The sequence below is a fragment of the Streptomyces sp. NPDC097617 genome (assembly GCF_044761485.1).
Classification (GTDB): domain Bacteria; phylum Actinomycetota; class Actinomycetes; order Streptomycetales; family Streptomycetaceae; genus Streptomyces.
Genome location: NZ_JBIWCL010000010.1, coordinates 111,016 through 167,741, shown reverse-complemented (window position 1 = coordinate 167,741; position 56,726 = coordinate 111,016). Strand labels below are relative to the sequence as shown.

Here is a 56,726-nt window from a genome sequence, read left to right as displayed (position 1 = left end):
CCGATCCGCATGGCTTCCAGTTCGAGGACGTCGCTCAGGGGCGAGCGGCTCACCAGGCGGCCGTTGAGTTTGACCCTGCCGGCCTTCTCGGCCAGGCGGCCCACGACGACCCGGTGCCACTGCGCGGGGACGTCGAAGGCGGTCATGATCTCGCGCAGGCTCTCCCGGTCCTCGGCGATCTGCTCGGCGAGCTCGGCCAGGGGCGGCCCGGCCGGCGTACCGCGGTGGGCCCGGGCCATGCGGCGGATGAGCGAGACACCACTGCCGGCGCCCGCGAGATGATCGTTGAGGTAGATCGCGAGGAGGCGCTGCGCGCGCGGAGGAGTGGAGGAACGGGATTCTGATCCGACGGGGCGAGCTTTCATGGCGCTGTTCCGATCGTTTGGACGTCCCGGCCGCCGACACGGGGTCGCGGACCGTACGGACGCCCTCGACCCGTGGTGCTCACGTGGGGCACACGGGCGGCTCCAGGGGGTGTCCGGCGGCAGGCAGGACGCCCCTCAGGCGTCTGACCAGCCTACGGGCCTTCACACCGGGGCGGGCGGTTCGATCCCGGTACGGGGGCGGCGCCGGGTATGACCGCACGTGGGCCGGGTAGCCGCAGGCCCACGGGGGGGCGGTTCATGCCGACAGGGGCTGCGACAGGACGGCAGCCCGGCGGGGGGCTGCCGGGACGTTCAAAGGGCGCCGGCGCCCGCGACCGGCGAAGCGGCGGCCGGCAAGGTCCTCCCGGTCCGCGCCCCGGGCCCGCGTGGGCCCTGCGCCGGACCGGCCGGAAGAACGCGTTCGGGTGATCTCCTTCTCATGATCGGGTGGTTGGCGAACGGGCCGCCGAGGACCTCCTGTTCGAGCCTCGCGGCAGTCGGACGACCACGACCCGCCCGGGAAGGGCAGGCCGGTCCCGCGTTTGACCGGAGTCGCGAGGGGCAGCCGCGTGGCAGAGGCCGACGAGGCCCGGATGGAGGCGAGCGATGTCGAACAGCATGCTCATCACCGTGATCGTCATAGCGGCGGTCGTGGTCGTCGCGCTCGGCGTCGGGCTGTGGACCATGTCCCGCCGACGGCACTTGCAGCAGAGGTTCGGGCCCGAGTACGAACGCACCGTCGAGGCGGAGGGCGGCCGCATGGCCGCGGAACGCGAGCTCCGGGCCCGCGAGGAGCGCCACTCCGCATTCGAGCTGAAGGAGCTGCCGTCGGAGCGGCGACACCAGTACACGGAGGAGTGGAGCGGCGTCCAGGAGCGATTCGTCGACCGGCCCGAGGGCTCGGTCGGTGAGGCGGACGAGCTGGTCACGCGACTGATGCGCGAGCGCGGCTACCCCACGGAGGGGTTCAGCCGGCAGGTGCGTGATCTCTCGGTGGAACACGGACGGACTTTGGAGCACTACCGCGCCGCGCACGACGTCATCGGCGGCCGGGAGCACCCGGTGCACCCGGCCGCCGTGGACGCCGCCGCCCTGGTCGTGACCGAGCTCGTCACCAACGCCGTCCGGCACACCGACGGCCCGTGCAGCCTCGATCTCGCCCTGCACGAGGGGCTGCTCGACATCGACGTCACCGACACCAGCTCGGTCCCGCCCTTGACCCGGCGGCCGCACCTCACCGGCAGCGGCGGCTGGGGCTGGATCCTCGTCCGCCACATCGCACGCGACGTCCGCGTCATGCCCACGTCGACCGGCGGAAAGCGCATCCACGTCTCCATGGCCGTCGCCGGGTGACGGCGCGGAACGCGCGGACGGCCCGGGAATGCCCCACCGAGCGGTGGGTAGGCGCGACTCCGCCGGCATACAACGAGCGGCACACCACGCACCACCCCTTCCGAAGGAGAACACCATGGGACACGGCGGTGACGTCATCGCAGAGCTGACCATCGACCACCAGGAGGTGGAGGACTTCTTCAAGGACATCCAGGGGCTGCCCTCCGGGGACCCCCGCAGGAAGCACTACGCGGACAAGCTGACCATCGAGCTGGTCCGGCACTCCGTGGCCGAGGAGGTGTACCTGTACCCGGCCGTTCGCAAGCATCTTCCGGACGGGGACGTCATCGCGGACCGGGAGTTGGAGGACCACGCGGCGGCAGAGCTGATCATGAAGGACCTCGAGGGGTGCAAGGCCGACGACCCCCGGTTCGACGGACTCGTCGACAAGCTCATGACCGAGATCCGTGAGCACATCGCCGACGAGGAGGGCACCCTCTTCCCCCGGCTGCGCGACATGTGTTCCGCCGACATGCTGAACGAACTCGGCGACAAGGTGCGCTCGGCCAAGAAGACCGCGCCCACCCGCCCGCACCCGTCCGCCCCGGACAAGCCGCCGGCCAACAAGTTCCTCGCGCCCGGGGTCGGCCTCGTCGACCGCCTGCGCGACGCGATGAGCGGCCGCGGCAAGGACACCTGAACCGCCGTCGTGCCGGGCGTGGGGCCTGCGGGCCTCACGTCATTCGGCGTCCGACGGCAGGTTGATGTCCAGCACGCACACATCGTCCCGTCCGGCGGGGTGCAGCGACGCCAGGAGCTCGGCCAGCGGTTCGTCGAAGCCCCCGCACATGGCCCTGGCGGCGGCCTCGGCGAGCCGGGCGAGTCCGCGGTCCATGTTCTCCCCCGGTACCTCGATGAGGCCGTCGGTGTAGAGGAGGAGATGGTCGCCGGGCTCGAGCTGGAGCGTCTCCTCCCCGTACACGGAGCGGAAGGACGCCCCGAGGAGGTTCCCCTCCGGCAGGGGCAGGAAGCGCGCCTCACCGCCGCGCACCAGCAGGGGCGGGAGATGCCCGGCCCGCACCCAGGCCAGGCGCCGCTCCGCCGGCCGGTAGCGCGCCATGATCATGGTGGCCGTGGTGGCGGCCTGGTCGGCGGCCGTGTGCAGGAGCAGGGTGTTGAGCCGGCCCATCGCGTCGGGGAGCGCCGAGCCGGTGACGATCATGCCTTTGGCGGTGAACCGGAGCTGCGCCATGGTCCCGACGGCGTCGAGTCCGTGCCCCGCGACGTCCCCGACGACGAAGAGGGCGCTCCTGTCGGGGAGTTCGATGGCGCTGTACCAGTCGCCGCCGACGTTCACTCCGGTGTCCGAGGGCACGTAGGCGATGTCGACGCACAGACCCACCAGCTGGATGGACTGCTCGGGGATGGGCAGCAGCGCGTGCTGGAGGCGTGCGGCGATGGCCCGTTCCGCCTGGAGGACGCCCCGCTGGACCAGTACGGCCCGCTCGCTCTCCAGCAGGGCGATCTCGGTGTCCCGCTGCGGGGTGAGGTCCTGGAAGAAGCCGTGCACCTCGACGGGGGCGCCGTAGGCGTCCCTCTCGGCCTCGGCGACGATGCGCAGGTGACGGACCCCGGCCGCGGTGCTGATACGGAAGGGCTGGTCGATCGGGGTCCCTTCGGCCAGCAGCCGCTGGACGGCGCCGGCGAGTCCCGGCAGGTCGTCCGGTACGAGGTGCTGCGGGAGTTCCTCCAATCGCATGGGGCCCTGGTCGGGAGGGCGGGCGAAGATCTCGTACACCTGGTCGGACCAGTCGATGGTGTCCGTGGCCAGGTTCCAGTCGGCCCAGCCGAGGTTGCCCAGCCGCTGCATGGTGGTCAGCCGGCGGATCTCGCGGGCGGTGGTGTCGTGGCGCACCCACGAGACGATCAGCCGGCCGGCGAGGCGGGTGGCGCGCACGGAGTACACGGACGTCTCGGGAACCCCCGCGATCACTTCGCGGTACGAGAAGGGCTCGCCGTCGTAGGTGGTCCCGGTGTTCAGGGCGTCGAGGTATCCCTGCCACAGCGGGGTTCCCGCGACGGTCGGATAGGTCTCCAGGATCTGTCGGCCCACCAGCTCCTTGCCCCGCCGGCCCGCCACGTCCACCGAGTCCGGAGCGGCGGCCTCGATGCGGTAGTCCTCCACCTCTCCGCGCGGCGAACGCAGGGGTGCCAGGAGGATGGCGGCCCCCGAGACGGTGTCGAAGATCCTCTGGACCGCTGCGATCTCCGGGTCGGCCGGAGAGGTCCCGTGGCAGTCGAAGACGCGCAGGGGGCCGCCGCACAGCCGCACGGCCTGCTGGAGCAGGGCCTTCTCGCCCTCGCGGAACGGGGTGCGGACCTTCCGGAAGAATCCGATGACGCTGGTGACCGTCTCCTCCCCCGGTACGGGGATCCACGCGCGGGTGGGCCATCGCTCCGGCGGCCCGATGAGCCGGTACTTCTCGGCGTCCTGCCCGGGGTCGTCCAGCCATCGCGGCTCTGCGGAGGTGATCGCCTCCAGTGCGGCGACGCCGGCCAGCGGGGGGATGTCCTGCCACTGCGCGGCGAGTACCTCGTCGATGCCCGAGTGGCCGATGAGCTCCAGCCGCCCGGTCCCGTCCAGGGTGTAGACCATCACGCCGTCCACCCCGACGGGGCGGCGCAGCACCTCGTGCAGGGCCTCCGCGGCGTCGCCGGTGGTCCGGGCGCCGGCCAGCAGGACGGCCAGGCCCGCGAGGAGCCCGCGCGCGTCCTTGTCACCGTGGACATCGGTGAGGTAGCGGTCCGAGTCGAACACGGACCGGCCGCCGTCCGGGGCCGGGCCCAGGCCGATCGTGACGGGTGCGGGGGCCTTCGGAGCCGGTGCGGTGGGCCGGGACGGCTGTGCTGCCCGTGCGGGTCCCGACGGCGCCGACGGCCGCACCGGCTGCGAGGGCCCCGAGGGCTTTGACCGGATCCCGCCGAGGGCGATCCAGCATTCCATCATCAGGGTCCCGCCCCGGCGCCGGGCCCGTTCGGCCAGCGTCTCGTACGCCGCGTCGGCCGACAGGTCCTCCCCGGCCATCAGCACGCCCTTGGCCCGCTCCAGTACGGCGGTGATGGAGGCGAGGCCTTCCAGGTCCGCCACCTCGGCCCGGAGCCTGGCCACGACCTTGGCCAGGGCGAGTACCTCGGGCGACGCACCCTCGTCGCCCGAGGCCGCGGCCGGATCCGTCTGCACCCTTCGAGCATGGCACGGTCATGGATTCCGGCGCGGAATGCCTGCGATGCCCACTCCGACCGCGTCCGCCCCGCACCCGCCCCGCCGTCGGATAATCCGGTGAACCGATGACCGGACCCCGGATATCCTGCGTGGTCCCGCACCCGTTCACGGAGGTCCCCCAGCATGAGCAGCACCGCGCCGTCCTTTCCCGACCGGATCGAGCTGACGGGCGACGGCCTGGTCCTGCGCGACTGGACGGAGACGGACCTGGCCGCGATGCCCGAGCTGTTCGACCACCCCGACATCGCGTACTGGACGCCGATCGTCTCCCCCTTCGACGACGCGGCTGCCCGCACCCGCCTGGACCGGTCCCGGCAGCTGCGCACCGAAGGTACGGCCCTCCTGCTGGCCATCACCGTCGACGGCGACGCCCCGCTCGGCGAGGTGATGCTCAAGCGCGCTCCCGAAGGCACCGAGCTCGGCTACGCGATCGGCCCGGCGCACCGGGGCCGGGGCCTGGCCGCCCGCGCGGTAGGGGTGATGGCCGCGTACGCCTTCGAGCAGCTGGGCGCGGACCAGGTGATCCTCGAGCTGGAGGCGGAGAACGCCGCCAGTGTCGGGGTGGCCACCCGCGCCGGATTCCGACTCCTCGACCTGCCGCTGATCACGGGCGAGGAGAAGGGCCGGCCGTACGCGCTCCAGACCTGGGGCCTGGACCGCTCCTGACCGCGGCCGGCCGCCACTCCTCAGTCCTGGCTCACTCCCGGCTCCGGTCCAGTTCCCCCAGTCGGCGCGCGGCCTTCTGCGCCGCCCGTTCGGCCTTGGCGTGCTCCTGCTCGGCCTGCCGGTGCAGGCGCTTCGCCTCCTGGGCCGCGCGCCGGGCCGTATCGGCCCGTTCCCGCAAGGCGGCGAGCTCGTCGCGCAGGTCGGCCGCGTCGGCCTCGGCCCGGTCCCGGGCGGCTGCCGCCTCGCCGAGGTGCTCCTCGGCCCTCCGCAGCGCCGCCGATGCCTCGGCGGCCCCATCCCGCGCGGCCGTCACGGCCTCATCGTCGACAGCGACAGCCGGTGGGGCAGGAGCCTCCTCGGCCGGACGGCGCAGGACGACGCCCGGGGCCGGTTCCAGGCCCTCGAACCCCACCGCCGCCGTCGGAGCCTTGCTCAGGCAGCCCGCGGCCCACTGCCGGGCGGCTTCCTCGTCGGCGAGCAGCCCGTGGAAGATCCCTGCGAGGTCCCGCAGCACCGTCTCCCGCAGCTGCTCCCCCGCCCCGGCGGCCAGCCGGCCGCTCTCCGCGGCCAGTGCGGCGATCACCCGGTGCTGTTCGTGCGACAGCGCGCGCATCTGCGCGCCGTCGAGCTCCCGGTACGCCCTGCGCAGCTCCTCGCCGAGGCGCAGCAGTGCCTCGGCCTGGTCCGGATGGGCCCGGGCCAGCAGGTTCGCCGCCCACACTGCCAGGGTCGGTTTGCGCAGGCCGCCGATCGCCCGCGCGGCGCCGGCGTGCTTGTCCCGGCGGGCCCGGTCCACGTGGGCGGCGCGGGCCGCGGTGAAATCCGCAGGCCGGAGCCCGTACAGCTCGAAGACAACCGGGTCCGCCTCCACGTTCATGCCGGCCACCCTGCCGCGCACCACGGCCGCGGGCCACGGCGCCACGGCGCCCGGCCGGCCCTGTTCATCCGAAGGCGGCCGGGAGCGGGAGCGAGAAGGTGATCGCGTACTGGAACAACCCCCGAGGGCTGTGGCGCATCCGGACGTTCGCGGGGCCCGGCAGCGCTGCCGGGCCCCGCGGACACCGCGAACGTCGCAAACATCGCGAACGTCGGGTCAGAACACGAGCTTGTAGGTGACGTCCTTCGGGACCGGAGCCGGCGCGGTGTCCGTGTAGAGGAGCCGGATCGTCGTGAAGCGCTGCACGTCCGGGTGGCCCGGCCAGGGCTCGGGACTGCCCAGGGTCACCGTCACCGGGTAGGACCGGAAGCGGCCCGCAGCGCAGTAGGGCTTGCAGTCGTTCACCATGTCGGTGCCCTTGGCCGTCGCGGCCTTCGGCCCCCAGGAGTCCCATGTGAGCCCGACGAGACGGTTGTTGCCGTCTCCGCAGGCAAGCAGGTACTCCTCGGGGCGCACCTGCGCCTGCGAGAAGCAGTCGACGACCACGAGCGGCTCCGCCACCGGAGCCGCTACGGTCCGGGCCTGCGCGGAGGCAGGGACGGTGGCCGTGGCAAGAGCCGCCGCTGCACACAGCAGGGTGACGTTCCGTGCCCTGGAGCGCAGTGCACGTACGAGCCGGCCGTCTGCTGATCTGTCCACGAGGCCCTCCTCGCCCGTCTGTCCTGCCCGTCGGCGCGACGGGCATTCCCAGCTTCCCCCATGTGGATGTTCCTCGCACGCGCAGCCGCCCGGGCCGGTGCGGGGCCTGCCCTCCGCCCGTGTTCCGGCCCCGCCCGGCCGCTCCGGGGCGGCCTCGCGCGCCCGCCCGGTCAGCGCCCTACCCGGCCGGGCCCTGTGGCGCCGGCGCTGTTGCCGCCGGCGGAGCCGCGGAAGTGTTGGGCGACAGGAGGGTCACCCCACCAACTTCTTCGTGTCATCTGCCAGTACGGAGGTCCGACCGGGCCGGAGGAGACTTTCTGCCACGGCCACGCGCCCGGTGAGCCGCTGGATCCGGGGGGCGGCGTGGCCGCGTACGGGACGGGACACACGAGGGGGATGCACATGAGCGCACAGCAGTACGACGGGATCGGTGAGGCGTTCGAGGGTTTCAAGTCCCTGCCGTTGATGCGTTTCGGGGAGGTGCCGAGCTTCCTCGGCCTGGTCGGGGACGTGAGCGGCAGGTCGGTCCTCGACCTGGCGTGCGGCACCGGCTTCTACAGCCGGGAGTTCAGGCGGCGCGGCGCCGCGGAGGTCCTCGGCATCGATATCTCCGTCGAGATGATCGCCGCGGCTCGGGGGATCGAGCAGGGTGACCCGCTGGGTGTGCGGTACGAGGTCGGCGACGTGAGCGAGCTGCGGCCGCTCGACCGGCGCTTCGACGTCGCCCTGGGGGTGCAGCTCCTCAACTACGCCGAGGACGTCGCGGCGATGGAGCGGATGTGCCGCAACATCCACCGGAGCCTGGTGCCGGGCGGGGAGTTCTTCGTGCTCGCCCAGAAGCCGGACTACCGGTTCGACTGCGCCTCCCTCGACAAGTACGGGTTCCGCTGCGAGCCGACCGGTGAGGAGGGCGGGACGGGTCCGCGGGTTCGGGTCACCGCGCTCCTCGATCCGCAGCCGATCAGCATCGTCGCCTCGGCCCCGCGCCGCGAGGTCTACGAGGACTGCCTGCGGGCGGCCGGGTTCAGTGAGGTGAAGTGGGTTCCGCTGGAGGTGTCCGAAGCCGGTATCCGTGAGTTCGGCGAGGAGTTCTGGGCGGACGCCCTCGCGAGCCCGCCGCTGGAGATGCTGCGCTGCCGCGCCTGACACTCCGATCCGGGGTGACGGCGGCCGGCCGGCGTTCCGTGGGGCGGCTCGCCGCCCCACGGGGCCGCCGTCGGGTGCCGGCGGCCCCCTACGGCGCCCGGGGATCGGTCCGCTCCGCCGGCTCGGCCCTTCTCCCCGGTCATCGCCGCGGTAAAAGGAACGATCCTCTGCGGGGCCTCCCGGGTGACAGCGGTCGCCTCCCGGCCCGGCATACCCGGATGCGACCGTCCGCTTCACCAGCATGTGCCCGTGATCCCATCCCACTTGATCGGTGCGCTCTCCGCTCTCGCCCTGCTCGCACCCTCCTCCGCCTACGCCGCCTCCGCCCCCGCCGTGGTCCCGGCTCCCGGCCCCGACCGGCCGGGGGACTTCTTCGCCGACCTCCCCAAGGGCGGTGACCTGCACAACCACCTGTCCGGTGCGGTCACCACCGAGTTCCTGATCGAACTCGCCGCCGGGGACGGTCTGTGCATCACCACCGACACCACCACCGCGGTGCCCCCGCCGTGCGGTGCGGGCACCCGGCCCGCCTCCGATGCCGTCACCGATCCGGCGTTCCGCCAGCAGGTCATCCGGGCCTGGTCGATGCAGGACTTCCCGGCCGACGGCAACGGCCACGACCACTTCTTCGCGACCTTCGGCAAGTTCGGGGAGGTGACCTGGCGGCACCCGGGCCGGATGCTCGCGGAGGTCGCGGGCTCGGCCGCCCGGCAGAACCAGTTCTACCTGGAGACCATGATCTCCCCGGCCTCCGGCCAGGCCCGTGAACTCGCCGACCGGGTCGGCTACGACGCCGACCTCGACCGGATGCACGACAAGCTGCTGGCCTCCGGCGGACTGGACGCGGTGGTCCGGCAGGCCCGCGCCGACGCCGACAGCACCGACGTGGAGTTCCGGGCCGCCGCGCACTGCGACACCCCGCAGCCCGATGCCGCGTGCTCCCTGCCGTACCGCTGGATCTCCCAGGTCGCCCGCGCCGGCACCCCGCAGCGGGTGTTCACGCAGATGGCGCTCGGCATGCGGCTGGCCGAGCGCGACCCGCGCTTCGTCGCCGTCAACCTGGTGCAGCCGGAGGACGACCCGGTCGCCCTGCGCGACTACCGCCTGCACATGCGGATGCTGAACTACCTCAAGACCCAGTACCCGAAGGCGCACATCACCCTGCACGCGGGTGAGCTGGTGCCCGGTCTGGTCAAGCCGGAGGACCTCACCTTCCACATCAGGGAGGCCGCCCAGACCGGCCGCGCCGAGCGGATCGGGCACGGCGTGTCCGTCCTGCACGAGGACCGCTGGGAATCGCTCATGCGGTACATGGCCGAGCGGCGGATCGCGGTCGAGGTCCCCTTCCACAGCAATGAGCAGATCCTGCGCGTCTCCGGCGACGCGCATCCCTTCGCCACCTACCGCCGCCACGGTGTGCCGGTCGTCCTCGCCACCGACGACCCGGGCGTGTCCCGGATCGAGATCACCGACGAGTACCGCCGGGCCGCCGAGATGTACGGTCTCGGCTACCCGGAGCTGAAGGACCTGGCCCGGGCCTCCCTCGAGCACTCCTTCCTGCCCGGCCGCGGCCTGTGGAACCGGGACGTCCGCACCGGCTACCGGCCGATCGGCGCGTGTGCCGGTGAGCGCCAGGGCGCCGAGCGTCCGGGCGAGCGGTGCGCCCGCTTCCTGAAGGCCAGCCCGAAGGCGCAGGTCGAGTGGCGCCAGGAGGCGGCCTTCCACCGCTTCGAGTCCTCCCACGTCCGCACCACCCGCCCCGGCTCGCACTGATCCCGCAGCCCGGTCGGACCCGGCCCGCACCCCGCACGGGTGCGGGCCGGCCGTCTGCGTACGGCGGCGCGTGACCCGGGTGGTGGACTCCCGGGTGCCGGAACGCCGCCGAGCTTGCACAGTGGGGGCCTGAGGGCGATGCGACCGCCCGGAACGGGAGTACGGCCCATGACCCAGCCCGCCCCGTCCCCCGCGCCGAGTCCGGCGGACCACGTCATCGTCGTCTTCGGCGCCACGGGTGACCTGGCCCGCCGCAAGCTGCTGCCCGGGCTGTTCCACCTCGCCAAGGCGGGGCTGATGCCGCGGCGCTACCGCATCGTCGGTTCGGCGCCTGCGGCCGAGGCCCTCAGTGACGAGGAGTTCCGGGCCCACGCGCGGAAGGCGGTGGCCGAGTTCGGGCGCTCGCGTCCCGAGGGCCCCGCGTGGCAGGAGTTCGAGTCCGCCCTGTCCTTCGGCGCCGCCGATCCGGGCGCCCCGGAGCCCCTGGAGACCGCGGTCTCCGTGGCCGAGGCGGCTGTCGGGGGCACTCCGCGCCGGCTCTTCCACCTCGCCGTGCCGCCCGTCGCCTTCACCTCCATGGTCGAGCTGCTCGGCGCCACGGGCCTCGCCCGGGACGCCCGGGTCATCGTCGAGAAGCCCTTCGGTACCGATCTCGCGTCCGCCCGCGCGCTCAACGCGGCCATCCACGCCGTCTTCGACGAGTCCCGGGTGTTCCGCATCGACCACTTCCTCGGCAAGGAGGCGGTGGACAATATCCTCGCCCTCCGCTTCGCCAACGGCCTGTTCGAACCCCTCTGGAACCGCGAGCACATCAGCCATGTGCAGATCGACGTGCCCGAGCAGATCGACATCCAGGGCCGCGCGCACTTCTTCGAGGGCACCGGGACCTTCCGCGACATGATCGTCACGCACCTGTTCCAGCTGCTCGGTTTCGTCGCCATGGAGCCTCCGGTCACCCTTGACGCCCAGTCGCTCCGGGACGAGCAGGTCAAGGTCTTCCGCAGCATGCGGCCGCTGGACCCGGCGCAGGTCGTCCGCGGGCAGTACACGGGCTACCGGGCCGAGCCGGGGGTCGACCCGGCATCGGACACCGAGACCTTCGCCGCGCTGCGCGTGGAGATCGACAACTGGCGCTGGGCCGGGGTCCCTTTCCACCTGCGCTCCGGCAAGGCACTGGCCGAGGGACGGCACGTCGTCACGCTCGGCCTGCGTGAGCCCGTCCTCGGCATGTTCCCGCTGGACGCGCGTGCCGCGGTCGACGGCCGGGGGAACGAACTCGTCATCGACTTCGCCGATCCCGGCTCCCTCACCGCCCGCTTCCTCGTCAAGGAGCCCGGCCCGTCGATGCAGTTGACCGGGGCCGAGATGGTCTTCGGCTACCGGGGCTCCTTCACCGCCGACAACTCCCTGGAGGGCTACGAGCACCTCCTGCTGGAGGCCATGCTCGGCGACCAGTCCCTCTTCACGCGGTCCGACGGCATCGAACGCCTCTGGGAGGTCTCGGCCCCGCTGCTGGAATCGCCTCCGCCGGTGGAACCGTACGCGCCCGGTACCTGGGGTCCCGACCGCATCGGCGAACTCGTCGACCCCTACCGCTGGTACCTCCCCGACGCGCGCTGAGGTACCGGACACGCCCCTTGGAACCACTGGTGCGCGCCTGCGCGGGACCGGTCGGAAACGGTGCGCCGACCGGGCGCACGGGGCGACCACGGTGAGGTGAGCGCAGGTGCGAGGGCTACCGGGCGACGGGACGCGGTTGGCGACGCCGGCGCGGCTGGCGGCCGAGCCGTTGGTCGCGTCGGTGTCGCGCGTGGCGAGCGCCGTCCTGCGGCCCGACGCGGAGCGCACGGCCGTGGAGGGCGTCTCCCGTGCCCATCTGAACGAGCTGGCCCGCAGCGGCGCCCACGGGATCCTCGGCTACGATCCGCCGCCGGGCAGCGGTTGCACCAGGGCGCAGGTGGTCCGTGAGGTCCACGAGGTCCTCGCCGCCGTCGACCCGTCCACGTGGTTCGTCTACACCCAGCATTTCGGCCTCGTGAAGGCGCTGTCCGCGAGCGGGAACGCCCCGCTGCGCGACGCCTGGCTGCCCGACCTGGTCACGGGCACGAAGCAGGCCACGGCCGGTTTCGCTCACCTGCGCCATCCGCAGCCTCCCGTGACCGCGCAGCCTTACGAGCAGGGGTGGCTGCTGCGCGGCCGGGTGCCCTGGATGACCGGCTGGGGCATCGCGGACGTGGCGGTCGTCGGCGCCGTCACCTCCGACGACCGGGCCCTGTTCGTACGTGTCGACTGTGCGCCCGGGCCGGGCAGGGGCCTGTTCGCCGTGGAATCACCACCGCTGTGGGCGATGGGCGCGACCCGCACGGCAGCCGTCGAACTGCGCGATGTCGTGGTGCCGCAGGCCGATGTGATCTCGATCGGGCCACGGGCGCAGTGGCTTCGGTCCTACGATCTGGAGAACGCGAACACCAACCCGGCCGTCTTCGGCCAACTGCGCGCCGCCGTCGCTCTGCTGCTCGTGGCCGCCTGGCCCGGGAGGCCCTGTTCCACCTGATCCAGGCACAGACCCCGCAACTGCGGCAAGCCACCGCCGAGGTGACGCTGCGAGGAATCCGGGCCGGCGAAGAAGTCTGATCGCCTACGGCGATCGGCCGGACCCGGGCCCCGGGTAGCCTTCGTCCTCATGATGCGTGCCTGGGTCCTGCCGATGCTGCTCGTGGTCTGCGGTGTGCTGGTCGCAACCGCGCTGGCCCTGCGGGGGCTCCCCGCGGCAGCCCTCCCCCTCCTGCTGCTGTTCGTCCTGCTCGCGGGCCTGTATTCGCCCCTCGCGTTCCCGCGGTCGATCGGCGCGCTGGAGGCACGGCGCCGCAGCGCGCTCGACGGCCGGCCGATCGTCTACCGGCGCGCGGGCTGCCAGTACTGCCTGCGGCTGCGGATCCGGTTGGGACGCGACGCCCGTCGGCTGTACTGGGTCGACATCTGGCGCGACCCGGCCGCGGCGGAGGCGGTCAGGGCGGCCAACGACGGCAACGAGACCGTGCCGACCGTGGTGGCCGCCGGTCGACCGCACACCGACCCCGATCCCGCGTGGGTGCGCGAGCGGCTCGCTCCGCGCCCACGCGGCTGAGTGCGCGAGGGGCGGACGCGGAGCGGGCGGCTCGCGACCTCGTTACCTCTTAGGACACGTCCTGGTCGGCGGGGTGGAAGTTGATGCGCTCGCGCACCACGGGGAATCCGGCCTTGGTGAAGTTGGCGGCCATGGGGAAGTTGCCCCGGTCCGTGGCTCCGGTGACGGCCTCGGCGCCCTGTTCCACGAGGAAGTGGGTGCACTCCGCGAGGAGGTCGTAGGCGTAGCCGTGGCCGCGGTGTTCCGGCAGAACGCCGATGAAGCCGATGGTGGGTCCTGAGGGGTTGTGCGCCGGGATGTGGATGCCGGCCAGTTCGCCCTGCGGGGTGCGCGCGAGTTGCCACCACTCCCGCGGGGACGGGCACCAGTGGAAGAACTCGAGCTCTTCCCGTGCGGCTTGGTCGAGGCCGCCTTCCTCGATGGCCTTCAGCGCGTGGGCGTCCAGGGTGGCCGCGTGGATACGGCGCAGCGCGTCGAAGAAGACCGCGTCGTCGGGTTCGGGGCCGAAGACGAGGCGTCCGGGGCGCTCGGGCAGTCCGCGCTCCGGGGTCCAGCGGTACAGGAAGCGTTCCACCAGGAGCTCGTAGCCGGCGGCCCGGGCGGCGGCGAAGCGCGTCTCGGCGGCGGCCGCCAGGTCGGGGTGCTCGCGCCAGTCGCCGGGAAGGTTGAGTTCGAGTTCGACCTGCCACGGGGCGGAGCGCAGGAGTTCGGCCCCCGCCTCGACCTCGCCCTCGGCGACGTCGAACCAGTTGAGGTTGACTGGCTGCTCGTCATCGGGGCCGCCCCACCAGGCGCCGCGGGCGACGACGGTACCGTCGCGCAGGGCCACCCGCTTCCAGTCGGGGCGGTGCGTGGTCCGCTGGTGTGCGGCGCGGGCGCCGAGCGGGTCCGGGTGTGCGTCGAAAAGATGGGCGTCGCTCTCGTCGAGCGCGCGGATGACCGTATCGGTCATGGGTTCCTCCGGGATGGGTACGGCACGAGCGCTCCCGGTCGGATCAGACGTACCGCGCCGGGGTAACGGGAAGGGAGCGCTGGATCGTTGAGAACTGCACGGCACTCGCCTCCTTCCGTTCGTCTCGCGCGGCGTGGTCCGGAGACCGACGCTACTTGATCACCGCCGGGTCCGTCCACGGAAATTACGGAGCCGTGCCACCCGGTTCGTCGACGCGCAGGGCGACCTCTACTACCTGCACCGCGTCGACCCGAACGTGCCGATCGAGGAGAGCGTCGGCGCCCTGGCCGAACTGGTCGAAGCCGGCAAGGTCCGCCACATCGGACTGTGCGAGGCCTCCCACCACGATCGCCCGGGCCCACGCCGTGCACCCGCTGACCGCGGTACAGACCGAGTACAGCCTCTTCGAGCGCGGCATCGAGCACGACGGCGTCCTCGACACCCTGAGGAAACTCGGCATCGGCCTCGTCGCCTACTCGCCGCTCGGGCGCGGGTTCCTCTCCGGAGCCATCACCGGCCCGGACGACTTCGCCGCCGACGACTTCCGCCGTACCGACCCCCGCTTCCAGGGCGAGAACTTCCACCGCAACCTGGCCGTCGTGGACCAGGTGCGCCGGCTCGCCGCCGCGAAGGGCGTCACCCCCTCGCAGCTCGCCCTGGCCTGGACCCTCCAGCAGGGTGCGGTCCCCATCCCGGGCACCAAGCGCCGCCGCTACCTGGAGGAGAACGTCGCCGCCACCGGCCTGACGATCACCCCTGCGGAGCTGGCCGCCATCGACGCCGTGGCGCCGCACGGCGTGGCCTCCGGCGACCGCTACGCGCCCGAGCTGATGGCCTCCCTGAACGGCTGATCTTGCTAGGGTGCGTGCGGATCCTGGCCGGGGGCGGCACGGCGGGGCAGCGGACGGGGGAAACGGTGGCGGGGGCGACGGCCGGGCTTTCCCAGCGCGAGCGGCAGACGGTGCGGTACCACCTCGGCTGCCTGGCCACCCTGCTCCCCCACCACCAGCGCCCCGCCGCCCTGGAAGCCTGGCTCGATATCGACCGGGCCCTCTTCCACCTCGGCTTCCACGCGCCCCGCCCCGTCAGCGAGAGCGTCCTGTGCCTGGGCGGCACCCGCCTGCGGGCCGCCCTCGCGGGCGCCGTCGGCGACCACGACACCCAGCGGGCCCTGCTCGCGCTCGACATCCCCGAGGTCGACGCCGCCCTGGTCATCGAACGCGGGCAGCTGTCGGCGTTCGAGGTGGCCCCGCTGGTGCGCCCGGCGGGCCTGCTGACCTCCTGGGTCGGCCAGGGCTCCGGCTGGGGGTCCGTCTCGCACGCCGCGTGGAGCGGCCGCGCGGCCCTCCACGTGGAGACGGCGGCCCTGCTGGCCCGCTGGACCGCCGGTGGTGTGCCCGCCGATCGGTGGGCCGCGTTCCACTCCCGGCTGTGGCGCTACCCGGGCTCGTTGCCCGAGCTGCTGGCCGAGGTCTCCGCCGCCCACCCGGACCCCGCGGAGCCCCCGGATGCCGGTCCGGGCGCGATCACAGCATGACGTGCTTGACCTGGGTGTAGTCCAGGAGGCCCGCCATCGAGAGGTCGCTGCCGTACCCCGAGTGACCGACCCCGCCGTGCGGCATCTCGGAGACGGTGGTCCCGTGGGTGTTCACCCACACGATGCCGGTGTGCAGGGCCCGGGTCGCGCGCATCGCGCGGTCGTGGTCCGTGGTCCACACACTGGCGGCCAGGCCGTGGCGCACGTCGTTGGCCAGGTGCAGGGCCTCCGCCTCGTCCGCGAAGGACTGCACGGTCACGACGGGTCCGAAGATCTCCTCCTGCACGATCTCGTCGTCCTGGTGCACACCGGCCACGACGGTGGGTTCGTGGAAGAAGCCGGGCCTCGGGAGGCGGGCGCCGCCGGTGACGATCCCGGCGTGCCGCGGCAGCCGGTCGAGCAGGGCCCGTACCGACGCGAGCTGCGCCGCGTTGTTGAGCGGGCCGAAGTCGGCGTCCGGCTCGTCGGGGGCGCCCGTACGCAGCTTTCCCGCCTCGGCAGCGAAGGCCGCGAGGAACGCGTCGTGCACCCGGTGGTTCACCAGGAACCGGGTGGGTGCGGTGCAGTCCTGGCCCGCGTTGTAGTAGGCGACCGCGGCGAGGGCGGCGGCGGTCGCCTCGATGTCCACGTCGTCGTGGATCAGGACCGGGGCGTTGCCGCCGAGTTCCAGGTGGACCCGTTTGAGATCGGCGGCCGCGGCGGCGGCGATCTCCCGGCCGGCGCGCACGCTGCCGGTGACCGCGATGAGCGCGACCTCCGGGTGGGCAGTGAGCGCACGGCCGGTGTCGCGGTCGCCGCAGACCACGTTGAGCACGCCCGGCGGCAGGTGCGCGGCCGCGATGCGCGCCAGCAGCGCGGACGACGAGGGGGTGGTGTCGGCGGGCTTGAGCACCGTCGTGTTCCCGGCGGCGATCGCCGGGGCGATCTTCCACACCGCCATCATCAGCGGGTAGTTCCACGGGGTGATCTGGGCGCAGACCCCGACCGGTTCGCGCCGCAGCACGGAGGTACGGCCCTCGGTGTACTCGGCCGCGGCGAGGCCGGGCAGGTTCCGCGCGGCTCCGGCGAAGAAGCGGACGGTGTCGACGATCGCGGGCAGCTCCTCCGTCCGGAACTGGCGGGCGGGCTTTCCGGTGTCCTGGGTCTCGGCCGCCACGAGGGCGTCCGCGTGCTCCTCGATGGCGTCCGCGATGCCGAGCAGGGCGCGCTGGCGTACGGCCGGGGTGGTCGTGGACCAGTGCGCGTACGCGGCCGCGGCCGCCGTGCAGGCGGCCTCCGTGTCGGCCCGGCCGGAGCGCGGGGCGTGGCCGTGCACGGAGCCGGTGGCGGGGTCGATCAGCTCCATCGCCTCGCCCGAGGCGGCGGGCCGGTCGGTACCGGCGATGTGGTTGAGCACGGTGCCGGTGTCGGTGCCGGTGTCGGTGTCGGTGTCGGTGTCGGTGTCGGTGTCGGTGTCGGTGTCGGTGTCGGTGTCGGTGTCAGCCACGGCGCAGCGCCTCGCCGGCGGCGTCGCGTCCGGTGCGTACGGCGCCTTCCATGTAGCCGGCCACCCACTGGTCGGATCCGCAGACGTAGAAGGGGGGCTCGTGGGTGCCGTGGCGGGGGCCGACGGCCGTGACATCGCCGGGGGTCCACTGGGTGACGTACCCCTGGGTCCACGGGTCGGTGCCCCACATCCGGACGTAGGTGGCGAGCGGCCGGTGCGCCTCGTCGCCGTAGAGACGGGCGATGTCGGACAGCAGCTCGTGGGTGCGCAGCGGGGCGGGCATGCCGAGCAGGACGCCGAGCCTCTCGGGCGGTACGAGGGCGGAGAGGATGCCGTCGCTCTGCGGCCAGGTGCTGCCGAGGACCCCTTCGCATTCGGAGAGGCCGCTGCGGCCGAGGCCGCGCCAGAACGGCCGCTCGTACGCGGCGACGAACTTGGCGGCGAGCGCCTGGCGTTGCCGGTGCAGGGAGTCGAGGCGCTCCTGCGAGACGCCGGTGACGGCGACCTGGCGGAGGGGGCCGACGGGCAGGGCGCTGACGACGGCTCCGGCGGTGAGGGTCTCGCCTCCGGCCAGGCGTACGGAGCAGCGCCCGGGCCGGCCGATCGTGACGGCCTCCACAGGTGCTCCGGTACGGACGCGTCCGCCGAGGCCGGCGGCCATGCGCAGGGCGACGGTCGCGGAGCCCTCGGCGACCCGCAGGCCCTCCCAGGCCTCGTAGTCGTAGTGGTCGGGGCCGGGTACGGCGGCGTGCTTGCGCAGGGCGGCGAGCAGCGAGGTGCGCTCGTACGAGCCGTCGGCGAGGGCGAGTTGGCCGATTTCCCAGAGGCGGACGACGGCCGGGGTCGCGCCCTGGGCGCGCAGCCAGTCACCGACCGGGGTGTGGTCGAGGGCCGTGGCGTCGGGGTGGGACCAGGGGTCGGCCGGGTCGACGGTGCCGGCGAGCGCGCAGAAGGCGTCGGTGAGCTTCTGGTGGCAGGTGTCGTCGCCGGGGCCGAACCAGTGGGGCGCCTCGCCCGCGGAGACCGCTTCGGGTGTGGCGCGGGTGAGGGCGCCGGGCTCGGCGACGTAGCTGGGGACCAGGGTGAGGCCGAGTTCCTCGGCGAGGGCCAGGTAGGCGGTGTGGGCGCGGCCGACGACCTCGCCGCCGAGCTGGACCAGTCGGCCGTCGGGGAGTTCGGCCTGCTCGACGCGGCCGCCGACCCGGTCCCGGGCCTCGACGACGAGGACGTCGGCTCCGCCGGCGGCGAGGTCGCGTGCGGCGGCGAGGCCGGCCAGACCGGCGCCGAGCACGATGACATCGTGGTTCATGGGGTGTCCTTCGGTCGGGGCGGCTTCAGTCCAGGACGAGGCAGTGCTCGGGCTTCCAGCCGATCTCGACACGCTCGCCGCCGCTCCAGCGGTCCTCCCTGCGGGAACGGACGGTGTTCTGCTCCAGTACGGACACCGTGACGCCGGGGGCCAGTTCGATGAGGTACGTGGTGGTCGGGCCGCAGTAGACGGTCTCGCGGACGACTCCGTCGGCGCGGGCCATGTCCGGCTCCAGGTCGGACAGCCAGATCTTCTCGGGGCGGATCGACAGGTTGACCCTGCTGCCCTCGGCCACGGCCGGCCGGACGCCGACGGGCAGTTCGGGTCCGTCGTCGAGGACGACCCGGCCGGAGCGGTAGGTGCCGGGGACGAGGTTGGAGGTGCCCATGAAGGAGGCGGTGAAGCTGCTCGTGGGGCGCTCGTAGACGTCCTCGGGCGTACCGCACTGCTCGACGCGGCCCTCGTTCATGACGGCGAGGCGGTCGGACATGGTCAGTGCCTCGTCCTGGTCGTGGGTGACGAAGACGAAGGTGATGCCGACCTCGCGCTGGATCTGCTTGAGCTCGACCTGCATGCGGCGGCGCAGTTTGAGGTCGAGTGCGGCCAGCGGTTCGTCGAGGAGCAGGACTTGCGGCCGGTTGACGAGAGCGCGGGCGAGTGCGACGCGCTGCCTCTGGCCGCCGGAGAGGGTGGGCGGCTTGCGCTGTGCCAGGTGGCCGAGCTGGACGAGGTCGAGCATGTCGCGGACCCGCTCGCGGGTCTCGGCGCGGCCGACGCCCTTGCGCTTGAGGCCGAAGGCCACGTTGTCCGCGAGGGAGAGGTGGTCGAAGAGGGCGTAGCTCTGGAAGACGGTGTTGACGTTGCGCTTGTTGGGCGGCAGACCCGTGACGTCCTGGCCGTCGAGGAGGACGCTGCCCTCCGTCGGGTCGGAGAAGCCGCCGATCATCCGCAGGAGGGTGGTCTTGCCGCAGCCCGAAGGTCCGAGGAGGGAGAAGAACTCCCCCGGGGCTATGTCGAGTGCGACGTCGTGCACGGCGTACGCGCCACCCGCGGCGGAGTACCGCTTGCTGACGTGGTCGAGCCGGACGGCGGGGGTCGGGTGGACCGGTGTCGGGGTCAGGAAGGGCGGGTTCGCGGGGGTCGCGGTCACAGGGTTCGTGGTCATGGCGGTCGCAGTCATGGGGGTCGGGTGCTCGGGTGTCGCGGACATGGGTGTCACTTCCCGGAGAGCAGGTCGAGGCCGCCGCGGCGCCCGAACAGGCGCGGGATGGCGAGTGCGAGGACGATCAGGGCGATGGATCCCGCCAGCATCAGGGTGCCGACGGCGTTGATGGTGGGCTGCACGCCGAACCGGATCGCCGAGTAGATGCGTACGGACAGCGGCTGCGGGTCGACGCCGGTGGTGAAGTAGGCGAGGACGAAGTCGTCGAAGACGAGGGCGAAGATCAGCACCGCGGACGCGAGGATGCTGGGGAGCAGCGCGGGCAGCGTCACCAGGCGCAGGGCCTGCCTGCGGGTGGCGCCGAGGTCCATGGCGGCCTCCTCCACCTCCGGGTTGAGGGCCGCGATGCGGGAGCGGAGGATCACCGTCACATAGGAGATGGAGAAGGTGATCTCGGCGAGCATCACGGTGGTGGTGGAGAGGGTGATGCCGAGGCCCTTGAAGAGGAGCATCGCCGCGACGCCGGTGACGATCTCCGGGGTGATGAGCGGGACGAGCATGATCAGCCCGGCGAAGGAGCCGAGGCGGCTGCGGCTGCGTACGAGGCCCAGGGCCAGGGCCACGCCGAGGACGAGCGAGCCGGCCATGGCGACCAGGGACACCCGCAGACTCATGCCGAGCGAGTCGAGGAGTACCTCGTCGTGGAGGAGGGCCGTGTACCAGCGCAGGCTGACCCCGTCGAGGACGGTGAGGGACTTCTGGGAGTTGAAGGAGAACAGGACGACGACGCCGACGGGGAGGTAGAGGAGGGCGAAGAAGAGGGCGGTGACGGCGATGGCGAAGCGGGGGCGGCGCTCGGCTCCGCGCCGGCGGCGTTGCGTGGTGCTCATCGGACGGCCTCCGCCTCGTCCTTGCGGGTGCGCCGCAGGTAGCCGAGCATCCCGAGGAACAGGACCGCCATCAGCAGCATGGTGAGGGCCGAGCCGAGCGGCCAGTTCTGGCCCTGGAAGAATTTGTCCTGGATCAGGTTGCCGATCATGATCTGGTCGGGTCCTCCCATGAGCTGGGCGCTGACGAAGTCGCCCATGGCGGGCAGGAAGACGAGGACGCAGCCGGCGGCCGCTCCCTGCCGGGTGGCGGGGACGGTGACGAAGAGGAAGGTGCGCAGCGGACCGCCGTAGAGGTCGCGGCCGGCCTCGATGAGCGAGGTGTCCATGCGCTCCATGGCCGCGTACAGCGGGATGATCATGAAGACGACGAATCCGTAGACGAGTCCGGCGATCACTCCCACGCCGGTCTGGAGGATCTTGGTGTCGTCGTCGGCGAGGCCGATCGCCCGCAGGGCCCTCAGCAGCGGGCCCTCGTCGGACAGGACGACGGACCAGCCGTACATCCGCACCAGGTAGTTGGCGAAGAACGGTACGACGATCGCGGCGATCAGCAGGTTCTTGAAGCGGCCGCCGCGCAGGGCGATGGCGTAGGCGACCGGGTAGGCCACGGCCAGGCTGATGAGGCAGGTGATCAGCGCGTAGCCGAGGGAGCGCAGCAGCACGGTGCGGTAGGCGGGGTCGGCCAGTGCGGTGAGGTTGGCGAAGTTGAGTCCGAAGCGCGGGTTGCCGAGCGGGTCGGTGGTGCCGAGCGCGAGGGTGGCCACGAGGAGGAGGGAGGCCACGAGGAACGTGGTCATCCAGAGGGTGCCGGGGAGCAGGAGCCAGGTCCACAGGCGCGGCTGGGTCCGTGCGCGGGTGCGCGTCGTGGCCCCGGACCGCTCCTGTTTCCCGGTCCGGGCCGGGGGCGGTACGTGCGGTGCGGCCGGGTCCGGGACGGGCCGGACCTCGGTTCCGGTGTGGTCGATGTGTGCCATGTCAGCCGGCCTTCACGTCGGTCCAGGCGGCGTCGCGGGCCTGTTCGGCCCGTGCGTCGCCATTGCGGAAGAAGAGGTCCGCCCCGAGGTCCTCGGCGGTCACCACGCACTGCGGGAACGGCTCGACGAGCGCGGCGTAGGTGTCCTCGGTGCCGCGGACCGGCATCGGGTAGCCGATGTACTCGATGTTCTTCTTCACGTTCTCCGGGCGGAGCATGTAGTCGATGAAGAGCATCGCCGTGCCGGGGTGCTGCGCGTTGGCGGGGATGGCGTAGCAGTCGGAGTTGACGGGGGCGCCCTCGCGGGCGACCTCGAAGCCGAAGACGGCCGGGTCCTCGGCCTGGGCGAGCATCGCGGCCATGTCCCCGCTCCAGGCCTGGGTCATGTCGGCGTTGCCGTTGAGGAGGTTGTTGTAGCTGTCGCTGGAGAAGCCGCGCAGGCGGGGGCGGAGCGAGCGCAGGGTGTCGGTGACGCGGGCGAGGTCGCCGTGGTCGCCGGTGGTGAGCCCGAGGCCGAGCTTGAGGGCGCCGAGGCCCAGTACCTCGTCCCGGTCGTCGAGGACGAAGACCTTGCCCTTCGCCCTGTCGTTCCACAGGTCGCTCCAGGAACCGGTCAGGTCGCCGAGCCGGTCCCGGCGCCAGCCGATGCCCGTCTTGTACATGGTGAACGGGACGGTGTGCGCGGAGCGGGGGTCGTACCAGGGGTCGGCGAAGTAGCCGTAACCGCCGAACACGGCCTCGGCGTTGCGGAGCCGGGAGTGGTCGATGGTGCGCAGCCGGCCGCCGGCGGTGAGGCGCTCGGCCCATTTCGCGGTGGGGAAGATGATGTCGTAGCGGTTGCCGGCGTTGAGTTTGGCGGCCATGCCCTCCATGGAGTCGTAGTTCGACTGGACGACCTTGACGCCGTATTCCTTCTGGAAGCCTTCGAAGACGCTGGGGTCGACGAAGTCCGCCCAGTTGAAGTAGACGAGGTCGCCGTCGACCTTGACGTCGATGGGTGCTTCCGCGGTCGCCCTGCCGCCCGGGTCGGTGGCCGAGGCGAAGCCGCACCCGGTGGCGGTGAGGGCGAGGGCGGCGGCGGTGCCGGCGCGCAGGAACGAGCGTCTGGTCGGGGGGAGTGCCTCGGGGGACATGGGGTCCTCTCCGTAGGGGCCGCAGGGGGACGGCGGGAACGAGCGGTGCGGGGGGGGGGGGGGCTCGGTCATCGCGGTGGGCGCGGAGCGGCGCGGGCGGGAGCGCTGCGGTGCGCACGTGCGGTCGTGCGGTGGTGCGGTCGTGCGGTCGTGCGGTCGTGCGGTCGTGCGGTCGTGCGGTGGTGCGGTCGTGCGGTCGTGCGGTGGTGGTTCCGTCGTGCGGTGGTGCCGTTGCGGGGTGGTGCCGTTGTGCGCTCGTGCGGTGGTTCGGTCGAGGCGGGGCGGCCGCCTACGGCTCGGTGCCGTCGAGGTCGGCCCGGATGCGGCCGGCGAACCAGCCGACCGCGGATTCGCGGCGGGACAGCGGTCCCGGCACGAACCCGGGGGTGGAGAGCCCCTTCTGCACGCGGGCGACCAGTTCGGCGTCCTCGTCGTTGGTGATCCAGCCGATGTGGATGTTCAGGCGCCGGGCGAGACGGGTGCGCAGGCTGGTGCCGCGGCGGGTGTAGAAGGCGCCGGGTACGGCCACGCGGTCCACCGCCGTCGGGATCGCGGTCCAGGCCAGTACGTGGTCGGGGTAGAAGTCGATGAGGGTGTTCGGGTAGATGACCGCGTACCGCCAGATCCGGCGGTCGGCCTCGGCGAGGCCGGGCATGGGTGCCGCGATGCGCTGGTAGAGCCGTTCGGCCCAGTTCGAGGACGGCTTGTCGCGCAGCGGTGAGGCGAAGAGCGCGTAGGACTCCTCGATCTCGCAGGTGTAGCCCTGGTAGTCCAGCAGCCGCATCAGGCCGGGGTGGGCGACCGGGACGTGGTAGCCCTCCAGGTAGTTGTCGACCGCGACCTTCCAGTTGGCCTGCTGCACTTCGGCGGAGGCCAGGTCGTGGATGCGGGCGCGGCCGATCGGTACCAGGTCGGCGCCGGCGTAGTGGCCGACCGCCTCCGCGAGGCCGGCGCAGCTCTCGGCCAGCGGTACGGCGTCGAGGTCCAGGTTGACGAACACGAAGCCGAGGAAGGACTCGACGCGGGCCGGGAACAGGCCGAGCTTCGGCTTGTCCAGGCAGGGGATCTGGCGTGCCTCCGGCGCGCCGACCAGGCTGCCGTCGAGGCGGTACGTCCAGCCGTGGTACGGGCAGCGGATCGCCTTGCCGTCCGGTTCCGGGGCGGTGACCAGACGGGTTCCGCGGTGGCGGCAGACGTTGAGGTGTGCGGCGAGGCCGCCGTCCTCGGTGCGGACGACCAGGACCTCCCGGTCGGCGACGGTGGCGGCGAGCCGTGCGCCCGGATTCGGCAGGTCGGACTCGTGGCAGACGAGCTGCCACGAGCGGCCGAAGACGTGCCGGGTCTCCGCGGCGGCGGTCTCGGGATCGGTGTAGTAGCGCCCCGGGAGGGCGGGCCCGGGGGCCTGCGGGGCGGCGGCCTCGCGGTCGGCCGGCCCGGGGGCCGAAGCATGGCCCGGGGGGCCGGTCCGGTCGGTGCGGGCGGTCCGGTCCGTGGGGACGGTCCGGTCCGTGGGGACGGTCCGGTCCGTGGGGGCCGTCCGGTCCGTGGGGGCCGTCCGGTCCGTGCTCTCGGATCGGTCCGTGCTCTCCGTGCTTTCGGATCGGTCGGTGCGCTCGGATCGGTCGGTACGGCCTGTTGGTGATTCGGGAGCTCGTGAGTGCATCGGTGACTCCTCCGTGCCGACGTGCGGCGATCGGCGTCGGCGTTCGATGGCGAGGCAGGGCGGGCAAGGCGGGGCAGGGCAAGGGGCGGCCCAGCGGCGGACAGGCGATCGGGGCGGGAGGCCGGGAACGGGCTGACCGATTGGACAGCCACATTGCTGGCTCATTTCCACCGGGTCAAGACTTGTTCACTGACCGATCGGTCAGCTAGCGTAATTGTTGCCTGACCGATCGGTCAGCAAACGTGCTTCCCTGTCGCCGCACCGGCCGCCTTCCCCTTTCGCCCTGCTCACCGGGGCGAACCCGGCCGTGCGGCCCGCCCGGCCCCTTTCGGGCCCGCACCCCGGCTCTCCCGATCTCCTCGATCTCCCCGGAGGCACGCATGAGCGGTCATCGGCGTCTGGACTGGCTCGGGCTCACCCCCGAACCGGAGCGAGAACTCCCCACGGCGGTCGCCGCCCTGCGCGCCTCGTCACGCGAAGCGTCCGCCGGGCCTTCGCAGGACCTGGCGGCCACCGAGCAGCGCCGCGTCGAGCGCCTGATCCTGCGCGGCAGCCGGCACAGCTGGCTCCGCTACCTCGCCGAGGTCACCGACCTGGTGACCGGCGTGGCCGCCGGGTCCCGGCCGGGCGACCCCGCCGCCGCCCTGCTCGCGGGCGAGGTCGTCCTCGACCACCACCACATGCTGATCGGCCTCCCGGGACCGGGATACGGCCGTACCGCGCAGGACCGCGCCGCGCTGGAGAGCGCCGTACGGAGCCTGCGCACCCACACCAGGACAGGAGCCGGCCGATGACCACGATCCGCCTCCCGACGGCGCCGCCCCCGGGCACCGTGCTCGGAGCGGCCCCGGACCTGTCGGAGAGCGCCGACGCCTACCGGGCCACCGGCGGCTACGACAGAGCCACGGGCCCGGAGGAACTGCTCGCGCACCTCGCCGCCTCCGGGCTGCGCGGTCGCGGCGGGGCCGGGTTCCCGGCCGCCGTCAAACTGCGCTCCGTACGCGGCCGCGACGGCTCCCCGGTGGTCGTGGCGAACGGCGAGGAGGGCGAACCGGGCTCGGCCAAGGACCGCTGGCTGCTGCGGGCCCGGCCGCACCTGGTCCTCGACGGCCTCGCCCGCGCCGCCGCGATCACCGGCGCCGTACGGGGCTTCGTGTACCTCTCGGACCCGGCGGCGGGCGAGAGCGTGCGCCGGGCCCTGGCCGAACACCCGCCGCCGCTGCCCGTCGAGGTCGTCGAGACCGACCACACCTACGTCGCCGGTGAGGAGTCGGCGGTGGTCCGCCGGATCGACGGCGGACCGGCGCTGCCCACCGCCAAGCCGCCCCGCCCCTTCGAACGCGGGGTGGGCGGTGCGCCGACCCTGGTCTCCAACGTCGAGACCCTCGCCCGGATCGCGCTCACCGCCGCCCGCCCCGACCGGGGGCACGCCATCGCCCGACACACCCTGGTGACGCTGTCCGGCGGCCCGGCGGAGCCCGTGCTCACCGAGGTCCCGTACGGAATCCCGCTGCGCGCGCTGGCGGCGCGGTACGGGAACCCCGACGCGACCGGCGCGCTGATGGGCGGGCTGTTCGGCGGACTCGTCGACGCCGGCGCCCTGGACCTCCCCCTCGAACCCGGCGCGCTCACCACCGCGGGCACCGCCCTCGGGTGCGGGGCTATCCACTTCCTCGCCCCCGGCGACTGCCCGGTGGCCACCGCCGCCGACGCGGCCGCCCATCTCGCGGCCGAGAGCGCCCGGCAGTGCGGCGTCTGCGTCTCCGGTACCGCCGCCGTCGGCAAGGCCCTGTACGGGCTCGCCGCCGGGACCGCGGGGCCGGACACCGCGGACAGCCTGCACCGCTGGTCGCAGGGCCTGCCCGGGCGCGGTGCCTGCGGGCTCCTCGACGCCGCCGCGGGCATCGCCGGCAGCCTGCTCCGCTCCTTCCCCGGGCAGGTCCGCTCCCATCTCGCCGCCCCGTGCCCGGTGTGCGCGGGCGCCTCGCCCGCGGCCGGCCGCCACCGCCTCACCGTGGCCGTGCCGGACGTCGCCGGAGCCCCGCGCCCGGCCCGCGCGCCGGCGCCGGCCCTCTCCCCCACCGCCCTCCCGCTGCCCGCGCTGAAAGGAACGCCGTGAAACTCCTGCTGGACTCCACCCGCTGCCAGGGCTACGGACTGTGCCAGGAACCCGCACCCGAGCTGGTCGAACTCGACGAATGGGGCTACGCGAACGTCATCGCCGTCGTCGTCCCGGCCGGCACCGAGGACGCCGCCCGCGCCTGCGCCGACAGCTGCCCCAACTCCGCCCTCCGTGTGGAGGGATGACATGGGACGCGATCTGACCGCTCTCTTCGACCCCCGCTCGGTCGCCGTCGTCGGCGCCAGCGACGATCCGGCGAAGTACGGCCACGCGGTGGCCGCCCAGGCCCTGCGCGCCCCGGACCGGCGGCCCGTGCACCTGGTCAACCGGCGCGGCGGCGTCGTACTCGGCCGGGCGGCGGCCACCTCCCTGACCGCCGTCGGCGAGCCGGTCGACCTGGTGGTGATCTCCGTACCCGGCGCCGGCTTCGAGGCCGCCGTCGACGAGGCCCTGGCCTGCGGGGCCAAGGCGATCGTCGCCATCACCGCGGGCTTCGCCGAGTCCGGCCCGGCCGGCCTGGCCCGGCAGCGGGCGATCACCGCCCGGGTACGGGCCGCCGGAGCCGTCCTCGTGGGCCCCAACTGCCTGGGCATCGCCGACAACACCACCGAGCTGTACCTCGCCTCGGACCGCTTCGCCCCCGGCGGGGTCGCACTGCTCAGCCAGAGCGGCAACCTCGCCCTCGAACTCCAGCTGCGCGGTGAGCCGCACGGCCTGGGATACTCCCGCTTCGTCTCCCTCGGCAACCAGGCCGACGTCACCCTGGTCGACCTCGTCGAGGACTGCGCCCGACACGACGCCACCTCCGCCATCGCCGTGTACGCCGAGGACTTCGGCGACGGCCGGGCCTTCGCGGCGGCGGCCGCCGCCGCGGGCAAGCCGGTGGTGCTGCTCACCGCCGGCCGGGGCACAGCCTCCGCGCGCAGCGCCCAGTCCCACACCGGAGCGCTCACCACCTCGGCCGACGTGGTGGCCGCCGCCTGCCGCGGCGCGGGCGTCGAACTCGTCCGCACGCCGCGGGAGATGACCGTCGTCCTGGCCGCGCTCGGCGCGGGGGTGCGTACGGGCGGCCGGCGTACCGCCGTCTTCACCGACGGCGGCGGCCACGGCGCGATCGCCGCCGACGCGGCCGAGGACGCCGGGCTCGACGTACCGGAATTCGGCGCGCCGACGCAGGACAGGCTGCGGACCGTGCTGTGGGAGCAGTCCTCGGTCGGCAACCCCGTCGACCTGGCCGGCATGGGCGAGCAGCGGCCCCTCTCGTACGCGGACACCGTCGGGGAGCTCCTCGCCTCCGACGAGGTCGACGCCGTCCTGATGACCGGCTACTTCGGCGGGTACGCCGCCGCCGAGGGCGGCCTGGGCGGCGGCCCGGCGGGGGGCTCCGTACTCGCCGACGGAGAGGCCCGCGCCGCCAAGGAGATCGTCGCGCACCTCTCCGCCCGGCCGAAGCCGCTGGTCGTCCAGTCGATGTACCCGCAGTCGCCGAGCTGCCGGGTGCTGGCCGAGGCCGGGGTGCCGGTGTTCGCGGCCACCGAGGACGCGGCCCGCGCGCTGGCCGCGATGACCGGCCGGGGGGCGGCCGACGCCTCCGGAGTGCCCCCGCTGCCGCCCGCCGCCGCACCGCTGGAGGATCCGGGATACCACGGGGTGCGGGCGCTGCTCGGCGCCGCCGGCGTGCCGTTCCCGGCGGCGCGCGAGATCACGGACGAGGGGGGACTGCTCGACGCGGCAGCCGCGTTCGAGGGGCCGTACGTGCTCAAGGCCCTGCACGTCCTGCACAAGTCCGACGCCGGCGGCGTGGCGCTGCGCCTGGCCGACCGGGACGCGCTCCTCGCCGCGTACCGGGGGATGCACGCCCGGCTCGGTGCGCCCGCGTACTCGGTCGAGGCGATGGCCGACCTCACCGACGGCGTCGAGCTGATCGTGGGTGTGAACCAGGACCCGCGGTTCGGGCCGATCGCCCTGGTCGGGCTCGGCGGGGTGCTCACCGAGACGCTCCGCGACGTCGCCTTCGCGCCGGCGCCCGTCCCGGCCCGGCACGCCGAGGCCCTGCTGCGCGGCCTGCGCAGCGCAGCGCTGCTGGACGGCGTACGCGGCCGGCCCGCCCTCGACGTGGCCGCGGCGGCCGCCGCCATCGAGCGCATCACCACCGTCGCCGCGGCGCACCCGGAGATCGCCGAACTGGAGGTGAACCCCCTGCTGGTGCGCCCGGACGGCGCCCTCGCCCTGGACGCACGGGCCGTCCTGCGCTGACCGCTCCACCCCCACGGCTCCACCCTCAACCCCTGTGCTCTGGAGGACTGACGCCCCATGGACTTCCGCTACACACCCGAGCAGGCCGACCTCAAGGCCCGCGCCGCCGCCTACGCACGGCTCCTGATGCGGTACGAGGACCAGTCGCAGGAGGCGGGCGGCCCGCTGCCCGTGGACACGGTCCGCGAACTGACCCGCGCCGCCGTCGACGCCGGCGTCTACGCGATCAACATGCCCGCGAAATGGGGCGGGGCCGGCCTGTCGCTGCTGGACCAGGTCATCGTCGAGGAAGAGTTCGGCAAGGTCACCAACTGCCTCTGGGACATCCCGTGGCGGCCCGCGAACGTGCTCGCGTACGGGACCGAGGCGCAGCGGGAGAAGTACCTGCTTCCGGTCATCCGGGGCGAACGGTTCGACGCGTTCGCGGTGACCGAGCCCGGTGCCGGATCCGACCCGGGCTCGGGCACGAGCACCGCGACCCGTACCGACGGCGGCTGGCTGCTGAACGGCGAGAAGTGGTTCGTGACCTGCGGTGACATCGCGGACTTCCTGCTGGTGCAGGCGGACGCGGGACCCGAGCGGGCGGCGACCCTGTTCTTCGTGGACAAGGAGGCGGCCGGGGTCGAGATGACCCGGGTCCCCCGCTTCATGCACTCCGCGGTGAACGGGCACCCCGAGTTCACCTTCACCGATGTGTTCGTCCCCGACGACGACGTGCTCGGCGGTGTCGGCAACGGCTACGACCTGACGAAGGAATGGTTCACGGACGAGCGGCTGATGATCGCCGCCCGGACCGTCGGCGCCGCCGAGCGGGCCCTGGAACTCGCCCGGGACTGGGCGGTGGAGCGCCGCCAGTTCGGCTCGCCCATCGCCGACTTCCAGCTGATCCAGGGCATGCTCGCCGACTGCGCCGTCGACATCGCCGTCAACCGCGCCTACACCCACCAGGTCGCCTGGGAGGCCGACCGGCCGGAGACCGACCGCAAGACGCTGCACGCGAAGGCCTCGACGGCGAAGCTCGCGGCGAGCGAGGCGGCGGGACGGGTCATCGACCGGTGCGTGCAGATCTTCGGCGGGCGCGGCTACGACCGCACCTACCCCGTCGAGCGCATGTACCGCGAGCTGCGCGTCGACCGGATCTGGGAGGGCACCTCCGAGATCCAGCGCCTGATCATCGCCAACGAGCTGATCAAGCGCGGTACCCGGGCTCTCGCCCTGCCCGTCGGCCTTCCTGACACCCTCCCCGAAACCCTCCCCGACCCCCTTCCCGACACTCTCTCCGCTTCCTGACGATCGCTCCCCCACCACGACCCAGAGGACATACAGACATGGACTTCCGCCTCACCGCCCGTCAGGAAGAGCTCCGGAGCGCGGCGCGCGGGCTCACCGACTTCATCACGGAGTACGAGCTCGACTGCGAGGAGAACAACGGGCTGCCCCCGCAGGCCCACACCGAGATCCGCGACGCGGTCCTCGAGAGCGGGCTGCAGGCCGTCAACATGCCGAAGGAATGGGGCGGCGCGGGCCTGACCATCCTGGAGCAGGTCACGGTCCAGGCGGAGCTGGGCCGGCTCACCGGGGCGCTGTGGGACATGGTGTGGCGTCCGGCCAACGCCCTGTCCTTCTGCACGCCGGAACAGCGCGAGCGCTACCTCGTCCCGGTGATCCGGGGGCAGCGCCGGGACTGCTACGCGGTGACCGAGCCCGAGGCCGGCTCCGACCCGCAGAACCTGCGGACCACGGCGACGCGGACCGACGGCGGCTGGGTGCTGAACGGCGAGAAGTGGTTCGTGACCGTCGGCGACCACGCCGACTTCATGATCGTGCTGGCGGCCGCCGGGGAGGAGCGTGCGCCGACCCTGTTCCTCGTGGACAAGGACACGACGGGCATCGAGATGACCCGGGTGCCGCGCTGGATGCACACCTTCGTCTACGAACACCCGGAGTTCACCTTCACCGAGGTGTTCGTCCCGGACACGGCGGTGCTCGGCGAGGTGGGCCAAGGCTATGACATCACGCGTTCCTGGTTCACCGAGGAGCGGCTGATGATCGCGGCCCGGACGATCGGGGCGGCGGAGCGGGCCCTGGAACTGGCCCGGGACTGGGCGGTGGAGCGCCGCCAGTTCGGCTCACGTATCGCCGACTTCCAGCTGATCCAGGGCATGCTCGCCGACTGCGCCGTCGATATCGCCGTCAACCGCGCGTACACCCACCAGGTCGCCTGGGAGGTCGACGAGGGCGTGCTCGACCGCAAGACGCTGCACGCGAAGGCGGCCATCGCCAAGCTGGCGGCGAGCGAGGCCTCGGGCCGCGTGATCGACCGGTGTCTGCAGATCTTCGGCGGGCGCGGCTACGACCGCTCGTACCCCGTGGAGCGCCTCTACCGCGAGCTGCGCGTCGACCGGATCTGGGAGGGCACCTCCGAGATCCAGCGCCTGATCATCGCGGGCGAACTGGTCAAGCGCGGTACGGGCGTTCTGCGGATGCCGTCCGCGGGGTGAGACGGCCTGGCGGTCCGGGCAGTGGTCCGGGCGGCGCCCGCGTGCGCCGCCCGGACCGCTCGGACCGCCCGGACAGCAGGAAGTACGAGCACCCGCTGACACCTGGTACGCCCAGGGGTTGTGAAGGAGGGAGGACGGATCGATGACCGATGTCGAACGGGTCGGGGTCGTGGGCTGCGGGCTGATGGGATCCGGCATCGCCGAGGTCTGCGCGCGCGCCGGACGGGACGTCGTCGTGGTGGAGACGACCCGCACGGCGGCGGCCGCCGGCCTGGAGCGGATCACCCGCTCCCTGGGACGCGCGGCGGCGTCCGGAAAACTGACCACCGCGGAACGGGACTCCGCCGTCGGCCGGATCGCGGTGACCCACGACCCGGCGCGGCTGGCGGACCGGGACCTCGTCGTCGAGGCGGTCGCCGAGGACGAACGGGCGAAGCTGGAGGTCTTCGCGCTGCTCGACCGGGTGGTGGAACGGCCGGACGCCGTCCTGGCGACGAACACCTCCTCCATCCCCGTCATCCGGCTGGCCGCCGCCATCTCGCGGCCGGAGCGGGTCATCGGCCTCCACTTCTTCAACCCCGTACCGGTGCTCCCTCTCGTAGAGCTGGTGCCCTCGCTGCTCACCGGCGAGGAGACCGTCCGGCGGATGCACGCCTTCGCCTCCGAGGTCCTGGGCAAGGAGGTCGTCCGTGCCCGGGACCGGGCGGGGTTCGTCGTGAACGCGCTGCTCGTGCCGTACCTGCTGGCCGCCGTACGCATGGCCGAGTGCGGGACGGCGTCGGCCGAGGACATCGACCGGGGTATGACACTGGGCTGCGCCCATCCGCTGGGACCCCTCGCCCTGGCCGACCTGATCGGCCTGGACACGGTGCAGGCGATCGCCCGGTCGATGTACGCGGAGTACCGGGAGCCGTTGTACGCCCCGCCGCCCCTGCTGGCCCGCATGGTCGACGCGGGGCGCCTGGGCCGCAAGACGGGCCGGGGCTTCCACACCTACGGCGCCCGCGGGGGCGGCGCGATGCGCGAGGATGGGGGCGTGGTGGCCACGGCAGCCGGGACCACCCGCCCGGTCCACGGGCGCCGAGACGGGGAGCAGCCAACGTGACCAAGGCCGAGCGCGCAATCGAGACGCGTGAGCGCATCCTCACGGCCGCGTGCGAGGTCATCGCCGACATCGGCTTCGAGAACGTCAGCATGCGCAAGGTCGCCGAGCACGCCGGCGTGTCGAAGGCCCTGCTGCACTACCACTTCGACACCCGGGAGAAGCTCTTCGCGGAGGCGATGACGCACTCCTTCGCCCAGACCGGTACCGATACCGAGGGCGTCGCCGACTCGGTGCCCGCCTCCGTAGTCCTGGCCCGCATCCTGCGGAGCATGCTCCCGAGCGACGCCGAGCTGCGCCAGGACTGGAAGCTCTGGCAGGAGTTGTGGGTGCGCGCCCAGCGCGACACGGCGGCCCGGCACTTGGCCGTCGACCTGTACGACCAGTTGCACGCATGGGTGGGCGGGGCCGTGGAACGGGGTATCCGGACCGGGGAGTTCACCGCCTGCGATGTCGCCGCGCTCGGCACCCTGGTCCTGGCCCTGTGCGACGGTCTCGGTATCCGCCTGATGCTCGACGATCCCCGGGTGGACCTCGCGACGGCCCGGTCGACGATCTGGCGGACGATCGCGCCCACGCTGGGCATCGCCCCGGAGTTCCCGGACGTCTGACCGGCCGGACGACTGCGGCCCGGCGAGTGCGGGCCGGCGAGCGCGGGCCGGTCGGTCCGGGCCGGTCGGTCCGGGCTTGCAGGGTCCGGCTGCCCGGTTCCCCTCAGCCCGGGCCGTGCACGGTCTGGACGGAGCCGTTGGGGTCGACGGTGAGGGCGACGCGCTCCTTCTTGTTCCCCAGGGCCAGCACGATCCAGACGACGCCCCACAGCAGACACGTGAAAAAGGTCAGGATGGCGTGCAGGACGTGATTGACGTCGCCGCCGCGCACCAGCACCGCCTGGGTCGGGGAGCGCGATTCGACGCGCCAGCCGAGGCTGACGTACTGGTTCACGGTCCAGTCGAGGATCGCGGTGCGCCGCGCGTCGTCGAGCGGCCCGCCGGTGGGCGAGTAGAGCAGGTCCGGGGGCGGTTCCATGGACGGCCCCCAGGGCTGTGGTCCGTCGGACTTGGGCATCGGTCCAGCCTCCCCACGCTTCGGGTACGGTCCCGCATATCCCCAGGGTGCGCCGGACCGGACGGCCCGGCACTCCGAGCCCTGCATTCGCACATATGTCCGCACATGCATGCCTGCCGACCCGGGATTGTCAGTGCCCGCCCCTACAGTCGGAGCATCCCCATTCAAAGGGTTGAGGCGGGCTGCCTCGCTGCACGATCCCGCCCCACCGGACCCCCTCGGGGGACAGCGCCCGGTGGGGCGGCGCACAGCGCCGGCACGTCGGTGTTGTCCCCTGTGGTGCGTACGGCCGTGCCGTCACGGCCCCCCTCGTCGGGCCCGTCACGGCCGCTCCCCTCCGCCCCTTTGTCGCGCGTGTCCGCAGGAGCGGACAGTGACGAATGTCAGCAGTGTGCGGGGATGCGCCCGCGCGGACCGTACCGCCCCAAAGGCCCGCGGGGCCGGGAAATCGCGAATCGGGGGCGGCGTCCTGCCGGGGTCGACACGATGGGGCCATGGACCGTGGGGACATGAGGCCGCGCGGGTCGCGGCCGGTGGTGGTGCGGGTGCCGGTGGAGCCGGTCGAAGCCGCAGTGGAAGCCGACGCGCTCGACGCCGTGGCGCGTGCGGGCGATGTGGTGGTGCGGGGCCCGCTGTTCGGCGTGGCGGCGCAGTCCCCCGAGGACGGGCACCGGTGGCGGGTCGTGCTCGAAGTGACGGCCGGCTGCCCGCAGCAGGCGCGCGACGGGCTGAACTCGCGGCTGTGGTTCCACGCCAAGGACGAGGCGCAGGACCGGTCGGAGCGGCGCGAGTTGCTGGCAGCGGTCGCCCGGCTGGAGGGCGAGCGGGTCGACGAGCTCGTCGTGTCCGGGACCCGGTACCGGGTCGTGCGCGCCGAGGAGTACGCGGCCTCGGGCCCGGGCGGTATGGAACCACCCCGCCCGACCGATCCGGAGCCGCTCGTACCCGACTGGGACCGGTCCGTCAGGGAGCCCGAGATCGATGACGGGTTCGTCGTGGATCCGGACGCGCCGGTCACCCCGACACAGGCCTTCGAGCAGCTGACGCTCCGCGACCTGTGCTACACCGGCGAGCGGTTCCCCGAAGAGGTGCGGGCCGACTCCCGGCGGGCGCTGGACACCCATCCGGACGTGCTGCTGATGCCGCCGACGTTCGCCGTTGTCGAGCAGACCCCCGGAGGTTGGCGGCCGGTCAGCGGCCCGCACGCGACTCCGCACGCCGCCCGCAGATCGCTGGACTTCGCCCTGACGTGGATGTGGCCGCGGATGCGCGGCCTCATCCCCGAGGACGCCGACCCGCGCACCGATGCCCGTACCCGGGCGGCCTACCGGGGCGGGGACGGCGGGAAGGCCGCCGATCGGCGGGCCGCGAAGCTGGCCGCGTACGCCGGGGCCGCCGACACCCTCCGGGTCGGGCGGGTCAACCGGCTGGATTTCCAGGACGCCGTGTACCGGATCGTCCGCACCCGCCGTCTGCTGCGCTGGGGAGCCGACGGGCCCGAGGGACCGCGGCCGTCCGACGTCAACAGCCAGGACCCCGCGCGCATCCACCTGACGCTCGACGAGGACGGCCGTGTCCTCCCCGACGACTGACCGGCGCCACCCGGACGGACAAGTCGGCGCCTGACGGGCGTTTCGACGTGCGCCACCGGACCTCCATGGGAAACGGTGGACCCGCTCCACCGCAACCCGCTGTGCGACCCGTTGCGCCACCCGCTGCTGCCCCGAGGGAGACACCCATGAACTGGACGCTCGAAGTCGTCCCCGTCCCTGTCACCGACATGGACCGCGCGAAGAGCTTCTACGCCGACCAGGTCGGCTTCGCCATCGACCTCGACGACGAGGTGTCCCCCGGCGTGCGCATCATCCAGATGACCCCGCCCGGTTCCCGGTGCTCCATCGCCATGCTCGAGGGAATGCCCGCCGTCCCGGGCGGTCGGACCATGGCGCCCGGCACCCTGCACGGCCTTCAGCTGTGCGTCACGGACATCGAGGCGGCCCGCGAGGAACTGGTCGCCCGGGGCGTGGACGCGTCGCCCGTCCGGCACATCGGCGAAAAGGGTTGGGAGGAGGGCAAGGGCGACACCTGGAACTCCTTCCTCACCTTCGACGACCCCGACGGCAACAGCTGGGTCGTCCAGGAAGCCCCCTCGGAGCTGTCCGAGCGCTGACCGGAGCCGGCGCCGCGCGCACGCGGGCCCCGCGTCACCCACGTCACCTGCGTCACCTGCGTGCCCGCGTGCGCCGCGAAGGCTGGCAGATGCACCAAGCCCGCCCCCTGCGGGGAGGAATCCCGGCGCGTACAGCCCGACCGCTCGCACATACGACGAGTACATTCCCCATTTCATACGATTCGTTCGGATTTGAGGATGCGCCTTGCGTCGTACCGCTGTCGCTCTGACCCTGCTGACCGCCCTGTCCTGCGGTTCCTTCGCGGGCTCACAGGCCGTCTCGGCCGCGAGTTCACCGGCCGGCGGCGGGGCCGGCGGCCCGGGCACCAACATCCTGGTCGTCGGCATCGACAGCCGCGCCGGGCTGTCCGCGGCCGAGAAACGGCGGCTCCACGTGGGCGGGAAGGGGTGCAACTGCACCGACGTGATGATGCTCGTCCACCTGTCCCAGAACCGGCGGCGCGCGAGCATCGTCTCCATCCCGCGCGACTCGTACGTCGAGTACGCGGGCACCACCGCCCCCGCCCGCAGCGGCAAGATCAACGGCGCGTACGCGATCGGCGGCGGCCCCCTCACCGTGGCCACCGTGGAGAAGGCCACCGGCCTGCACATCGACCACTACCTGGAGACCGGCTTCACGGGGTTCGAGCAGACGGTGAACAACCTAGGCGGCGCCACCGTGTGCACGGACACGCCGCTCAAGGATGAGAACTCGGGGCTCGACATCGGCGCCGGCCGCCACCTCGCCGACGGGAACGGAGCCCTGCGCTACGTCCGGGCCCGGCACGTCAACCTCCGGCCCGGCGACCTCGGCCGCGTCCGCCGCCAGCAGCACGTGGTCAACGACCTGCTGGCCCGCCTCTCCGCAGAGGGCTCCCTCAACGGACCCATCAGCACGGCGCGGACCGTGCGCACCCTGTTGAAGAGCGTACGCACCGACGCGCGCACGGGACTGGACGACCTGGTGCGCATCGGCTGGGCGCTCGGTCACCTCCGGGCGGACCGGACGGAGTTCGCGACCGTCCCGATCCGGCTCTTCGACCACCGTGTGCCCGGTGTGGGCTCCACCCTGGTGTGGGACGAGGCCCGCTCCGCCGCGTTGTGGAGCGCGCTGGGCGCGGACCGCCCGATCACGGGCGACGCCCGTATCCAGCCCGTCGCCGAGCATCCGGCCCCGACCGACCCCGCCCGGATCGCGGTCCGTGTCGACGACGCCGATGTCGCCGCCGCCCTGCGCGGCAACGGGTTCGTCGTCACCGACACCTCGCCGACCGCACCGCCGCTGCGCCCGCAGGGCCCGCCGGTCATCCGGTACGCCACCGGCCAGGAGGAGAACGCGGCGACCGTAGCGGCCGCGCTGCCCGGCTCCCGCGTGCAGGCGGACCCGGATCTCGACGGCGGCGTCGAGATCGCCGTCGGTTCCCGGCCCGTCCGGGTCGACACCGTCACCTACGACCGCAACGTGGCCGACGGCGCCCCCGTGACCGCCGACCGCCTGCGCTGCACCACCGCCACCGCCACCGCCACCGACCCGGCTCAGGCCGCCACGACCCCTGCGCAAACCGCGGCCACGCGACCGGGCGGCGGCACAGGGCCGGCCGGGCAACGATGAGAGGCCCGGAGGAGCGGACGCAGGATGCATGAGGACGCACCGCTCGAGGACCTGATCAGCAGCGCCGCCCAGGACGCCGGAGGGTGGCTGGGCGCGCTGCCGGTCGCCCTCGTGGCCACCAGCAGCGACGGGATGATCGTGCGCTGGAACCACGCCGCCCAGCAGCTCCTCGGCTACGCCCCGCCGCAGGTGCTGGGGCGGCACATCTCCGATCTCCTCCACCCGGGAGCCGATCGCAGCCTGGGCCGGTCGTTGTGGGAGACGGCCGCCACCGGACGCGGAGTCATGGGGACGGTCACCGCCTGGCACCGCGAGGGACACCCACTGGAGCTGGAGATCTGGGCCTGCCCGGTCCCCGACCGCCGCCACGGCGCGTCGGCGGTCCTGGTCTTCGCGGCGGACGCCCACGCGGCCCGCCGTATCCGGGGGTCCTCGGCCGTCTGGGACGGGCTGTTCGCCCGCTCACCGGTCGGGATCGGGGTCCTCGACACGCAGTTGCGCTTCCTCCAGGTCAACCCGGCCCTCGAAGCGATGAACGGCCTCGCGGAGTCCGCCCACGTGGGGCGGCGGCTGGCCGAGGTGCTGCCCGAGGTGAACGCCGGTGAGATGGAGGCGGCCATGCGCCTCGTCCTGGACACCGGCGAGCCGGTCCTCGACCGCCGCCGGGTCGGCCGGACCCCCGCCGACCCGGAGCACGACCACGTGTGGTCGTGCTCGTACGTGCGCGTGGAGGATCCCGGCGGCCGACCGATCGGCGTGATCGCCTCGCTCCTTGACATCACCTCGCAGCAGCGCGACCACACCGAGGCCGAAGCGGGCCGCCGCCGGCTGGCCCTGCTCAGCGAGGCGAGCTCCCGTATCGGCGCCAGCCTCGACCTGGAGCGCACCGCGCAGGAACTCGCCGACCTTGCCGTCCCGCACCTCGCCCGCGCCGTCACCGTCGACGTGCTCGACTCCCTGGCCCGGGGCAACGAGCCGGGCCAGGGACTGGCCGGGGGCGTCGCCCTGCGCCGTCTGGGCAAGGCGCCGTTGACCGGTTCCGAGGTCACTCAGGTCCTGGCGCCCCTGGGCAGAACCCTCATCTTCCCCTCGGCGGCCCCCTACACCCAGGCGCTCGCGGCCCGCCAGCCGTTCCTGATCTCCCACCTCGACGAGGAGGCCGTCGCCTCGGCCGCCCGCCACTCCGCCAAGCCCGCCCAGCTGCTGCGGATGGGCGTCCACTCGTTCATGATGATCCCGCTCATCGCCCGCGACATGGTGCTCGGCGTCGCCACCTTCTACCGCACCGCGCCCGCGGGCCCGTTCGGATCCGACGACGTGACCCTCGCCGGTGAACTCGCGGCCCGCGCGGCCATCAGCATCGACAACGCGCGCCTCTACCACCACGAGCACGAGACCGCGGTGGTCCTCCAGCGCAGCATGCTGCCCCAGCACGTCACCCCGCCGCCGGGTATCGAGATCGCCCACCGCTACCTGCCGGCCAGTGACATCAACGAGGTCGGGGGCGACTGGTACGACGTCCTTCCGCTGTCCGGCGGCAGAGCGGCCCTCATCATCGGGGACGTCATGGGCCACGGCATCGCGGCCGCCGCCGTCATGGGACGCCTCGCCGCGACCGTACGTGCGCTCGCCCGCCTCGACATGCCGCCCACGGCCCTGCTCCACCAGCTCGAAGCCACCCTCGCCGACCTGTCCGACCCGATGCTCGCGACCTTCCTGTACGTGGTCTGCGACCCTGCCACCGGCCACTGCACGGTCACCCGCGCCGGACACCCGCCCCCGGCCGTGGCCCAACCCGACGGCACCGTCTACCTCGTCAAGACCCCGCCGGGCGTCCCGCTGGGCGTCGGCGGCATCTCCTTCACCACCACCGATATCTCCCTGCCGCCCGGCAGCCTGCTCGTCCTCTACACCGACGGCCTCATCGAGGCGCGCAGCCGCGACATCGACGAACGCCTGGGCGAGCTCACCGGCCTGCTCTCCGCCCCCCAGCAATCGCTCGACCACCTCTGCGACACCCTCATCGCCCACCTGGTCCCCGCATCGGCCGACGACGACATCGCCCTCTTGGCGGCCCGCATCGGCACGCCCACCCATCAACCACCCCCGTAGACCGCCCCATCCCGCCCGGAGCCCGGGCCTTCGCCACCGACCCGGAGCATGACGACCTCCGCGGCAGGCGGTGTGTGAAGGACCTGACGCTTCGGGCCGTCCGGGGTGTCGGCGGTGCGGAGATGGAGGTCGAGTTCCGGCACAACTGCTGGAAGCACGACCGGGACCGGGTCATACGCCAAGCAGGGACGAGCGAGCACTGGCCGCGGTGCCTGGCACGGCCCTGGCCCCTATGAGGCGGCGCGGCGGATTGCGGTCAGGGTGCGGGAGACGTCCTCGTCGGTCGTCGACCAGTTGCTCACCGAGATGCGCATGACGCGGCGGCCGTGCCAGGTGGAGCCGCTGATCCAGGCCGTGCCCTCGTCGAGGAGCCGGGCGAGGACCCGGTCGGTGCGCTCGTCGTCGCCGAATTCCGCGCAGACCTGGGTGAACACCACGTCGTTCAGGACGGTCGCGCCGTCGATGGCCCGGATGCCGGTGGCGAAGGTACCGGCGTGTCGGCACAGCCGGTCGACCAGGTCGGCCGAGCCCGAGCGGCCGAGGGATCTGAGGGCGGCCCATACGGTGAAGGCCCGCCCGCGACGGGAGAGTTCGGGGACCTTGTCGACGGGGTCGCCGTGTTCGTGCTGGATGAGGTACTCGCCGAGAAGGCCCATCGCGGAGCGGAGCGCGGAGGGGTCGCGGACGATGGCGAGGCCGCAGTCGTAGGGGACGTTCAGGGTCTTGTGGGCGTCCGTGGCCCAGGAGTCCGCCTGTGCGCAGTCCTCGGCGAGGTGGGCGTGGGCCGGGGAGGCGGCCGCCCACAGGCCGAAGGCCCCGTCCACGTGCACCCAGGCGCCGGCCTCGCGGGCGGCCCGGATCGCCTCGGGGAAGGGGTCGAAGGCGCCGGAGTGGATGTCGCCGGCCTGGAGGATCACGATCGTGGGAGCGGGTTCGAGCCCGAGGCCGGGGCCGCGGCCGGGACCGGGGCCGGGGCCCGCCAGGGCGCGTCCCAGGGCCTCGGGGTCCATGCGTCCCTGGCCGTCCGCCCGTACGAGTTCGGGCCGGCCGAGACCGAGGTAGCGCAGAGCCAGGTCGATGGCCATGTGACGGTCCTGGCCCGCGATGACGCGTACAGGCGGCCCACCGGCGAGTCCGTCGTGGGCGACGTTCCAGCCGGCGCCCCGCAGCACCGCGTCGCGCGCGGCGGTGAGGCAGGTGAAGTTCGCCATGGTGGCGCCGGTGGTGAAGCCGACGGCGCTGTCGGGCGGCAGGCCGAGCAGGTCCAGCAGCCAGGCGCCGGCGATCTCCTCCGCCGCCGTGTACGCGGGTGACACCGCCCGCATCACGCAGTTCTGGTCCCAGGCACTGACCAGCCAGTCCGCGGCGAGCGCGGCCGGTTCGGTGCCGCCGACCACGAATCCGTAGAAGCGGCCGCTGGGAAAGGCGGTGAGCCCCGGCTCACAGGCCGTGGCCAGCAGGTCGACGACGTCGGCGGGCGGGCTCGGCGCGTCGGGCAGCTCGGCGCCGAGCGCGCGCACGATCTCGTCGACCGATGCACGGGCGGGTACCGGGCGGTCGGACAGGCTGGCCAGCCAGCGGACGGCGTGGCTGTGCGCCTGTCGGAGCGCCGCCTCGCGCTCGTCCATACCTCGGACTATGGGACAGGGTCCGCCCGCCCGCAAGCGGTCAGTGGATGACGCTGAAGCTGCGCCAGGGCAGGCTCACCGGGGCCGTCACGTTGCTGAGGGTCGTCGCCACGTAGATTCCGTCGGCCTTTTCGGTCTTCTGGCAGTTCGCCGTCCGGTACAGCACCACGTCGACGAGCGTGTTGTTCTCGACGTGCGTGGCCCCCTCCGGGATGCCGATCTTGTGGCAGCCGACGACGAGCGTGTTGGAGTAGCTCACCTCGACCGGCGAGTCGTGTCCGCGGAAGCTCAGCATGCCGACGGTGCTGCGGCCCAGGCCCGAGCAGGCGCTGGCGGTCAGCAGCAGTGCTGCGGTGCCCACGGTGATGCTGATACGTCGGCTGTGGGACATGGGCTCGGTCCTCGTCTGTGCGGGGGTGACGGTCCTTGTCCACAGCCTGACCCGGCGGGGCGCGGGCGGCCTCCGCTGCTCCGCCGACCGGATGAACGGCTACAGGCTCAGGGCGTCCTCCGCGTTGTTCATCCAGGCGGTCACGGAGTTCTTGTCGGGCGCGACGTTCAGGCCGGGGGTCGAGGCGGCGAGCGGTGCCTGCTTCAGGTCGGACTCGGTGTTCATCGTCAGCGCGATCGAGTTGACGGTCTTGCCCTTGCCGTCCTTCACGCCGCCCATGAGCCCGGCGTAGGCCGACTGGCCCGGCTCCAGCCTGATCGCGTCCTCGATGCCGGGGGCGGCGCCGCGCTCGGTGGCCTGACCGTCCAGGTCGCCGAAGGTGACGACGGGGTGTCCCAGCGCCCGGCACGCCTTGGTGCCCTTGTTCGTGATCTTCAGCAGGTAGCTGCTGGTCGTGGGTTCGGCCAAGGACGCGGTGAACGTCACGTCGAAGGTGCTGCACGGGAAGACATCGAAGTCGGGGTCGGTCGAGCCGGGCTTCGGCGACTTGGACGAGGCCGCGGACTTCGACGGCGAAGCGGAAGCGGACTTCGAGGAGCTCGTGCTCGGGCTCGCGCTCGAGGAGGCGGAGGCGCTCGAGGAGGCGGACGTGCCGGGGCTCGCGCTCGACGTCCCGCCCCCGCCCGCCGCGCCGTCCTCGGTGGGCCCACAGGCCGTCAGGGCCAGTGCGGACACGGCGGCGAGGGCGATGGCGGCCTTGAGTGCAGTGCTCATGATGGTGGTCCCCCTGGGGAGAAGCGCGGAACGCGCCGGTTTGGGCCTGGCTGGGTGAGCACCAGCGTCCCGCAGAAGCTTCACAGCTTGGTGACGGTGTGTTTCCGACTCGACCACGGTCGGGGCCGGCGCCCCCGGGCACACCACGGCCTACCATCTGGGTCCATGGGGAGATCCGAGGAGAACGGCCGTGCCGACGCATGGCGCGTCACGGTGCGGGAGCACGAGCGCAGGTCGGGTCCGCCGCCCCAGGGGCCGGCCCGTTCCGGCGGCCGGCCGCTCGCCCGGCGGCAGGATCTGCGCATCCACGGCACCACCGGAAAGATCAGCTGCGTTGACGACTCCGGCCGCACCCGCTGGACCTCCTCCTGTTCCGGCCGCCCCAACGCCGCGCACATTTCCGGCGGCCGGGTCCTGGTCACCACGGACTCCCTCGCCTACACGCCGTGGGGCAACCTCGGCCCGGCCCTGCTGCTCGACCTTGCGGACGGCAGCCTGATCACCGAACTGCGCGGCGAACGCGGCGCGGCCCTGGGCGGCGGCCGGTTCGTACTCGGCCTGGCGGGCTACGACGCCTTCGACACGTGGGCGTACGACCGCGACGGCACCCTGTACGACTCCTGGCGCAGCTACGGCCACTACGTCGTCGGGACCGGCGTCCGCGTCGTCGAGACCGACCGCAGCCTCCCCACCGGCAGCCGGGTGGTCCGGCTGCTGCCCGGCGGCGCCGTGGAGCGCGGACCGTTGCTGACCGATCCGCAGACCCCGCGGCCGCTGGTGCTCGCGGACGGCACGATCCTGGTGCTCGACGCCGGTGTACTGCGCGCCGTCGGCCGCCGGCTGGAGGACACGGTCCTCGCCGAGCTGCTGCCGATCGACCCCGAGGAGGCCTGGCGCTTCCACGGCGCGCTCGGGCGCAGCGGCGACGAACTCACCGTGACCCTCACCGAACGAGACCCCGACCGGCCCGGCCGGGGCGACGAGCACACCTTGCGGACCTGGACGCTCGACCTCCACCGGGGCGGTTGAGCCCCGGCCTTGCCCTTGCCCTTGCCCTTGCCCTTGCCCTTGCCCTTGCCCTTGCCCTTGCCCTTGCCCTTGCCCTTGCCCTTGCGCTTGCCCGCAAGCCGACCCCGGCCGGGGTCGGGTCAGTTCGCCACGACAGTGAGCACGGCCGAGACAACGGTGACCGCGGACGCGGCCACCATCCAGTTCCGGGCCCGGCCCGTCAGGACCGGGATCCCGTCGGGGTCGGCCTCCTCCGACTCGTCCTCCGGCTCCCGCCGGCGCGGGCACGACCCGCAGGCCGGATCGTGGACCAGTGTGTCGAGCCAGACGACACCGTCGAGCGGCGCCCGAGCGAACAGCATCCCGTCAGATTCCATAACCGGACAACGCCATGATCCGCATCAGGCCACTGCCGACGGCCGGACCGAGGCCCAACCGTTGCCGACCAGCCGATCACACAATGAGGTGAACCGACCGGTTCGGCCGGATCGGGCCGCTGAGATACCGCACCACCAGGACCACCGGGACCACCGCGCTAGCGGCCGCGGCGGTTGTCGTAGACGGTGATGCAGAGCGCCCTCATCGCGGTCTCCGCCCGCTTGGGGTCCGCGCCGTGGTCGATGGCTTCGAGCGCGGCGGCCGCCGAGGTCTGCACCGGGTACGGCAGGCCCTCGTAGGCGGAGATCCGGTAGGCCATCGTGCGGCGGGCCTCCCGCTCGGCTTCGCTCACCCCGTCGGGGGTCAGGGGGAACACGGCCGCCTGGTAGGTCGCGATGCAGACGAGCGCGGCGTCGGCGAGCCCTTCGGCGTAGCCGTCGGCCGGAACGACCTGCCGGTCGGGCTCGAAGAGCGCGAGGACCTGACGGCGCGAGAGGAACGACCCCAGGCCCGCGCCGAGTGCGGCGGCGCCCCCGAAGACCACGGCCATCAGCCGGCCCGACAGGAGCAGTCCGAGGCAGGCGCCGGCGACCGCACCGCACGTGACCAGGACGAAGGTGATCATCAGGTGGATGCGCGCGGCGGGCGGGGACTTCATGGCAGCAGTATGCACAGGACGTCAGGCCCGGCGGTCGGCCGCGTCGAAGCGGGCCAGGGCGAGGGCTCCCGCGTGCAGGGATCCCTCCAGCGCGCGGTACGTCGCCTCGTCCAGGCCGCCCAGCTCCTGCGCGACCTCCTCGGCGGCGTCGCGGGCCATCTCGGCAGCCAGGTCTCCCTGCGGGGTACGGGGCCCGAGCTTGCTGACCGCCGACGCGGCCCGGGCCGGGGTGAGCAGGCCGGTGCCGTGGGCGAGCAGCCAGCCGGGAACCCCGGCCGCGCCTTCGGCGGGGGCCTCGTAGGGGCGCGAGCCGTCGAACCGCTCGTCCTCGGCGAAGGCGGGCTGCTTGAACTTGGCCATGGGTCGATCGGGTGCGCGGGATTCACCGGCGGGCTTGACGACGAGGCCCTCGGCGAGGTTGTCGGGCAGCGCGGGCAGGCCCAGTAGCCCGGGCAGGCGGGTCGGGAACACCGCCGGCAGCTCCTGGAGGCGCGCGAGCGGTCCTTCGGCCAGCAGCGGCACGCAGAGCAGCCCGGCCGCGGTCGCCGCCGCGCGCAGGGTCCGGTCGCCGACCCAGCACGGGCCGTCCTCGTCCGCGACGGTGGCGTCGAAGGGCAGCCAGAGCAGTTCGGGCGCGTACCAGACACCGGTCTGGACGGGCTCCGCCCCGGGTGTCGCGGGTACGTCGGGGTGGGGGTATCGACCGCCCGCGAGTTCGCCGTAGACGGTGACCATCGCGGAGGCCGGGGCTCCGGTCTCCGCGCGCAGTGTCTGTGCGCAGCGGGTCGCGGCGACGGCCAGGGCGGGCCAGATCCGGCCGACGCCGAAGAAGTCGTCCAGCCCGCCGTCCGCGAGGAGTTCGCGCCGTTTGGCGGGGTGGGCGCCCGAAGCGTCGCACACGACGGCGAAATTGGCGCCGTGGATCTTCTCGTGGGCCACCCAGTTCCGCCCGCGGGCCTCACCCAGCCGGGTGTTCGCGGGGATCTTCGGATACGGGGTCCAGGGACGGGGTCGCGGGTGCACCGCACGATGGTAACGAGCGCGTCCGCCAGGACCGTTCAGGGGTGGAAATCACTGGGCCCGCCCGGGCCGGCGCCCTAGCATGACCTCTCGTGCCCACCACTGAAACGATCATCGAGAACGCCCTGGACCGGATCGTCACCGGTTACGTCTTCCCCGAGAAGACCGTCGCCATCGAGGCCGCGATCCGCGGCCGGCTCACCGCGGGTGCCTACGCAGACCTGGACGGGCCGGCGCTCTGCGCGGCGGTGACGGCTCACCTCCAGGAGGTCTGCCCGGACAAGCACCTGCGTCTGCTCTGGACGGACGAGCCGCAGTCGCTGGACCCGGTGGACGAGGACGGCGGGCAGGCCGCGTTCCTGGCACGGCTCCGGTCCGAGAACCAGGGGATCCGGCGGGTCGAGCAGCTGGAAGGGAACATCGGGCTCATAGAGATCCGGCTCATCGCGAGTGCCACCGAGGGTGCGAACGCGATCGGCGCGGCGATGCAGCTGGTCGCCCACAGCTCCGCCCTCGTACTGGACCTGCGGGGCTGCCGAGGTGGGGCCCCGGAGGGGGCCGCGATGTGGTGCAGCTACTTCTTCCCCGACGACCAGGTGCACCTGAACGACATCTACGACCGGAGCTCGGACACCACCCGGCAGTACTGGACGGCCGCGCACCTTCCCGCTCCCCGCTACCTGGACCGGCCGGTCCACATCCTCACCAGCGGGGACACCTTCTCCGGGGGCGAGGACGTGTCGTACACGCTGCAGGCGCGGGGGCGGGCCTCCGTGGTGGGTGAGACGACTCGCGGCGGCGCCCATCCGACGGCCCGGCACGCGGTCGCCGAGCACATTCTCGTGACCGTGCCCACGGCTCGGACGATCAACACCGTCACGGGCGGCAACTGGGAGGGCGTGGGAGTCGCTCCCGATGTCCCGGTCCCCGCGGAGCAGGCACTGGAGACGGCGCTCAAGGCCCTGCGACCCGGCCTCTGACCCCTCGGACACCGCTCGGGCAGCCCTGGTGAGCCCTCGTACGTACCTCGGCCCCCTTGGCCCCTCGGGTCAGAGGGGGTCCACGTCCAGGAAGGCCGCGAACGTCGCCTCGGTGTCGCCGACGGCCCCGGTGGCCCCGGGCAGGGCCAGTTCCGCCCAGATGACCTTGCCCTCGGGCGTGTAGCGGGTGCCCCAGTGCTCGCTGAGCTGCGCGACCAGGAAGAGGCCGCGGCCGCCTTCGTCCGTGGTGGCGGCGTAGCGCAGGTGGGGGGCGGTGCTGCTGCCGTCCCACACCTCACAGGTCAGGTTGTGGTCGTGGAGCAGGCGTACCCGGACGGGCTCGCTGCCGTGCCGCAGGGCGTTGGTGATCAGCTCGCTGAGGATCAGTTCCGTGGCGAACCCGAGGTCGCCGAGGCCCCACTCGTCGAGCTTCTTGGCCGCGGCATTGCGCATGCCGCCGACCGCGCTCGGCCGGAACGGTACGTCCCACTGCGCGACCCGGTCGGGACCCAGCGTCCGGGTCCGTGCGATCAGCAGGGCCACGTCGTCGGTGGGGCGGGGCGGCAGGAGCATGTCGAGCACCGCCCGGCAGCTCTCGTGCGGGTCCCGGTCCGGGTGGCTGAGCGCCACCCTCAGCAGTTCCAGCCCCTCGCTGATGTCCCGGGTCCGCTCCTCGATCAGCCCGTCCGTGTAGAGGACGAGCTGGCTGCCTTCGGCGAGGTCCAGCTCCGCGGTCTCGAAGGGCATGCCGCCCAGCCCCAGCGGGGGTCCGGCCGGCAGCTCGACGATCTCCGTGGTGCCGTCCGGGGCGACGACGAGCGGGGGCAGGTGGCCGGCGCGGGCCATCGTGCAGCGCTGGGACACCGGGTCGTAGATCGCGTACAGGCAGGTCGCGCCCAGTACGCCGCCGTTCACCTCGTCGCCCTCGCCGTCGTGGTCGATGCGCTGTACGAGGTCGTCCAGGCGGGCCAGGATCTCGTCGGGCGGCAGGTCGAGGGAGGAGAAGTTGTGGACGGCCGTGCGGAGCCGCCCCATGGTGGCGGCGGCGTGCAGACCGTGCCCGACGACGTCCCCGACGACCAGAGCGACGCGGGAGCCCGCCAGCGGGATCACGTCGAACCAGTCGCCGCCGACCCCGGACTGCGCGGGCAGGTAGAAGTGCGCCACGTCCATGGCGCTCTGCTCGGGCAGGGCGCGCGGCAGCAGGCTGCGCTGGAGGGTCACGGCGAGTGCGTGCTCCCGGGTGTAGCGGCGGGCGTTGTCCATGCTGACGGCCGCGCGGGCGACGAGTTCCTCGGCCAGCGACAGCTCGTCGTCGTCGAAGGGCTCCTGCTTCTCCGAACGCCAGAAGTTGACCACGCCGAGTACGACGCCCCGGGCCATCAACGGGGCCGCGATGAGCGAGTGGATCCCGTAGTCGAGGATGGCGCGGGCGCGCGGCGGGTCCTGGGCCTGCCAGCCCGGAGCCTCGGCCAGGTCGGGGACCAGCTCGGCGCGGCCGGTGCCGTAGCCGCGGGCCTGGGGGGTGGACGGCAGGAAGTCGATCAGCCGGCCGACGGGGTACAGGGGGTGGTCGGTGCGGATGCCGCTGACCGCGGTGCGCCGCATGTCGGACCCCGCGCGGGGCTCCTCCCCGTCGATGACCTGGTCGGCGAGGTCGACGGTGACGAAGTCCGCGAACCGGGGGACGGCCACGGCGGCGAGCTCCTCGGCCGTGCGCACCACGTCGAGGCTGGTGCCGATGTCGCCGCCCGCGTCGTAGAGCAGTTTGAGGCGCCTGCGGGCGGTGTCCGCCCGGGCGGTCAGGACCTGCATCTCGGTGGAGTCGCGGATGGTGACGGCGGCGCCCTCCGGTCGGCCGCCGGGGTGGGTGGGCCGCTGGTTGACGACGAGCAGCCGGTCCCCGGTCTCCAGGACCTCGTCGGTGGCCTCCCGGCCGGAGAGGAGCAGGTCAGCCATCCGGCGGTCCAGGCCCGGTACGGCCGCGATGTCGCGGCCGTCGGCGTCCTCCGGCAGCCCGAGGAGGCGTTTGGCCTCGTCGTTCGCGAGCAGCAGCCGTCCTTCTCCGTCGGTGATCAGCACCCCCTCGCGGACGGCGTGGAGCACCGCGTCGTGGTGCTCGTACATGCGGGTCATCTCCTGCGTGCCGAGCCCGTGGGTCTGGCGGCGCAGGCGTCTGCTGATCAGCGCCGTGCCCACGGTGGCCAGGGCCAGGCCGGTGGCGATGGCCAGGAGGATGACCGGGAGCTGGCGGTCGACGACGCCGGAGACGTTCTTGACCGTGAGGCCGGCCGATACCAGGGCGACGACCTTGCCGTCGGGCGCCGTGACCGGCACCACCGCCTGGATCTCCTTGCCGAGGGGGCCGTCGACGCTCTCGGTGTGGACCTGGCCGGCCAGCGACGGCTCGATGGTGCCGACGAACCGTTTCCCGATGCGATCGGGCTGGGGATGGCTGTAGCGGATGCCCTTGGTGTCCATCACCACGACGAAGTCCACCCCGGCGGCTTTGCGCGTGGTCTCTGCGAGGGGTTGGAGGACCGCGGACGGGTCGGACGTCTTCAGGGTGTCCTGGAGGCCCAGGGAGTGGGCGAAGGTCTGGGCGACGGATACCGACCGGTTGCGCGCCTCGCGCTCGGTGTCGTGCTTCGACTGGAGGACCAGAGCCAGCAGGGCCCCGGCCGCGAGCAACACCACGATCGCCACCTGGAGGACGAATACCTGTCCGGCGACGCTCTTCTTCCGGTTGCCTAGCAGTGACCGCACCGACGTGCCCGGCACGGGTGGCGAGGAATGGTCACGAACCCAGTTGTAGCACTTCCGGGCGCCCATGGCGCCCGGCGTGCACGATACGCGCCCGGATTGTCACGCCTGGTCCCTCGATGGCATCAGTCGGCGTGGCGCTCGGCCGCCGTCTGGACGCCGTTCGCGGGCGTGCCGGACGGATTCGGTGCGGGCTGCGGTGTGGCGCCGGGAGTGGCGCCCGCAGTCGCCTCCGGGGTGCCTTCCACAGCTCCCTCCGGGGTGCAGGTGACCTCGTCGCGGGGCGTGTAGTGGGTCTTGAAGTCCTCGCGCCGGACTTCCTTGCCCCCTTGGACGAAGACCCGCCCGACGGTGACGTCGAAGCCCTCCAGCGGGGTCTGGACCTCGCACGTCTCGCCGCTGCCCGTGCGCTTGCCGGGCGGCGTGATCTCGGTGCGCGGCCCCTTGGTCGCGCGTATCTCGTCGTACTTCTTCGTACCGAGGAGGGAGATCGTCAGCGAGGTGTCGGTGGACTGGGCCTGGACGTAGAGCGGGTGACCGGAGTCGTTGATCCAGCGCAGGTCGAGGGTGCCCCAGGCGACGGTCGCCTCCCGGCCCTCGGGGTAGCGCTCGATGTAGAAGGAGTGCGCGCCGTGCTCGACGGGCCTCAGGCCCGCGAAGAACATCGCGTTGTACATGGTCGTGGCGACCGCCGACACACCGCCGCCGGGCGACTTCACGTACTGGCCGTCATTGATCATGATGCCGTCGACGAAGCCGTTCTCGGGCGTGCGCTCACCCACGGTGCGGTTGAAGCTCCACTCCTCGCCGGGCATGACGACGGAGCCGTTGATGAGCTCCACGGCGCGGCCGATGTTGGTGGTGCGGTACGGGGCGGCCGGGAAGTCCACGGTGAAGGAGGAGACCTTCTCCTTGATGCCGAGGCGCCGCGCCTTGTCGCTGGTGAAGTCCGGCTCGACGGCCGTGGTGGCGACCTCACCGCTGCGGGCCGCGCCCGTGCGGGTCAGCAGCGCCAGCACGGCTCGGCCGAGCGCCTCCTGGGTGACCTGTACTCCCTCACGGCCCAGGTCCGCGATCACCACTCGGCCGTCCGCCCCGAGGCGGGGCGCGGCGTCGCGCGGCGGGTGGGTGACCTCGTCGATCGGCCGCGCCACCGCGGGATCGGCGAGCAGGCTCTTGGAGTCGAGGGCGGGCACGAGGCGGCCCTTTCCGTCGGCTCGCATCTTCAGGTGCTCACCGAGGACGGCCGGGGCTATGGACATGCGCTTCCCGGCGACCGTGAGCTCGACGGGCGCGGACATGGCGGGCTCGGCGAACTGGCGCATGGCCCGTCCGGTCTCCTCGGCGCCGACCCGCGGCTCGGTGCGCGTCACCGGCAGGACGACTGGGCCGGCGGCGGGCCGCAGATAGGCCTCGCGGAGAGTGCCGAGGGCCCCCTCCTCGACGAGGTCGACGCCGGCGAGCGGCGCGACCGCCTTCGCCGCCCCCTTCTCGAACGCGATCACGCCGTCACGGACCTGCTGCCCGGTGGTCCTGCCGAGGCGGTCGACCGCGGCCCGGGCGGTCTGCTCGTTCATGCGGATCACGGGCGCCAGGTCCCGGTCGGCGGAGGTGAAGAGGCCGCCGATGACGGTGGCCGGGCCGTACCCGGTCCGTACGGCGCGGTCGAGGGTCGCTTCGGTGTCGAGCGAGAGCCCGAGCGCGGCGGGATCGGCCTTCTCCACCCGGTCGCCGATCTTCATCGCGATCGGCGCCGCGGCGGTGGGCCCGAGCTCGCGGGTCAGTGCCTGGCGGGCCTCGGCGCGGCTCATGCCGCCGATGTCCACGCCCAGGACCCGCGTGCCCTGGGCAATGTCGCCACCGACCGCGAAGGCGGTTCCGTAGAGGCCGCCCAGACCCAGCACGACGGCCCCGCCGGCCACCACGGGCAGAGCGATCCGTCGGTTGCCCACCCAGCTGCGCACGCGTCCCATATCTCTCCCGTGGCGCCGACCGGTCTCCCGGGCGACGCGGGCCGCAATGGCAGCCATATACGACAATTACGGGAAGTAATGATCCTTGCCACGCGTCCGATTTGGGGATGAATGTAATAGTTATCACGAATCTCACTGCCCGTGCATCTTCCGCTTACCGTCCGTACCGTCGGGTCCGCGGGGCAGCAGAAGGAGCAGTACACCTCCACGCCGCAGGCCGGCTCCGGTAGCACCCCGTCGACCCCGGTCACCGCCCCGGTCGACCCGACGGCGCCGGCGGCAGGGGGCGGCAGCCCCTCGGGGGCGTCCCCCGCACAGCCGCCCGCCCAGGGCCCGGCACAGGGCGCTACGGACGGCGCCGCGGCCGCGGCCGCGGCAGGCGGAACCGGCCCCGGGTCCGGCCCGGCCCCCGGCGGCGGGGCGCAGCCCGGCGCGGGCAGCGCCGGGAACTCCGGCAACCCGGCGAACGCGGGCGGCGCCGGCGGTACCCGCCCATCGAGCGGCGGGACGTCCGCGGCCCCCACCACCCCGGCACCTCCGGCGCCTCCCGCCTCCGGTACCTTCCGCTTCCGCAACGGCAACAACAGCAAGTGCATCACGCAGGTCTTCGGTTCCTCGGACTTCGGCGACTGCGCGGACGCGAGCTCCCGGTGGACCGTGCAGGGCAGGTCGGACGGCAGCTTCAAGCTCGTCAACCAGCAGAGCGGCAGCTGCCTGTACGCCAACATGCTGGGCCAGGCGGTCTTCGTCGGCGACTGCTCCCAGGACACCGCCCGCGTGTGGCGCACGGGGTCGGGCGGCAGCCTCCGCAACGACTACAACGGGGGCTGCCTCGACCTGGGCATGAGCAGCGGCCTGGTGACCAAGTCCTGCGGCGGGGAGGCCTCACAGCGCTGGACGAGGCAGAGCTGAGGCACGGCCGCGTCAGGGCCGGGCCGGCTCCCCCCTCGTCCGGCGCACCCCGCCGCCCCCGTACCTACGCCGGCGCCTTGCCGCGGCCGCCCTTGGGCCCGCCGTTCGTCGGCGGGTATCCGGGCCTCGCCGGTATCGACGGCCCCGTTCCCGGTGACGGCACCGGCAGCGGCGGGAGCGCCGGCTCGTGCAGCCAGGCCGCGAACAGGTCATCCAGCGGCTCGGACGCGTAGCGGGCCACGTGGTGGGTGAAGCCGGTCGTGGACACCACGGCGTGGCGGTGGACCGTGGGCCAGTCCCGCAGCATCCGGAAGAACGCGCTGTCGCCGAGCGCGCAGCGGATCGCGTGCACCGCAAGGCCCCCGCGCTGGTACAGGCGGTCATCGAACATCAGCTTGCGGCCGGGGTCGGCCAGCCGCAGGTCCTGCGGCTGCGCGGCCAGCAGCCGGTGCGCGCCGGTCGCGAGCTCGTGCGCGGTGCGGCCGCCGGAGCGCTCCGACCAGAGCCATTCGGCGTACTTCGCGAAGCCCTCGTTCAGCCAGATGTGCCGCCAGTCGGCGATGGTCACGCTGTTGCCGAACCACTGGTGCGCGAGCTCGTGGGCGATGAGGCGCTCCGAGCCCCGTACGCCGTCCACGTGGTTGGCCCCGAAGGTGGACAGCCCCTGGGCCTCCACGGGCACATCCAGCTCCTCGTCGGCGACGACCACCGCGTACTCGCCGAAGGGGTACGGCCCGAAGAGTTCCTCGAACAGCCTCATCATGGCGGGCTGCCGGGCGAAGTCGCGGGAGAACCGCGGCAGCAGGTGCGCCGGTACGTGGGCGCTCTGCGTGACTCCCCCGAGCCCGGGGTCGCCGAGGAGCACCGTCTGGTACATGCCGATGGACAGCCCGACCAGGTAGCTGGAGGTCGGGGCGGACTGCTCGTAGACCCAGGTCGTCGTGCTGGCTTTCGTCGTGCGGGTGAGCAGCCGGCCGCCGGCCACGACCGTGTAGGGGGACGGTGTGTTGACCGAGATCTGGTACGAGGCCTTGTCCGCCGGCCGGTCGTTGCAGGGGTACCAGGACGGCGCGCCGACGGGCTGGCTGGCGACCAGGGCTCCGTCGGTCAGCTCCTCCCAGCCGAGGCCGCCCCACGGGCTGCGCACGGGCTTGGGGTTGCCCGCCCAGTGCACCTCCACCGTGAAGGCGGACCCGCCGGACAGCGGCTTGGCGGGCCGGATACGGAGTTTGCCGCCGCGGTGGGTGTAGTGCGGGGCTCGGCCGTTCACCAGGATCCGGCCTATTTTGAACTCGGCCAGGTTCAGGTGGAACTCGGTGAGCGGAGCCCGCCCGGCGATCGCGCTGATCCGGGCCGTCCCGGCGAGCCGGTTGGGGCCGGGGCGGTAGTCCAGAGCGAGCTCATACCGGTGCGCTCGGTAGCGGGAATCGCCATTCGCCGGGAAGTACGGGTCCGATGGCTCTGTTTTCTGGCCGCTCACTGCCGCTTCCGCTCCCTGCGCTGTGCTCGTACGACGTGCTGGTGTACCGGTGTTCCGGTGCTCCCGCTGTTGCCGGCCGCGGCGCGGACGGTCCGGTCAGGACCGCCACGCCTCGATCGGATTGCCCAGCCAGCGAGTGTCGGCGGGGACGGTTTCCCCGGCCATCACGAGGGAGGCGGGGCCCAGGGTGCTGCGGGCCCCCACCGTGCTCCCGGGCAGGACGATTCCGCCCGGGCCCAGGGTGGCGCCCTCACGGAGCACCACAGTATCCGTCCTCAAGATCCGGTCGTGGAAGAGGTGTGTCTGCAACACACAGCCGCGGTTCACGCTGACCCCGTCGCCCAGCACCACCAGGTCCGTCTCGGGCAGCCAGTAGCTCTCGCACCACACTCCCCGGCCGATCCGGCCCCCGAGCGCGCGCAGCCACAGGGCCAGCACCGGAGTACCGGGCACGGATCCGGCCAGCCAGGGCACGGCCAGCACCTCGACGAAGGTGTCGGCCAGCTCGTTGCGCCAGACGAAGCCGCTCCACAGCGGGTGCTCGCCCGTACGGTGCCGGCCGACGAGCAGCCATTTGGCGCTCACCGCGACCGCGCAGGCGGCGAGTCCGGCGGCGAGCAGGACCGCTCCGGAGAGCAACGCGGCGCCCCAGATGCCCAGGCCGCTCCGGGTGATCAGCGCGCAGAGCGCCGCCACGGTGAGCACGGCCAGGGCCGCCGAGCAGAAGACGGGGAGGATCCGGCACAGCTCGACCAGGCCGCGTGCCCACAGCAGCCGGGCGGGCGGCTCGTAGGTCCGGCTCTGGTCGGCGTCCGCGGTGGACCGGGGCAGCCTGACCGGCGGAAGTCCCAGGTAGGAGCTGCCCTTCTTGGCCTTCTTCGGAGTGGCGGACAGGACGCCGACCAGCCCGTCGTCCGGCACGCTCCGGCCCGGGGCGGTCATGCCGGAGTTGCCGAGGAAGGCACGCCGGCCGATCTCGGAGTGTCCGATCCGGACCCAGCCGCCACCCAGCTCATAGGGGGCGGTCAGGGTGTCGTCGGCGAGGAAGGCGCCCTCGCCGACGGTGGTCAGGCTCGGCAGCGCGAGCACGGTGGACACCTCGGCGCCGCGGCCGATCTTCATACCGAGCAGCCGCAGCCACACGGGCGTGATGAGCCCGGCGTACAGCGGGAAGAGCGTCTCGCGGGACAGGTCCATCAGCTGGGTGACGGTCCACGCCTGCCAGCCGACCCTGCTGTGCGTCGGATGGGTTCCGGTCCGCAGCCCGAGGCTGAGCAGGCGTACGGAGACCAGCAGGAGGGCCGCGTAGGCGAATCCGAAGGCGAGCGCCCCGGGCACCACGGCGAGCAGCGCTCCGCGCAGGGCTTCGGCGAGTCCGGCGTCGGCGGGCACGAACCGGCTCACCACGAGCAGGGCGGGCACGGCGGCGAGCACGGGAAGGGCCGTGAGGCCGAAGCCGGCCGCCCCGTACGCCGCCCGCCAGGGGAGGCCGCGCGGCGGGCGTTCCTTGGGCCAGTTGCGCTTGGCCTTGCCGAGCTTGCCTGCGGGTGCGCCGGCCCAGCGCTGGCCGGTGGGGATCTGTCCGACCACGGCGGAGCCGGGGGCCACTTCGGCCCGCTTTCCGACCCGCGCGCCGGGGAAGAGGATGCTGCGGGTGCCGACCACCGCGCCCGCGCCGACCTTGATCGCGCCGATCTCCAGGTGGTCCCCGTCCAGCCAGTGGCCCGTGAGGTCCACCTCGGACTCGACGGCGCAGCCGCGGCCGAGTTTGAGCATACCGGTGACCGGGGGCAGGGAGTGCAGGTCGACCTCGGGGCCGATCTTGGCGCCGAGGGCCCGCCCGTAGCGTTCCAGCCAGGACCCGGTGAGGGAGGTGGCGCCGACGCACTCGGCCAGTCGCTCGGCCGTCCACAGCCGCAGGTGCACGCTGCCGCCGCGCGGGTGGCGTCCGGCCCGCACGCCCCGGAGCAGGAGGCGTGCGCCGCCGGCCGCGATCGCGAGCCGGCCCGGCGGGCTGAACAGCAGCAGCGCACCGGCGGCGACGAGCCACCACGAGGCGCTCGGCGCCCACGGGAAGGGCCCGAACCAGTGCAGTACGTTGCCCAGGGCCAGCACGGCGACCGTCCAGCGCAGGCCCGCCAGAGTGAACAGCGGGAGCAGCAGCAGCGACTGCACCACCTGGGAGCGCAGCGGAACGGGTGCGACGGTCCGGGCCGCGCCGTCGCCCTGCGCGGACTTCTCCAGGTGCCGGGCCAGCTTGCGCAGGGTGGGCTGCTGGTAGATGTCGAGGACGGCGGCGCTCGGGTAGCGGGTGCGCAGCCGGGTGGTGAGCTGGGCCGCGGCGAGGCTGCCGCCGCCGATCGCGAAGAAGTCGTCGGCGGCGCTGGTGACGCTCACGCCGAGGGTCTCGCTCCACTGCTCGGCGAGCCAGGCCTCGGTCCCGTAGAGCTGCTCGCTGGGGCCTGAGGTCTCCAGGTCGGGCAGCGGCCAGGGCAGTGCGGCCCGGTCGACCTTGCCGGAGGTGCGGGTGGGCAGCTCGTCGACGGGCGCGAGCAGGGGCACGAGGGCGGCGGGCAGCTCGGCGCGCAGCCGGGTCACCGCGGCCGCGTGGTCCCAGCCGTCCTGGGTGACGAGGTAGCCGACGAGCAGCTGGTTGCCGCTGCGTGCGGTGCGTACGGCGGCGGCCGCGCCCGCGACGCCGGGCAGGGCCTGCAGCGCCGCGTCCACCTCGCCCAGCTCGATCCGGCGGCCGCCGAGCTTGATCTGCTCGTCGGCGCGGCCGAGGAAGATCAGGCCTTCCGGTTCGGCGCGTACGAGGTCGCCGCTGCGGTAGGCGCGCTGCCAGCCGAGGGATTCGAGCGGGGCGTACTTCTCGGCGTCCTTGTCGGGGTCGAGGTAGCGGGCGAGGCCCACGCCGCCGATCACGAGCTGGCCGCTGCCGCCCATGGGCACCGGTTCCCCGGACTCGTCGACGACGGCCAGTTCCCAGCCGTTCAGCGGGAGGCCGATCCGGATCGGCTCCGCGCCGGTCAGCAGGGCGGCGCAGGCGACGACGGTGGCCTCGGTGGGGCCGTAGGTGTTCCAGACCTCGCGTCCCTCGGTGACCAGGCGCTGGGTGAGCTCGGGTGGGCAGGCCTCGCCGCCGAAGATCAGCAGCCGGACCTCGTTGAGCGCTTCGGGCTCCCAGAGCGCGGCCAGGGTCGGCACGGTGGAGACCACGGTGATCTCCTGGTCCACGAGCCAGGGGCCGAGGTCGGCGCCGCTGCGCACCTGGGAGCGGGGGACGGGCACGAGGCAGGCGCCGTAGCGCCAGGCCAGCCACATCTCCTCGCAGGAGGCGTCGAAGGCGACGGACAGTCCGGCCATGACGCGGTCGCCGGGGCCGATCGGCTCCTCGGCGAGGAACAGCGCGGCCTCGGCGTCCACGAAGGCGGCGGCGCTGCGG

Annotated in this window: 47 protein-coding genes and 1 pseudogene (2 of these 48 only partly in view); 25 read left to right on the top strand and 23 right to left on the bottom strand. The window is 73.1% G+C overall.

Annotation, left to right across the window (positions count from 1 at the left end; all coding sequences use genetic code 11):
• Window positions 1-365: the 5' portion of a hypothetical protein gene (locus ACIQZO_RS18705; RefSeq protein ID WP_403627300.1), read on the bottom strand. The gene continues 232 nt to the left of window position 1, outside the view; the window shows 365 of its 597 coding nt (coding positions 1-365); its start codon is at window positions 363-365; the stop codon falls past the left edge of the window.
• Between the two features lie 606 nt (window positions 366-971).
• On the opposite strand from ACIQZO_RS18705, the gene ACIQZO_RS18700 reads away from it, so the two are divergent.
• Both ACIQZO_RS18700 and ACIQZO_RS18695 read left to right on the top strand, forming a co-directional pair.
• Window positions 972-1,718, top strand: a complete 747-nt coding sequence (locus tag ACIQZO_RS18700) for an ATP-binding protein (RefSeq protein ID WP_403627298.1) — start codon at window positions 972-974, stop codon at window positions 1,716-1,718.
• 115 nt (window positions 1,719-1,833) lie between these two features.
• Complete coding sequence (locus tag ACIQZO_RS18695) at window positions 1,834-2,397, top strand: hemerythrin domain-containing protein (RefSeq protein ID WP_403627296.1); 564 nt, start codon at window positions 1,834-1,836, stop codon at window positions 2,395-2,397.
• Window positions 2,398-2,436: 39 nt separating this feature from the next.
• Here the strand turns inward: ACIQZO_RS18695 and ACIQZO_RS18690 are convergent, their stop codons facing one another.
• Entirely contained in the window at window positions 2,437-4,938 is a 2,502-nt protein-coding gene (locus ACIQZO_RS18690; RefSeq protein WP_403627294.1) for a SpoIIE family protein phosphatase, read from the bottom strand.
• A 165-nt stretch (window positions 4,939-5,103) separates the two neighbouring features.
• Between ACIQZO_RS18690 and ACIQZO_RS18685 the strand changes: the two genes are divergently transcribed.
• Window positions 5,104-5,646, top strand: a complete 543-nt coding sequence (locus ACIQZO_RS18685) for a GNAT family N-acetyltransferase (protein ID WP_403627292.1) — start codon at window positions 5,104-5,106, stop codon at window positions 5,644-5,646.
• Window positions 5,647-5,677: 31 nt separating this feature from the next.
• Here ACIQZO_RS18685 and ACIQZO_RS18680 read toward each other — a convergent pair whose 3' ends face one another.
• Window positions 5,678-6,523 (bottom strand): hypothetical protein, encoded by an 846-nt coding sequence (locus ACIQZO_RS18680; RefSeq protein ID WP_403627290.1) that lies wholly within the window; start codon window positions 6,521-6,523, stop codon window positions 5,678-5,680.
• 216 nt (window positions 6,524-6,739) lie between these two features.
• Complete coding sequence (locus ACIQZO_RS18675; protein WP_403627288.1) at window positions 6,740-7,222, bottom strand: hypothetical protein; 483 nt, start codon at window positions 7,220-7,222, stop codon at window positions 6,740-6,742.
• A gap of 402 nt (window positions 7,223-7,624) precedes the next feature.
• Between ACIQZO_RS18675 and ACIQZO_RS18670 the strand changes: the two genes are divergently transcribed.
• The 5 genes from ACIQZO_RS18670 to ACIQZO_RS18650 all read left to right on the top strand — a co-directional run bounded on the left by ACIQZO_RS18670 (window position 7,625) and on the right by ACIQZO_RS18650 (window position 13,268).
• The gene (locus ACIQZO_RS18670; protein WP_403627287.1) at window positions 7,625-8,368 is read left to right on the top strand and encodes a class I SAM-dependent methyltransferase; all 744 of its coding nucleotides are present in this window, start codon (window positions 7,625-7,627) and stop codon (window positions 8,366-8,368) included.
• A 249-nt stretch (window positions 8,369-8,617) separates the two neighbouring features.
• Window positions 8,618-10,141: an adenosine deaminase gene (locus ACIQZO_RS18665; protein WP_403627285.1), complete on the top strand. Its 1,524-nt coding sequence runs from the start codon at window positions 8,618-8,620 to the stop codon at window positions 10,139-10,141.
• Between the two features lie 168 nt (window positions 10,142-10,309).
• Window positions 10,310-11,761: a glucose-6-phosphate dehydrogenase gene (gene zwf / locus ACIQZO_RS18660; protein WP_403627283.1), complete on the top strand. Its 1,452-nt coding sequence runs from the start codon at window positions 10,310-10,312 to the stop codon at window positions 11,759-11,761.
• 106 nt (window positions 11,762-11,867) lie between these two features.
• A complete protein-coding gene (locus ACIQZO_RS18655; protein WP_403627281.1) occupies window positions 11,868-12,695 on the top strand; it encodes an acyl-CoA dehydrogenase family protein in 828 nt (275 codons plus the stop codon).
• A 129-nt stretch (window positions 12,696-12,824) separates the two neighbouring features.
• A complete protein-coding gene (locus tag ACIQZO_RS18650) occupies window positions 12,825-13,268 on the top strand; it encodes a glutaredoxin domain-containing protein (protein ID WP_403627279.1) in 444 nt (147 codons plus the stop codon).
• 49 nt (window positions 13,269-13,317) lie between these two features.
• On the opposite strand, the gene ACIQZO_RS18645 is transcribed toward ACIQZO_RS18650, so the two are convergent.
• A complete protein-coding gene (locus ACIQZO_RS18645) occupies window positions 13,318-14,220 on the bottom strand; it encodes a GNAT family N-acetyltransferase (protein ID WP_403627277.1) in 903 nt (300 codons plus the stop codon).
• A gap of 223 nt (window positions 14,221-14,443) precedes the next feature.
• Here ACIQZO_RS18645 and ACIQZO_RS18640 point away from each other — a divergent pair.
• Both ACIQZO_RS18640 and ACIQZO_RS18635 read left to right on the top strand, forming a co-directional pair.
• A pseudogene (locus tag ACIQZO_RS18640) lies at window positions 14,444-15,071 on the top strand (aldo/keto reductase); the annotation flags it as partial.
• A gap of 14 nt (window positions 15,072-15,085) precedes the next feature.
• On the top strand, window positions 15,086-15,757 hold the full coding sequence (locus ACIQZO_RS18635; protein ID WP_403627276.1) for a hypothetical protein: 672 nt from the start codon (window positions 15,086-15,088) through the stop codon (window positions 15,755-15,757).
• Here the strand turns inward: ACIQZO_RS18635 and ACIQZO_RS18630 are convergent.
• The 7 genes from ACIQZO_RS18630 to ACIQZO_RS18600 form a co-directional block, all read right to left on the bottom strand.
• Window positions 15,747-17,102: an aminobutyraldehyde dehydrogenase gene (locus ACIQZO_RS18630; protein ID WP_403627434.1), complete on the bottom strand. Its 1,356-nt coding sequence runs from the start codon at window positions 17,100-17,102 to the stop codon at window positions 15,747-15,749. The genes ACIQZO_RS18635 and ACIQZO_RS18630 overlap by 11 nt on opposite strands.
• 133 nt (window positions 17,103-17,235) lie before the next feature.
• Window positions 17,236-18,552, bottom strand: coding sequence for a flavin monoamine oxidase family protein (locus tag ACIQZO_RS18625; RefSeq protein WP_403627274.1), 1,317 nt, complete (start codon window positions 18,550-18,552; stop codon window positions 17,236-17,238).
• Between the two features lie 25 nt (window positions 18,553-18,577).
• Window positions 18,578-19,717 (bottom strand): ABC transporter ATP-binding protein, encoded by a 1,140-nt coding sequence (locus ACIQZO_RS18620; RefSeq protein WP_403627273.1) that lies wholly within the window; start codon window positions 19,715-19,717, stop codon window positions 18,578-18,580.
• A 50-nt stretch (window positions 19,718-19,767) separates the two neighbouring features.
• Window positions 19,768-20,604 (bottom strand): ABC transporter permease, encoded by an 837-nt coding sequence (locus ACIQZO_RS18615; protein ID WP_403627271.1) that lies wholly within the window; start codon window positions 20,602-20,604, stop codon window positions 19,768-19,770.
• Window positions 20,601-21,578, bottom strand: coding sequence for an ABC transporter permease (locus ACIQZO_RS18610; protein ID WP_403627269.1), 978 nt, complete (start codon window positions 21,576-21,578; stop codon window positions 20,601-20,603). The genes ACIQZO_RS18615 and ACIQZO_RS18610 overlap by 4 nt, the downstream gene beginning before the upstream one ends.
• A 1-nt stretch (window position 21,579) precedes the next feature.
• Window positions 21,580-22,710, bottom strand: coding sequence for a spermidine/putrescine ABC transporter substrate-binding protein (locus ACIQZO_RS18605; RefSeq protein WP_403627268.1), 1,131 nt, complete (start codon window positions 22,708-22,710; stop codon window positions 21,580-21,582).
• Between the two features lie 289 nt (window positions 22,711-22,999).
• Window positions 23,000-24,373: an aromatic ring-hydroxylating dioxygenase subunit alpha gene (locus ACIQZO_RS18600; RefSeq protein WP_403627266.1), complete on the bottom strand. Its 1,374-nt coding sequence runs from the start codon at window positions 24,371-24,373 to the stop codon at window positions 23,000-23,002.
• A 380-nt stretch (window positions 24,374-24,753) separates the two neighbouring features.
• On the opposite strand from ACIQZO_RS18600, the gene ACIQZO_RS18595 reads away from it, so the two are divergent.
• From ACIQZO_RS18595 to ACIQZO_RS18560, 8 genes are all read left to right on the top strand, one after another.
• The gene (locus tag ACIQZO_RS18595) at window positions 24,754-25,167 is read left to right on the top strand and encodes a hypothetical protein (protein ID WP_403627265.1); all 414 of its coding nucleotides are present in this window, start codon (window positions 24,754-24,756) and stop codon (window positions 25,165-25,167) included.
• A complete protein-coding gene (locus ACIQZO_RS18590; protein ID WP_403627263.1) occupies window positions 25,164-26,492 on the top strand; it encodes an NADH-ubiquinone oxidoreductase-F iron-sulfur binding region domain-containing protein in 1,329 nt (442 codons plus the stop codon). Before ACIQZO_RS18595 ends, ACIQZO_RS18590 begins: the two co-directional genes overlap by 4 nt.
• Window positions 26,489-26,680, top strand: a complete 192-nt coding sequence (locus tag ACIQZO_RS18585) for a ferredoxin (protein WP_403627261.1) — start codon at window positions 26,489-26,491, stop codon at window positions 26,678-26,680. Before ACIQZO_RS18590 ends, ACIQZO_RS18585 begins: the two co-directional genes overlap by 4 nt.
• A 1-nt stretch (window position 26,681) precedes the next feature.
• Entirely contained in the window at window positions 26,682-28,751 is a 2,070-nt protein-coding gene (locus tag ACIQZO_RS18580) for an acetate--CoA ligase family protein (protein ID WP_403627259.1), read from the top strand.
• A 57-nt stretch (window positions 28,752-28,808) separates the two neighbouring features.
• Window positions 28,809-30,041, top strand: a complete 1,233-nt coding sequence (locus ACIQZO_RS18575; protein WP_403627257.1) for an acyl-CoA dehydrogenase family protein — start codon at window positions 28,809-28,811, stop codon at window positions 30,039-30,041.
• A gap of 38 nt (window positions 30,042-30,079) precedes the next feature.
• Complete coding sequence (locus tag ACIQZO_RS18570) at window positions 30,080-31,252, top strand: acyl-CoA dehydrogenase family protein (protein WP_403627255.1); 1,173 nt, start codon at window positions 30,080-30,082, stop codon at window positions 31,250-31,252.
• A 142-nt stretch (window positions 31,253-31,394) separates the two neighbouring features.
• Window positions 31,395-32,357 (top strand): 3-hydroxybutyryl-CoA dehydrogenase, encoded by a 963-nt coding sequence (locus ACIQZO_RS18565; RefSeq protein WP_403627253.1) that lies wholly within the window; start codon window positions 31,395-31,397, stop codon window positions 32,355-32,357.
• The gene (locus ACIQZO_RS18560) at window positions 32,354-32,965 is read left to right on the top strand and encodes a TetR/AcrR family transcriptional regulator (RefSeq protein WP_403627251.1); all 612 of its coding nucleotides are present in this window, start codon (window positions 32,354-32,356) and stop codon (window positions 32,963-32,965) included. The genes ACIQZO_RS18565 and ACIQZO_RS18560 overlap by 4 nt, the downstream gene beginning before the upstream one ends.
• Window positions 32,966-33,068: 103 nt before the next feature.
• On the opposite strand, the gene ACIQZO_RS18555 is transcribed toward ACIQZO_RS18560, so the two are convergent.
• Complete coding sequence (locus ACIQZO_RS18555; protein WP_403627250.1) at window positions 33,069-33,422, bottom strand: hypothetical protein; 354 nt, start codon at window positions 33,420-33,422, stop codon at window positions 33,069-33,071.
• A 494-nt stretch (window positions 33,423-33,916) separates the two neighbouring features.
• Here ACIQZO_RS18555 and ACIQZO_RS18550 point away from each other — a divergent pair, with 494 nt between their 5' ends.
• From ACIQZO_RS18550 to ACIQZO_RS18535, 4 genes are all read left to right on the top strand, one after another.
• Window positions 33,917-35,014, top strand: a complete 1,098-nt coding sequence (locus ACIQZO_RS18550; protein ID WP_403627248.1) for a DUF5954 family protein — start codon at window positions 33,917-33,919, stop codon at window positions 35,012-35,014.
• Between the two features lie 146 nt (window positions 35,015-35,160).
• A complete protein-coding gene (locus ACIQZO_RS18545) occupies window positions 35,161-35,592 on the top strand; it encodes a VOC family protein (protein ID WP_403627247.1) in 432 nt (143 codons plus the stop codon).
• Window positions 35,593-35,797: 205 nt separating this feature from the next.
• On the top strand, window positions 35,798-37,204 hold the full coding sequence (locus ACIQZO_RS18540) for an LCP family protein (RefSeq protein ID WP_403627245.1): 1,407 nt from the start codon (window positions 35,798-35,800) through the stop codon (window positions 37,202-37,204).
• 24 nt (window positions 37,205-37,228) lie between these two features.
• Window positions 37,229-39,316, top strand: coding sequence for a SpoIIE family protein phosphatase (locus ACIQZO_RS18535; protein WP_403627243.1), 2,088 nt, complete (start codon window positions 37,229-37,231; stop codon window positions 39,314-39,316).
• 230 nt (window positions 39,317-39,546) lie between these two features.
• On the opposite strand, the gene ACIQZO_RS18530 is transcribed toward ACIQZO_RS18535, so the two are convergent.
• From ACIQZO_RS18530 to ACIQZO_RS18520, 3 genes are all read right to left on the bottom strand, one after another.
• Entirely contained in the window at window positions 39,547-40,944 is a 1,398-nt protein-coding gene (locus ACIQZO_RS18530) for a pyridoxal phosphate-dependent decarboxylase family protein (protein WP_403627242.1), read from the bottom strand.
• Window positions 40,945-40,984: 40 nt separating this feature from the next.
• Window positions 40,985-41,335 (bottom strand): hypothetical protein, encoded by a 351-nt coding sequence (locus tag ACIQZO_RS18525; protein WP_403627241.1) that lies wholly within the window; start codon window positions 41,333-41,335, stop codon window positions 40,985-40,987.
• A gap of 99 nt (window positions 41,336-41,434) precedes the next feature.
• On the bottom strand, window positions 41,435-42,109 hold the full coding sequence (locus ACIQZO_RS18520) for a DUF4232 domain-containing protein (RefSeq protein ID WP_403627240.1): 675 nt from the start codon (window positions 42,107-42,109) through the stop codon (window positions 41,435-41,437).
• Between the two features lie 165 nt (window positions 42,110-42,274).
• On the opposite strand from ACIQZO_RS18520, the gene ACIQZO_RS18515 reads away from it, so the two are divergent.
• Window positions 42,275-43,138, top strand: a complete 864-nt coding sequence (locus ACIQZO_RS18515) for a hypothetical protein (protein WP_403627238.1) — start codon at window positions 42,275-42,277, stop codon at window positions 43,136-43,138.
• 119 nt (window positions 43,139-43,257) lie between these two features.
• On the opposite strand, the gene ACIQZO_RS18510 is transcribed toward ACIQZO_RS18515, so the two are convergent.
• The 3 genes from ACIQZO_RS18510 to ACIQZO_RS18500 form a co-directional block, all read right to left on the bottom strand.
• Window positions 43,258-43,479: a hypothetical protein gene (locus tag ACIQZO_RS18510; RefSeq protein WP_403627236.1), complete on the bottom strand. Its 222-nt coding sequence runs from the start codon at window positions 43,477-43,479 to the stop codon at window positions 43,258-43,260.
• A gap of 173 nt (window positions 43,480-43,652) precedes the next feature.
• On the bottom strand, window positions 43,653-44,153 hold the full coding sequence (locus tag ACIQZO_RS18505) for a hypothetical protein (RefSeq protein WP_403627235.1): 501 nt from the start codon (window positions 44,151-44,153) through the stop codon (window positions 43,653-43,655).
• A gap of 21 nt (window positions 44,154-44,174) precedes the next feature.
• Entirely contained in the window at window positions 44,175-45,176 is a 1,002-nt protein-coding gene (locus ACIQZO_RS18500; protein ID WP_403627233.1) for an RNA ligase family protein, read from the bottom strand.
• A gap of 89 nt (window positions 45,177-45,265) precedes the next feature.
• On the opposite strand from ACIQZO_RS18500, the gene ACIQZO_RS18495 reads away from it, so the two are divergent.
• Complete coding sequence (locus tag ACIQZO_RS18495) at window positions 45,266-46,153, top strand: S41 family peptidase (RefSeq protein ID WP_403627232.1); 888 nt, start codon at window positions 45,266-45,268, stop codon at window positions 46,151-46,153.
• Window positions 46,154-46,222: 69 nt separating this feature from the next.
• Here ACIQZO_RS18495 and ACIQZO_RS18490 read toward each other — a convergent pair whose 3' ends face one another.
• Window positions 46,223-48,859, bottom strand: coding sequence for a SpoIIE family protein phosphatase (locus ACIQZO_RS18490; RefSeq protein ID WP_403627432.1), 2,637 nt, complete (start codon window positions 48,857-48,859; stop codon window positions 46,223-46,225).
• 182 nt (window positions 48,860-49,041) lie between these two features.
• Window positions 49,042-50,889, bottom strand: coding sequence for a VanW family protein (locus ACIQZO_RS18485; RefSeq protein ID WP_403627230.1), 1,848 nt, complete (start codon window positions 50,887-50,889; stop codon window positions 49,042-49,044).
• Between the two features lie 141 nt (window positions 50,890-51,030).
• Between ACIQZO_RS18485 and ACIQZO_RS18480 the strand changes: the two genes are divergently transcribed.
• Window positions 51,031-51,801, top strand: a complete 771-nt coding sequence (locus ACIQZO_RS18480; RefSeq protein ID WP_403627228.1) for a ricin-type beta-trefoil lectin domain protein — start codon at window positions 51,031-51,033, stop codon at window positions 51,799-51,801.
• A 64-nt stretch (window positions 51,802-51,865) separates the two neighbouring features.
• On the opposite strand, the gene ACIQZO_RS18475 is transcribed toward ACIQZO_RS18480, so the two are convergent.
• A complete protein-coding gene (locus ACIQZO_RS18475; RefSeq protein WP_403627226.1) occupies window positions 51,866-53,281 on the bottom strand; it encodes a M1 family metallopeptidase in 1,416 nt (471 codons plus the stop codon).
• 96 nt (window positions 53,282-53,377) lie between these two features.
• Window positions 53,378-56,726 carry the 3' portion of a Pls/PosA family non-ribosomal peptide synthetase gene (locus tag ACIQZO_RS18470; protein WP_403627224.1) on the bottom strand. The gene runs 563 nt beyond the window's last position, so the window shows 3,349 of its 3,912 coding nt (coding positions 564-3,912); its start codon lies off the right edge, out of view; it ends in the stop codon at window positions 53,378-53,380.

What these genes read in the sequence shown, in the direction of transcription:
- ACIQZO_RS18600 (WP_403627266.1), bottom strand. Translation starts at nt 24,373, where the DNA reads ATGCACTCACGAGCTCCCGAATCACCAACAGGCCGTACCGACCGATCC.
- ACIQZO_RS18610 (WP_403627269.1), bottom strand. Translation starts at nt 21,578, where the DNA reads ATGGCACACATCGACCACACCGGAACCGAGGTCCGGCCCGTCCCGGAC.
- ACIQZO_RS18650 (WP_403627279.1), top strand. Translation starts at nt 12,825, where the DNA reads ATGATGCGTGCCTGGGTCCTGCCGATGCTGCTCGTGGTCTGCGGTGTG.
- ACIQZO_RS18695 (WP_403627296.1), top strand. Translation starts at nt 1,834, where the DNA reads ATGGGACACGGCGGTGACGTCATCGCAGAGCTGACCATCGACCACCAG.
- ACIQZO_RS18520 (WP_403627240.1), bottom strand. Translation starts at nt 42,109, where the DNA reads ATGAGCACTGCACTCAAGGCCGCCATCGCCCTCGCCGCCGTGTCCGCA.
- ACIQZO_RS18525 (WP_403627241.1), bottom strand. Translation starts at nt 41,335, where the DNA reads ATGTCCCACAGCCGACGTATCAGCATCACCGTGGGCACCGCAGCACTG.
- ACIQZO_RS18530 (WP_403627242.1), bottom strand. Translation starts at nt 40,944, where the DNA reads ATGGACGAGCGCGAGGCGGCGCTCCGACAGGCGCACAGCCACGCCGTC.
- ACIQZO_RS18615 (WP_403627271.1), bottom strand. Translation starts at nt 20,604, where the DNA reads ATGAGCACCACGCAACGCCGCCGGCGCGGAGCCGAGCGCCGCCCCCGC.
- ACIQZO_RS18535 (WP_403627243.1), top strand. Translation starts at nt 37,229, where the DNA reads ATGCATGAGGACGCACCGCTCGAGGACCTGATCAGCAGCGCCGCCCAG.
- ACIQZO_RS18555 (WP_403627250.1), bottom strand. Translation starts at nt 33,422, where the DNA reads ATGCCCAAGTCCGACGGACCACAGCCCTGGGGGCCGTCCATGGAACCG.
- ACIQZO_RS18645 (WP_403627277.1), bottom strand. Translation starts at nt 14,220, where the DNA reads ATGACCGATACGGTCATCCGCGCGCTCGACGAGAGCGACGCCCATCTT.
- zwf (WP_403627283.1), top strand. Translation starts at nt 10,310, where the DNA reads ATGACCCAGCCCGCCCCGTCCCCCGCGCCGAGTCCGGCGGACCACGTC.
- ACIQZO_RS18575 (WP_403627257.1), top strand. Translation starts at nt 28,809, where the DNA reads ATGGACTTCCGCTACACACCCGAGCAGGCCGACCTCAAGGCCCGCGCC.
- ACIQZO_RS18620 (WP_403627273.1), bottom strand. Translation starts at nt 19,717, where the DNA reads ATGACCACGAACCCTGTGACCGCGACCCCCGCGAACCCGCCCTTCCTG.
- ACIQZO_RS18670 (WP_403627287.1), top strand. Translation starts at nt 7,625, where the DNA reads ATGAGCGCACAGCAGTACGACGGGATCGGTGAGGCGTTCGAGGGTTTC.
- ACIQZO_RS18510 (WP_403627236.1), bottom strand. Translation starts at nt 43,479, where the DNA reads ATGCTGTTCGCTCGGGCGCCGCTCGACGGTGTCGTCTGGCTCGACACA.
- ACIQZO_RS18685 (WP_403627292.1), top strand. Translation starts at nt 5,104, where the DNA reads ATGAGCAGCACCGCGCCGTCCTTTCCCGACCGGATCGAGCTGACGGGC.
- ACIQZO_RS18700 (WP_403627298.1), top strand. Translation starts at nt 972, where the DNA reads ATGTCGAACAGCATGCTCATCACCGTGATCGTCATAGCGGCGGTCGTG.
- ACIQZO_RS18515 (WP_403627238.1), top strand. Translation starts at nt 42,275, where the DNA reads ATGGGGAGATCCGAGGAGAACGGCCGTGCCGACGCATGGCGCGTCACG.
- ACIQZO_RS18680 (WP_403627290.1), bottom strand. Translation starts at nt 6,523, where the DNA reads ATGAACGTGGAGGCGGACCCGGTTGTCTTCGAGCTGTACGGGCTCCGG.
- ACIQZO_RS18580 (WP_403627259.1), top strand. Translation starts at nt 26,682, where the DNA reads ATGGGACGCGATCTGACCGCTCTCTTCGACCCCCGCTCGGTCGCCGTC.
- ACIQZO_RS18595 (WP_403627265.1), top strand. Translation starts at nt 24,754, where the DNA reads ATGAGCGGTCATCGGCGTCTGGACTGGCTCGGGCTCACCCCCGAACCG.
- ACIQZO_RS18485 (WP_403627230.1), bottom strand. Translation starts at nt 50,889, where the DNA reads ATGGGACGCGTGCGCAGCTGGGTGGGCAACCGACGGATCGCTCTGCCC.
- ACIQZO_RS18625 (WP_403627274.1), bottom strand. Translation starts at nt 18,552, where the DNA reads ATGAACCACGATGTCATCGTGCTCGGCGCCGGTCTGGCCGGCCTCGCC.
- ACIQZO_RS18550 (WP_403627248.1), top strand. Translation starts at nt 33,917, where the DNA reads ATGGACCGTGGGGACATGAGGCCGCGCGGGTCGCGGCCGGTGGTGGTG.
- ACIQZO_RS18570 (WP_403627255.1), top strand. Translation starts at nt 30,080, where the DNA reads ATGGACTTCCGCCTCACCGCCCGTCAGGAAGAGCTCCGGAGCGCGGCG.
- ACIQZO_RS18505 (WP_403627235.1), bottom strand. Translation starts at nt 44,153, where the DNA reads ATGAAGTCCCCGCCCGCCGCGCGCATCCACCTGATGATCACCTTCGTC.
- ACIQZO_RS18630 (WP_403627434.1), bottom strand. Translation starts at nt 17,102, where the DNA reads ATGGAGCTGATCGACCCCGCCACCGGCTCCGTGCACGGCCACGCCCCG.
- ACIQZO_RS18605 (WP_403627268.1), bottom strand. Translation starts at nt 22,710, where the DNA reads ATGTCCCCCGAGGCACTCCCCCCGACCAGACGCTCGTTCCTGCGCGCC.
- ACIQZO_RS18590 (WP_403627263.1), top strand. Translation starts at nt 25,164, where the DNA reads ATGACCACGATCCGCCTCCCGACGGCGCCGCCCCCGGGCACCGTGCTC.
- ACIQZO_RS18565 (WP_403627253.1), top strand. Translation starts at nt 31,395, where the DNA reads ATGACCGATGTCGAACGGGTCGGGGTCGTGGGCTGCGGGCTGATGGGA.
- ACIQZO_RS18545 (WP_403627247.1), top strand. Translation starts at nt 35,161, where the DNA reads ATGAACTGGACGCTCGAAGTCGTCCCCGTCCCTGTCACCGACATGGAC.